At 71.1% G+C, this 56443-nt stretch carries 50 protein-coding genes (2 of these 50 cut by a window edge); 25 read left to right on the forward strand and 25 right to left on the reverse strand.

Annotation, left to right across the window (positions count from 1 at the left end):
* Window positions 1-578: the 3' portion of a hypothetical protein gene (locus tag AC57BS_RS15695; RefSeq protein WP_496412366.1), read on the forward strand. The gene continues 109 nt to the left of window position 1, outside the view; 578 of the gene's 687 nt are visible here — the last part of the coding sequence; its start codon lies beyond the left edge, outside the window; the stop codon is at window positions 576-578.
* 19 nt (window positions 579-597) lie between these two features.
* On the opposite strand, the gene AC57BS_RS15700 is transcribed toward AC57BS_RS15695, so the two are convergent.
* Window positions 598-1707 (reverse strand): MIP family channel protein, encoded by a 1110-nt coding sequence (locus AC57BS_RS15700; RefSeq protein ID WP_496412367.1) that lies wholly within the window; start codon window positions 1705-1707, stop codon window positions 598-600.
* 174 nt (window positions 1708-1881) lie between these two features.
* Here AC57BS_RS15700 and AC57BS_RS15705 point away from each other — a divergent pair, with 174 nt between their 5' ends.
* From AC57BS_RS15705 to AC57BS_RS15720, 4 genes are all read left to right on the forward strand, one after another.
* Window positions 1882-4095 carry an NADP-dependent isocitrate dehydrogenase gene (locus AC57BS_RS15705; protein WP_496412368.1) on the forward strand — a complete coding sequence of 738 codons (2214 nt, stop codon included), beginning with the start codon at window positions 1882-1884 and terminating at the stop codon, window positions 4093-4095.
* A gap of 48 nt (window positions 4096-4143) precedes the next feature.
* A complete protein-coding gene (locus AC57BS_RS15710) occupies window positions 4144-4809 on the forward strand; it encodes a DUF6498-containing protein (protein ID WP_496412369.1) in 666 nt (221 codons plus the stop codon).
* 73 nt (window positions 4810-4882) lie between these two features.
* Complete coding sequence (locus tag AC57BS_RS15715; RefSeq protein WP_496412370.1) at window positions 4883-6127, forward strand: MFS transporter; 1245 nt, start codon at window positions 4883-4885, stop codon at window positions 6125-6127.
* 129 nt (window positions 6128-6256) lie between these two features.
* A complete protein-coding gene (locus AC57BS_RS15720; protein WP_496412371.1) occupies window positions 6257-6415 on the forward strand; it encodes a hypothetical protein in 159 nt (52 codons plus the stop codon).
* Window positions 6416-6463: 48 nt separating this feature from the next.
* Here the strand turns inward: AC57BS_RS15720 and AC57BS_RS15725 are convergent, their stop codons facing one another.
* Window positions 6464-8032 (reverse strand): sigma-70 family RNA polymerase sigma factor, encoded by a 1569-nt coding sequence (locus tag AC57BS_RS15725; RefSeq protein WP_496412372.1) that lies wholly within the window; start codon window positions 8030-8032, stop codon window positions 6464-6466.
* A 68-nt stretch (window positions 8033-8100) separates the two neighbouring features.
* Complete coding sequence (locus AC57BS_RS15730) at window positions 8101-9273, reverse strand: lipase family protein (RefSeq protein ID WP_496412373.1); 1173 nt, start codon at window positions 9271-9273, stop codon at window positions 8101-8103.
* A gap of 282 nt (window positions 9274-9555) precedes the next feature.
* On the opposite strand from AC57BS_RS15730, the gene trpS reads away from it, so the two are divergent.
* The 4 genes from trpS to AC57BS_RS15750 all read left to right on the forward strand — a co-directional run bounded on the left by trpS (window position 9556) and on the right by AC57BS_RS15750 (window position 13385).
* Complete coding sequence (gene trpS, locus AC57BS_RS15735) at window positions 9556-10575, forward strand: tryptophan--tRNA ligase (protein ID WP_496412374.1); 1020 nt, start codon at window positions 9556-9558, stop codon at window positions 10573-10575.
* A gap of 9 nt (window positions 10576-10584) precedes the next feature.
* Window positions 10585-11094, forward strand: coding sequence for a 2'-5' RNA ligase family protein (locus AC57BS_RS15740; RefSeq protein ID WP_496412375.1), 510 nt, complete (start codon window positions 10585-10587; stop codon window positions 11092-11094).
* Window positions 11095-11096: 2 nt separating this feature from the next.
* The gene (locus tag AC57BS_RS15745; RefSeq protein WP_496412376.1) at window positions 11097-12161 is read left to right on the forward strand and encodes a YihY/virulence factor BrkB family protein; all 1065 of its coding nucleotides are present in this window, start codon (window positions 11097-11099) and stop codon (window positions 12159-12161) included.
* Window positions 12162-12584: 423 nt separating this feature from the next.
* A complete protein-coding gene (locus AC57BS_RS15750) occupies window positions 12585-13385 on the forward strand; it encodes a hypothetical protein (protein ID WP_496412377.1) in 801 nt (266 codons plus the stop codon).
* Between the two features lie 266 nt (window positions 13386-13651).
* Here the strand turns inward: AC57BS_RS15750 and AC57BS_RS15755 are convergent, their stop codons facing one another.
* The 3 genes from AC57BS_RS15755 to AC57BS_RS15765 are packed head-to-tail and all read right to left on the reverse strand — an operon-like array spanning window position 13652 to window position 17180.
* Window positions 13652-14395 (reverse strand): succinate dehydrogenase/fumarate reductase iron-sulfur subunit, encoded by a 744-nt coding sequence (locus AC57BS_RS15755; protein WP_496412378.1) that lies wholly within the window; start codon window positions 14393-14395, stop codon window positions 13652-13654.
* Window positions 14396-14397: 2 nt separating this feature from the next.
* Window positions 14398-16434: a fumarate reductase/succinate dehydrogenase flavoprotein subunit gene (locus AC57BS_RS15760; protein WP_496412754.1), complete on the reverse strand. Its 2037-nt coding sequence runs from the start codon at window positions 16432-16434 to the stop codon at window positions 14398-14400.
* Window positions 16435-16466: 32 nt separating this feature from the next.
* Complete coding sequence (locus tag AC57BS_RS15765; RefSeq protein ID WP_496412379.1) at window positions 16467-17180, reverse strand: succinate dehydrogenase cytochrome b subunit; 714 nt, start codon at window positions 17178-17180, stop codon at window positions 16467-16469.
* Window positions 17181-17325: 145 nt separating this feature from the next.
* Here AC57BS_RS15765 and sdhC point away from each other — a divergent pair, with 145 nt between their 5' ends.
* The 3 genes from sdhC (at window position 17326) to AC57BS_RS15780 (ending at window position 20892) form a co-directional block, all read left to right on the forward strand.
* On the forward strand, window positions 17326-18147 hold the full coding sequence (sdhC, locus tag AC57BS_RS15770) for a succinate dehydrogenase subunit SdhC (protein WP_496412380.1): 822 nt from the start codon (window positions 17326-17328) through the stop codon (window positions 18145-18147).
* A 73-nt stretch (window positions 18148-18220) separates the two neighbouring features.
* Window positions 18221-20119, forward strand: coding sequence for a fumarate reductase/succinate dehydrogenase flavoprotein subunit (locus tag AC57BS_RS15775; RefSeq protein WP_496412381.1), 1899 nt, complete (start codon window positions 18221-18223; stop codon window positions 20117-20119).
* A complete protein-coding gene (locus tag AC57BS_RS15780; RefSeq protein ID WP_496412382.1) occupies window positions 20116-20892 on the forward strand; it encodes a succinate dehydrogenase/fumarate reductase iron-sulfur subunit in 777 nt (258 codons plus the stop codon). The genes AC57BS_RS15775 and AC57BS_RS15780 overlap by 4 nt, the downstream gene beginning before the upstream one ends.
* Before the next feature lie 7 nt (window positions 20893-20899).
* On the opposite strand, the gene AC57BS_RS15785 is transcribed toward AC57BS_RS15780, so the two are convergent.
* Both AC57BS_RS15785 and AC57BS_RS15790 read right to left on the reverse strand, forming a co-directional pair.
* Window positions 20900-21667, reverse strand: a complete 768-nt coding sequence (locus AC57BS_RS15785) for a DUF4328 domain-containing protein (RefSeq protein ID WP_496412383.1) — start codon at window positions 21665-21667, stop codon at window positions 20900-20902.
* A gap of 50 nt (window positions 21668-21717) precedes the next feature.
* Window positions 21718-22944, reverse strand: a complete 1227-nt coding sequence (locus AC57BS_RS15790; RefSeq protein ID WP_496412384.1) for a hypothetical protein — start codon at window positions 22942-22944, stop codon at window positions 21718-21720.
* Between the two features lie 148 nt (window positions 22945-23092).
* Here AC57BS_RS15790 and AC57BS_RS15795 point away from each other — a divergent pair, with 148 nt between their 5' ends.
* The 4 genes from AC57BS_RS15795 to AC57BS_RS15810 are packed head-to-tail and all read left to right on the forward strand — an operon-like array spanning window position 23093 to window position 29282.
* On the forward strand, window positions 23093-24904 hold the full coding sequence (locus AC57BS_RS15795; protein ID WP_496412385.1) for a methylmalonyl-CoA mutase family protein: 1812 nt from the start codon (window positions 23093-23095) through the stop codon (window positions 24902-24904).
* The gene (gene scpA, locus AC57BS_RS15800; RefSeq protein ID WP_496412386.1) at window positions 24901-27084 is read left to right on the forward strand and encodes a methylmalonyl-CoA mutase; all 2184 of its coding nucleotides are present in this window, start codon (window positions 24901-24903) and stop codon (window positions 27082-27084) included. The genes AC57BS_RS15795 and scpA overlap by 4 nt, the downstream gene beginning before the upstream one ends.
* Window positions 27084-28073, forward strand: coding sequence for a methylmalonyl Co-A mutase-associated GTPase MeaB (gene meaB / locus AC57BS_RS15805; protein ID WP_496412387.1), 990 nt, complete (start codon window positions 27084-27086; stop codon window positions 28071-28073). Before scpA ends, meaB begins: the two co-directional genes overlap by 1 nt.
* A gap of 12 nt (window positions 28074-28085) precedes the next feature.
* Window positions 28086-29282, forward strand: coding sequence for an amidohydrolase (locus AC57BS_RS15810; protein ID WP_496412388.1), 1197 nt, complete (start codon window positions 28086-28088; stop codon window positions 29280-29282).
* A 15-nt stretch (window positions 29283-29297) separates the two neighbouring features.
* On the opposite strand, the gene AC57BS_RS15815 is transcribed toward AC57BS_RS15810, so the two are convergent.
* From AC57BS_RS15815 to AC57BS_RS15825, 3 genes are all read right to left on the reverse strand, one after another.
* On the reverse strand, window positions 29298-30317 hold the full coding sequence (locus AC57BS_RS15815) for an NAD-dependent epimerase/dehydratase family protein (RefSeq protein ID WP_496412389.1): 1020 nt from the start codon (window positions 30315-30317) through the stop codon (window positions 29298-29300).
* Between the two features lie 81 nt (window positions 30318-30398).
* The gene (locus AC57BS_RS15820) at window positions 30399-31535 is read right to left on the reverse strand and encodes a sensor histidine kinase (protein WP_496412390.1); all 1137 of its coding nucleotides are present in this window, start codon (window positions 31533-31535) and stop codon (window positions 30399-30401) included.
* A gap of 765 nt (window positions 31536-32300) precedes the next feature.
* On the reverse strand, window positions 32301-32822 hold the full coding sequence (locus AC57BS_RS15825; RefSeq protein ID WP_496412391.1) for an SGNH/GDSL hydrolase family protein: 522 nt from the start codon (window positions 32820-32822) through the stop codon (window positions 32301-32303).
* A 183-nt stretch (window positions 32823-33005) separates the two neighbouring features.
* Between AC57BS_RS15825 and AC57BS_RS15830 the strand changes: the two genes are divergently transcribed.
* Both AC57BS_RS15830 and AC57BS_RS15835 read left to right on the forward strand, forming a co-directional pair.
* On the forward strand, window positions 33006-33512 hold the full coding sequence (locus tag AC57BS_RS15830) for a peptide-methionine (S)-S-oxide reductase MsrA (RefSeq protein ID WP_496412392.1): 507 nt from the start codon (window positions 33006-33008) through the stop codon (window positions 33510-33512).
* A 144-nt stretch (window positions 33513-33656) separates the two neighbouring features.
* A complete protein-coding gene (locus AC57BS_RS15835; RefSeq protein ID WP_496412393.1) occupies window positions 33657-33974 on the forward strand; it encodes a hypothetical protein in 318 nt (105 codons plus the stop codon).
* 303 nt (window positions 33975-34277) lie between these two features.
* Here the strand turns inward: AC57BS_RS15835 and AC57BS_RS15840 are convergent, their stop codons facing one another.
* The 5 genes from AC57BS_RS15840 to AC57BS_RS15860 form a co-directional block, all read right to left on the reverse strand.
* Window positions 34278-35414 (reverse strand): CDP-glycerol glycerophosphotransferase family protein, encoded by a 1137-nt coding sequence (locus tag AC57BS_RS15840; protein ID WP_496412394.1) that lies wholly within the window; start codon window positions 35412-35414, stop codon window positions 34278-34280.
* A 93-nt stretch (window positions 35415-35507) separates the two neighbouring features.
* Entirely contained in the window at window positions 35508-36812 is a 1305-nt protein-coding gene (locus tag AC57BS_RS15845; protein WP_496412395.1) for an ABC transporter permease, read from the reverse strand.
* The gene (locus AC57BS_RS15850) at window positions 36809-38083 is read right to left on the reverse strand and encodes an ABC transporter permease (protein ID WP_496412396.1); all 1275 of its coding nucleotides are present in this window, start codon (window positions 38081-38083) and stop codon (window positions 36809-36811) included. The genes AC57BS_RS15845 and AC57BS_RS15850 overlap by 4 nt, the downstream gene beginning before the upstream one ends.
* The gene (locus AC57BS_RS15855; RefSeq protein WP_496412397.1) at window positions 38080-39603 is read right to left on the reverse strand and encodes an ABC transporter ATP-binding protein; all 1524 of its coding nucleotides are present in this window, start codon (window positions 39601-39603) and stop codon (window positions 38080-38082) included. Before AC57BS_RS15855 ends, AC57BS_RS15850 begins: the two co-directional genes overlap by 4 nt.
* A 216-nt stretch (window positions 39604-39819) precedes the next feature.
* Window positions 39820-40935 (reverse strand): BMP family lipoprotein, encoded by a 1116-nt coding sequence (locus tag AC57BS_RS15860; RefSeq protein WP_496412398.1) that lies wholly within the window; start codon window positions 40933-40935, stop codon window positions 39820-39822.
* A 164-nt stretch (window positions 40936-41099) separates the two neighbouring features.
* On the opposite strand from AC57BS_RS15860, the gene AC57BS_RS15865 reads away from it, so the two are divergent.
* The 3 genes from AC57BS_RS15865 (at window position 41100) to AC57BS_RS15875 (ending at window position 44568) form a co-directional block, all read left to right on the forward strand.
* Window positions 41100-41546, forward strand: a complete 447-nt coding sequence (locus AC57BS_RS15865) for a cytidine deaminase (protein WP_496412399.1) — start codon at window positions 41100-41102, stop codon at window positions 41544-41546.
* The gene (locus tag AC57BS_RS15870) at window positions 41546-42841 is read left to right on the forward strand and encodes a thymidine phosphorylase (protein ID WP_496412400.1); all 1296 of its coding nucleotides are present in this window, start codon (window positions 41546-41548) and stop codon (window positions 42839-42841) included. The genes AC57BS_RS15865 and AC57BS_RS15870 overlap by 1 nt, the downstream gene beginning before the upstream one ends.
* Window positions 42842-42948: 107 nt before the next feature.
* Complete coding sequence (locus AC57BS_RS15875; RefSeq protein ID WP_496412401.1) at window positions 42949-44568, forward strand: VWA domain-containing protein; 1620 nt, start codon at window positions 42949-42951, stop codon at window positions 44566-44568.
* 12 nt (window positions 44569-44580) lie between these two features.
* Here AC57BS_RS15875 and AC57BS_RS15880 read toward each other — a convergent pair whose 3' ends face one another.
* Window positions 44581-45033, reverse strand: coding sequence for a MaoC family dehydratase (locus AC57BS_RS15880; RefSeq protein ID WP_496412402.1), 453 nt, complete (start codon window positions 45031-45033; stop codon window positions 44581-44583).
* Between the two features lie 42 nt (window positions 45034-45075).
* Between AC57BS_RS15880 and AC57BS_RS15885 the strand changes: the two genes are divergently transcribed.
* The gene (locus AC57BS_RS15885) at window positions 45076-46191 is read left to right on the forward strand and encodes an adenosine deaminase (protein WP_496412403.1); all 1116 of its coding nucleotides are present in this window, start codon (window positions 45076-45078) and stop codon (window positions 46189-46191) included.
* Here the strand turns inward: AC57BS_RS15885 and AC57BS_RS15890 are convergent.
* On the reverse strand, window positions 46145-46771 hold the full coding sequence (locus AC57BS_RS15890) for an ATP-binding protein (protein ID WP_496412404.1): 627 nt from the start codon (window positions 46769-46771) through the stop codon (window positions 46145-46147). The two genes, AC57BS_RS15885 and AC57BS_RS15890, sit on opposite strands and share 47 nt — an antisense overlap.
* 95 nt (window positions 46772-46866) lie before the next feature.
* On the opposite strand from AC57BS_RS15890, the gene AC57BS_RS15895 reads away from it, so the two are divergent.
* Window positions 46867-48531 carry a substrate-binding domain-containing protein gene (locus AC57BS_RS15895; RefSeq protein ID WP_496412405.1) on the forward strand — a complete coding sequence of 555 codons (1665 nt, stop codon included), beginning with the start codon at window positions 46867-46869 and terminating at the stop codon, window positions 48529-48531.
* Between the two features lie 175 nt (window positions 48532-48706).
* Here the strand turns inward: AC57BS_RS15895 and AC57BS_RS15900 are convergent, their stop codons facing one another.
* From AC57BS_RS15900 to deoC, 3 genes are read right to left on the reverse strand one after another with little or no spacing between them, the layout of a single operon-like run.
* Window positions 48707-49567 (reverse strand): aldehyde dehydrogenase family protein, encoded by an 861-nt coding sequence (locus tag AC57BS_RS15900; RefSeq protein WP_496412406.1) that lies wholly within the window; start codon window positions 49565-49567, stop codon window positions 48707-48709.
* A complete protein-coding gene (locus AC57BS_RS15905; RefSeq protein ID WP_496412407.1) occupies window positions 49564-51018 on the reverse strand; it encodes an aldehyde dehydrogenase family protein in 1455 nt (484 codons plus the stop codon). Before AC57BS_RS15905 ends, AC57BS_RS15900 begins: the two co-directional genes overlap by 4 nt.
* Window positions 51019-51023: 5 nt before the next feature.
* Window positions 51024-52016 carry a deoxyribose-phosphate aldolase gene (gene deoC / locus AC57BS_RS15910; RefSeq protein ID WP_496412408.1) on the reverse strand — a complete coding sequence of 331 codons (993 nt, stop codon included), beginning with the start codon at window positions 52014-52016 and terminating at the stop codon, window positions 51024-51026.
* Window positions 52017-52094: 78 nt separating this feature from the next.
* On the opposite strand from deoC, the gene AC57BS_RS15915 reads away from it, so the two are divergent.
* Complete coding sequence (locus tag AC57BS_RS15915) at window positions 52095-52703, forward strand: hypothetical protein (RefSeq protein ID WP_496412409.1); 609 nt, start codon at window positions 52095-52097, stop codon at window positions 52701-52703.
* Here AC57BS_RS15915 and AC57BS_RS15920 read toward each other — a convergent pair.
* Window positions 52687-53358, reverse strand: a complete 672-nt coding sequence (locus tag AC57BS_RS15920) for a TetR/AcrR family transcriptional regulator C-terminal domain-containing protein (protein WP_496412410.1) — start codon at window positions 53356-53358, stop codon at window positions 52687-52689. The genes AC57BS_RS15915 and AC57BS_RS15920 overlap by 17 nt on opposite strands.
* Window positions 53359-53441: 83 nt before the next feature.
* Here AC57BS_RS15920 and AC57BS_RS15925 point away from each other — a divergent pair, with 83 nt between their 5' ends.
* A complete protein-coding gene (locus tag AC57BS_RS15925; RefSeq protein ID WP_496412411.1) occupies window positions 53442-54383 on the forward strand; it encodes an NAD(P)-dependent alcohol dehydrogenase in 942 nt (313 codons plus the stop codon).
* Here AC57BS_RS15925 and yidC read toward each other — a convergent pair.
* The 3 genes in view from yidC to AC57BS_RS15940 are tightly spaced (at most 55 nt apart) and all read right to left on the reverse strand, a layout consistent with a single transcriptional unit that may run on beyond the window.
* Entirely contained in the window at window positions 54373-55161 is a 789-nt protein-coding gene (gene yidC / locus AC57BS_RS15930; protein ID WP_496412412.1) for a membrane protein insertase YidC, read from the reverse strand. The genes AC57BS_RS15925 and yidC overlap by 11 nt on opposite strands.
* A 55-nt stretch (window positions 55162-55216) precedes the next feature.
* A complete protein-coding gene (locus AC57BS_RS15935; RefSeq protein ID WP_496412413.1) occupies window positions 55217-55504 on the reverse strand; it encodes a hypothetical protein in 288 nt (95 codons plus the stop codon).
* A gap of 9 nt (window positions 55505-55513) precedes the next feature.
* On the reverse strand, window positions 55514-56443 hold the 3' portion of the coding sequence (locus AC57BS_RS15940; RefSeq protein ID WP_496412414.1) for a phospho-sugar mutase. It continues 735 nt past the right edge of the window; only the last 930 of its 1665 coding nucleotides appear in the window; its start codon lies beyond the right edge, outside the window — the gene reads right to left on this strand; the stop codon is at window positions 55514-55516.

The following is a 56443-nucleotide window of genomic DNA, read 5'->3' on the forward strand; positions in this document are numbered from 1 at the left end:
ACGACTCCGCGGGCATCAACGGGCTGGTGATCCCGACCCCGACCCCGTCGCCCAGCGACTTCGTCGAGGGCGTCGACAACCCGTGGCTGCCCCTCGAGTCCGGAGCCAGGTGGACCTACGACGTCACCGGCGAGGGGGCCTCGCAGGGCACGGTCGTGGTGGACGTGCTCGACGACAGGGTGCCGGTCGCGGGGCTCGACGCCACCGCGGTGGAGACCACGGTCGACCTCGGGGGAGGCACGGCGAGCGTGGAGACCGACCTCTACGCCCAGGACGAGGCGGGCAACGTCTGGCTCGTCGGGGGCGACGCGGACGGCGCCGGCTGGCGCGCGGGGGAGGATGGTGCCGAGGCCGGCCTCGCGATGCCCGCCGACCCGCGGCTCGGCGACGGCTGGCTGACCTACGACGTCCCGGGCCTGCCCCGCGCGAGCCGGACGATCGAGGACCAGTCGGACGACCTGGTGCAGACGCTCGACGAGGCCGACACCACGACTCGTCGCGTGTACGAGAGGGGTGTCGGCCTCGTGGGGTTCGAGGACCTCGACGCCGGCTGGACCGCCGAGCTGGTCCGGCCCTGAGCCCTAGGGCCGGTCGGCGCTAGTCGGGACGGCGCACCTGCGTGCGGCCATCGTCGTCGCCATCGGGGTTGCCCCAGTGACCGGGCGCGCTCTGGCCGGGCTGCTGCGGCGGCTGGGGCTGCTGCGGAGCGCCCCACTGGCCGGGCTGGGCCGGCGGCTGCTGCTGCGGCGCGGGCTGCCCCCACTGCCCGGGCTGCTGCGGCGCAGCCTGGGGCGTGGAGTACGGGTCGGGCTGCTGCTGCTGCTGCGGCTGCTGGTAGGGGTCGGGCTGGCCCCACTGCTGCTGCGGGGGAGCACCCCACGCCGCGCCGGGCTGGCCCCAGCCGCCCTGCTGGCCCTGGTTCCACTGGGCCTCGTAGGAGCCGGGGACGAACTGGTCCTTCCGGCCGCCGCTGAAGTTGAGGCCCGAGCCGGCCACCGGGGCCGCGCCCTGGCCGAAGAGGATCGGGTAGGTGAGGCCGGCGATCGCCGCGCCGAGGAGCGGTGCGACGACGAAGAGCCACAGCTGCACGATCGCGTCGGTGCCGGCGAAGACGCCGACGCCGATGGAGCGGGCCGGGTTGACCGACGTGCCGGTCAGCGGGATGGCGACGAAGTGGATCATCGCCAGGGACAGGCCGATCGCCAGCGGGCCGAGCGCCACATTGATCTCGTTGCGCTCGTCGGTCACCGCCAGGATGATCCAGAGGAAGATCGCCGTGAGCAGGACCTCGAGCAGCAGGGCCGCCCACCAGGCGTAGCCCGAGCCCTGGTCGCCGAAGAAGTTCTGGCCCATGTTGCCCTCGGCGGTGAAGCCGTCGAAGCCGTTGCCGAGGCCGAACAGCACCGCGCCGGCGAGGAGGCCGCCGAGGAGCTGGGCGGCCATGTAGATGCCGACCTGGTTCCACGGCAGGCGGCCGCCGAGCACGGCGCCCAGCGTGACGGCCGGGTTGAAGTGGCCCCCGGAGATGCGACCGACGGCGTAGGACATCACCACGACGGTGAGGCCGAAGGTCAGGGCGGTCGCGACGAGGTCGCCGCCGCTGTAGACGGCGGCGCCGCACCCGAAGAACACGAGCACGAAGGTGCCCAGCGTCTCTGCGGTGAACTTCTGCCCGGTGGTCGGTGTGTCTTCGACGATGTCGCTCATCGCGAGCTCCTTGGAGAGTCAGGTCGGCCGTACCCCTCGTAGGCCACGCGAAGCCTAGCGGCGGCGAAAGAGGGGTGCGAGGGTAGGCGAGTCGCAACGCTTCCCCGCGTCAGGTATCTTGACGTCAAGAGTTATGCCCGGATCAGATCGCGATCTACAGGAGCTGTCGTACCCATGGCCAAGATCATCTACACCCACACCGACGAGGCGCCGCTGCTGGCGACGTACTCGTTCCTGCCGATCATCGCCGCCTACGCGAAGACCGCCGGTGTGGACGTCGAGACGCGTGACATCTCCCTCGCCGGCCGCGTGATCGCGCAGTTCCCCGACCGCCTCACCGAGGAGCAGCGCCTCGACGACGCCCTGGCCGAGCTCGGCGAGCTCGCCACGAAGCCCGAGGCCAACATCATCAAGCTGCCCAACATCTCCGCCTCGATCCCGCAGCTCAAGGCGACCATCGCCGAGCTGCAGTCGCAGGGCTACGACCTCCCCGACTACCCGGAGAACCCGCAGACCGACGAGGAGCGCGAGACCCGTGCCCGCTACGACAAGGTCAAGGGCTCCGCGGTGAACCCGGTGCTGCGCGAGGGCAACTCCGACCGCCGCGCGCCCGCGTCGGTGAAGAACTACGCGAGGTCGCACCCGCACTCGATGGGCGCGTGGAGCAGCGAGTCGAAGACGTCGGTCGCCACGATGGGCAGGGACGACTTCCGCAGCAACGAGCAGTCGGTCGTCCTCCCCTCCGACGACACGCTGTCGATCGTGCACGTCGGCACCGACGGGTCCGAGACGGTGCTCAAGGAGGGCCTGGCGGTCCTCGAGGGTGAGGTCGTCGACGCGACCTTCATGAGCGCAGCGTCGCTCGACGAGTTCCTCGAGCAGCAGGTCGCCAGGGCCAAGGCCGACGGCGTCCTGTTCTCCGCCCACCTCAAGGCCACGATGATGAAGGTCTCCGACCCGATCATCTTCGGCCACGTCGTGCGCGCCTACTTCCCCGACGTCTTCAGCCAGTACGGCGAGCAGCTCGCCGCCGCGGGCCTGTCGGCCAACGACGGCCTCGGCGCCATCCTCTCCGGGCTCGACAAGGTCGAGGGCGGGGCCGAGATCAAGGCCGCCTTCGAGAAGGGCCTGGCCGAGGGACCGTCGCTGGCCATGGTCGACTCCGACAAGGGCATCACCAACCTGCACGTCCCCTCCGACGTCATCATCGACGCCTCGATGCCGGCCATGATCCGTACGTCGGGCCAGATGTGGAACGCCGACGGCGAGCAGCAGGACACCCTCGCCGTCATCCCGGACTCGTCCTACGCCGGCGTCTACCAGGCCGCGATCGACGACTGCCGGACCCACGGCGCCCTCGACCCGGCGACCATGGGATCGGTGCCCAACGTCGGCCTGATGGCCAAGGCGGCCGAGGAGTACGGCTCCCACGACAAGACCTTCGAGATCCCCGCGGCGGGCAAGGTCGAGGTCCGCAACGCCGCCGGCGAGGTCCTGATGTCGCACGACGTCCGGGCCGGCGACATCTGGCGCGCCTGCCAGACCAAGGACGCCTCGATCCGCGACTGGGTCAAGCTCGCCGTCACCCGCGCCCGCGCCTCCGAGACGCCCGCCGTCTTCTGGCTCGACGAGACCCGCGCGCACGACGCCAACCTCATCGCCAAGGTCCACGAGTACCTGAAGGACCACGACACCGAGGGCCTGTCGCTCGAGATCATGGCTCCGGCCGCCGCGACGACGCACGCCCTCGAGCGCATCCGCCGGGGCGAGGACACCATCTCGGTGACCGGCAACGTGCTGCGCGACTACAACACCGACCTGTTCCCGATCCTCGAGCTCGGCACCAGCGCCAAGATGCTCTCGATCGTGCCGCTGATGAACGGTGGCGGCCTGTTCGAGACCGGCGCCGGCGGCTCGGCGCCCAAGCACGTCCAGCAGCTGGTCAAGGAGGACTACCTCCGCTGGGACAGCCTCGGCGAGTTCTTCGCCCTGGCCGCCTCGCTGGAGCACCTCGCCGACTACGACGACAACCAGCGCGCCAAGCTGCTCGGCGACGCCCTCGACCGGGCGACCGAGACCTTCCTCAACGAGGACCGCTCGCCCGGCCGCAAGCTCGGCACGATCGACAACCGCGGCTCGCACTTCTACCTCGCCCTCTACTGGGCCGAGGAGCTCGCGCAGCAGACCGAGGACGCCGACCTCGCGGCGGCGTTCTCCGCCCTCGCCGGCTCGCTGCGCGAGAACGAGCAGACGATCGTCGACGAGCTGCTCGCGGTGCAGGGCAAGCCGGCCGACATCGGCGGCTACTTCCGCCCCGACCCGGAGAAGGCCGCGGCGGTCATGCGTCCGTCCGCCACCTTCAACGAGGCCCTCGCCTCGCTCGACTGAGCGCGTACGAGCTGAGCGACCACGACGATGGTCACGGGGGAGCAGGGGTTGCCGCGAGCACCCCTGCTCTCCTCGCTCTCGCTGATGGTCGGCAACCTGCTGCCGATCTGGGCGGTGTGGGCCGGCCACATGTCGGTGGGCGACGTCTTCGTCGTCTACTGGATCGAGAACCTCGCCTACTGGGCGATCACGATCGTCAAGGTGCGCAGCGCCCGCGGCGAGCGCGCGCCGGGATCGGCACGGATGACCCTCAACGGCCGACCGGTCGACGCGTCCGACTCAGGGGCGCTGTCCTTCTTCTTCGCCCTCCACTACGGCATCTTCACCCTCGTCCACGGGGTCCTCGCCTTCGTGATGGCGTTCCTCACCGGCGGTGACCTCCACCCCGGCGCCTGGCTGCTCGCCGGCGTGGCGCTCGGCCTGAGCCACCTCGGCTCGCTGTGGCTGAACTGGTTCGACGGCGGCGAGCGCTGGCGCGTCTCGGCCCCCACTGCGATGTGGCAGCCCTACCCGCGGATGCTCGTGCTGCACGTCGGCATCATCGTGGGCTTCGGGCTGGCGATGCGATCGGTCGGCGCGTCGGAGGCCCCCAGCGGGCTCGAGGAGCTGGCGCCCGTGCTGCTCCTGCTCGGGCTCAAGACCGTGGTCGACCTCGCGCTGCACCTGTGGGAACGCCGCCGGGCCCGGTCGACGCAGCCCGTCGAGGCGGCGTGATCCCGGCCACGAACCACCCCGACGCGCCGCCACGGGGGAACAAAACCTCCGTCGCGCCCTCTTGCGCCAGGTGATGACGACGACCACCGAGACCACTGCCCTGCCCGACCACCCCTCGTCGCGCGACCTCGACGTCCCGTCGGTGACGGCGCGGCGCTTCGGCCTGGCGGTGCTCGCGCTGGCGACGGGCGGCTTCGCGATCGGCACCACCGAGTTCGTCACGATGGGCCTGCTGCCGCAGATCGCCAGCGGTGTCGACGTCTCGATCCCGACCGGCGGCCACGTCATCTCGGCGTACGCCGTCGGCGTGGTCGTCGGCGCACCCGTGCTCGCCTTCCTGGGCGCGCGCCTCCCGCGCCGGGCGCTGCTGGTGGCCCTGATGGCGGCCTTCGCGGTCGGCAACGGGGTCAGCGCGCTCGCCACCTCGTACGAGCAGCTGATGGTCGCCCGCTTCGCCGCGGGCCTGCCGCACGGCGCCTACTTCGGCGTCGCGTCGCTGGTCGCGGCCAGCATGGCGCGGCCCTCACGCAAGGGCCGCGCGGTGTCGCTGGTCATGCTCGGACTGTCCGTCGCCAACGTGATCGGCGTCCCGGCCGCCACCGTCCTCGGCCAGGAGCTGGGGTGGCGCGCCGCCTTCTGGGCGGCCGCGGGTCTGGCCCTGCTGACGCTGGCGCTGGTCGTCTGGTTCGTGCCGTCCGTGCCCGGCGACGCCGCCGCGAGCGGGCGCCGCGAGCTCTCCGCCTTCAAGGTCCCGCAGGTCTGGCTCACCCTGCTCGCCGGTGCAGTCGGCTTCGGCGGCATGTTCGCCGTCTACACCTACATCGCCCCCGTCGTCACCGACGTCGCCGGACTGGGGGAGCGGTCGGTGCCGGTCTACCTGCTCTCCTTCGGCCTCGGCATGGTCGCCGGCACCTGGCTGGCCGGGATCATGGCCGACTGGTCGATCTTCCGCTCGCTGATCATCGGCGGGGTCGGCATGGCGGGGACGATGCTGGCCTTCTGGCTCGCCGCGCCGTACGGATGGGCCGCGCTGCCGGTCGTCTTCCTGATCACCACGCTCGGCTCGGTGCTGGTCGTGAACCTCCAGCTGCGGCTGATGGACGTGGCCGGGGACGCCCAGACGCTCGGCGCGGCGATGAACCACGCCTCGCTCAACATCGCCAACGCGCTCGGCGCCTGGCTAGGCGGCCTCGTCATCGCGGCCGGGTGGGGCCTGCGCGCGCCCGCCCTCGTCGGCCTCGGCCTGTCGATCGCCGGGGTGGCGATCCTGCTGCTGTCGGCCGCGCTGCACGTGCGCGGGCGCGACGTACGTGCCTGATCGCCCCCGAACGGCTGTGTTCGTGTTGCACGGAGTTAACACGGGCGGAACTCCTGCGTAGCCCACGTTTGTAACGATCAAATCCGTGGGGGTGGATCAGCCACCCGGAACTCTTGCGGAGGGTGAGTCATGGACGACAACAAGATCGCGACGGAGATGGAGCGCCGCCGACAGCTGGCCGACCGCAACGTCGGGGCCGTGGTGAACCTGCTGCAGCGCCGCCAGGAGCTGCGGGGGATCTACCCGGCCGCCGACCTGGTCGCCGAGAACGTCGGCTGGGCCGTCTGAGGACGCTCGACACCGCGGGCTCCGCGAGCCCCTGCCCGGCTGACACGCTCAGCCGAGTCCCGGCAGGGGCTGCGGGGCCCACGTCGCGCCGTCGTCGGCGGAGCACCGGAGCTCGCCGAGGACACCTGTCCCGACCACCACGCAGACCTCGTCGTCCGTGGTGAACACCGACGTGGCGGCCCTGGCCAGTGAGACGGGTCGCACATCGCCGTCGGGCGTGATGCGGAGCAGTCCATCGCTCTCGGTCGTCAGGTAGGTGGTCCCGCCGTCGCTGACCGCGAGCGAGTGGGGTTTCCGCGCGCGGTCGTTGCCCTCGGTGTCGAGGCCGCTCACCGTGGTCCACGAGCGGCCGGCGTCGGACGACAGCAGGACCTCCGTGACCGGCAGGGAGCGGTCCTCCGCGTCGCCGCTGGACACCGCCGCGACGTGCTCGCCCGCACCAGAGATGTGGAAGATCCCGATCGTGCCCGGTGGGGTCGAGCGCACGTCCTCCCACGTGCGACCGTCCTCGGTCGCCTGCAGGCCCCACCTGAAAGGAGTGTCGGAGGTCGCGGCCACGAGCCGTCCCGCGGACGTGACGTGGCCGTAGCCGACCACGGGGCGTCCCGGCGGTTCTGGCATCGCGACCAACGTGCCGTCGCGCAGCAGGCGGCTCCCGTCGTGGGTCAGCACGGCCGTGTCGCCGGCCCGCAGGGGATCCCCGTCGAGGTCGCCCGTGTCGACCGGCTCGACGTCACCGTCCGGGCCCAGCAGGAGGGTGGGTCCCTGCTGGTCGTCCACGAACCAGCCACCGGGCACCGCGGTGACCGATGGCGAGCTCGCACCGACGACGTCGCCGGTAACCTCGTCGCCGTCGCGCAGGGTCCACGCGAACTGGCAGGCGTCCGAGGTCGCGCCGCACGACCGCCAGAACGCCACGGTGGCGCCGTCGACGGCTGACACGTGCCACGCCTCGACGTCCCCGCGCCCGAGGAGGTGGCGCACGCCCTCCGGGAGGTCGGGGTCGATGCGCGCCGAGGCGCCGTCGTCGGTCCGAGCGGGGTTGGCGGGAGCGGGTGAGGCGTCCCCACCGGGCCGCTCACCGAGCGCGAACCCCGCCCCTGCCACCACGACGGCGGCCGCGAGCCCGGCAGCGACCGTCGTACGGCGGCGGCGGCCGTCGCGTGCGCGGTCGAGGACGGCGTCGAAACCGGGCTGCGGTGCGCCGACCGCGTCGGCGACCTCGGCGACCGGCAGGTCGGCGAGGTGGTGCAGGGCGATCGCCTCGCGCTGGGCGGCGGGCAGCTCCCGGAGCGCGGCGAGCAGGGCGACCCGGTCCTCGGGCAGGTCGGCGTACGACTCCTGGGCGACGAGGCGGTGGCTGACGTCGCGGAAGAAGCGGTTGCGCCGCCACCGGGTGCGGGTGACGTTGATCGCGACCGTGCGCAGCCAGGCCTCGGGGTTGTCGGCGTCGAGGAAGGCGCGGGAGTGGTTCACGGCCCGCGCGAAGGCCTCCATGACCGCGTCCTCAGCCTCGACCGGGTCGCCGGTCACGCCGGTCAGCTGGCCCACCAGTCGGCGGTAGGAGGCGTCGTACACCTCGTGGACGCGGTCGACCGCTGCGTTCCCCCGTGGCATGGCCCACCTTCCCATGGGTCGTCTGCTGTTTCCCTGACGACTCATGGGAAGGCGGGCCGGTTGCATCCCTACAGCAGCCAGCAGTTGCTGAGCTGCGGGATCCCGGCGAACCGGGCCTCGAAGAACGGCAGCGACTCCGCGACGTGAGGCACGAGGCCGCCGACGTGGAGCGGTGCCACGTTGGTGGACAGCCGCACGTTGGCGCCCTTGCCGCACCACGACTTCGCCATCTGCTTGCCGACGGCGTAGGGGATCACGTCATCGAGCGCGGAGTGGGTGACGAGCACCGGGACCGTCGGCTTGATGGTGCCGATGCGCTGCGCCCCCACGATCGACTTGAACGGCTCGGCGGCCATCAACGTCGACATCGGCTGGCCGTTGTAGCTCAGCGTCGACGACTTCACGAAGGCGTTGTTGAGCAGGTCGAAGACGCACTCGGTCTCGACGCGGTCGCTGGTCGCACGTCCGGTCTCGTTGAGGTACGGCGTCAGGTCGACGTCGTAGCTGGCCGCCAGGCCGCGCAGGGCGAAGAAGGCGAACGAGGAGTAGAGCCCGCCGTCGAGGTTCGTGGCCACCTTGGTGAGGTCGGCGGGCACGGCTCCGACGACGGCCCCCTTGACCCGGAGGTCGGGGGCGTACGTCGAGGCCAGCTCCACTGCTGCCGCGGCCGCGCCGCCGCCCTGGGAGTAGCCCATCAGGCCGACGGGACTCGTCGGGCTGAGCCCGGTGTCGGACAGCTGCTGCGCGGCGCGTACGACGTCGAGCGTGGCGCGGCCCTGGGACACGCGGTCCATGTAGGTGTGGATGCCGACGGTGCCGAGGCCCTCGTAGTCGGGCATCGCCACGGCATAGCCGCGCAGCAGCAGCGCCTCGATCCCGATGCCCTCGTACTCGATGCCCTCGGAGAACTGGCGCGACGGCGCGCACCGGTCGGCCATGCCCTGGGTGCCGGGGGAGTAGCCGATCACGGGGCGCGAGCCGAGCCCGATCCAGGGGGCGTTGGGGACCAGGACGGTGCCGGAGACCGCGATGGCCTTTCCGGCGCGGTTGGTGGTCTTGTAGAGGACGCGCTGCGCGTTGCGGACCAGGCTGGTGGCGTCGAGCGGGTCGAGCAGGAAGGTCATCTTCTCGCTGCGGATGACCGTGCCGTTGGCGCTGGGCAGGGTCGCGGGCGTCTCGTAGAACGCCGGCCGGGGCGGCTCGTCGACAGCGGCGTGCGCCGGCGACGTGCTGATCGCCACGAGGGCGAGCGTGGTGGTGAGTGCGGTGGTGAGCAGGGTGGAGACTGACGCGATCGGGCGTGCCGACAGACCCCGAGTGCGTGTCCGACGACGTGATGGTGCAGCTGCCATGATGGCTTCCCTCCTCGGCCGGACCACCCGGCCGACGTCGGAAACCTACTGGTGAGTCACATCACACTGACAGTGTGACGTCGGTCACAGGTCGGCACCGCGTCGACAGCGGGCGCGTACGGACGTGGGACCGCGCGCCGACGCGTCGCGCGGCGGTGAGAGACTGGCGCCATGTCGACCTCACCCGCTGCACGCCCGCGGGTCCTCTCCGGCATCCAGCCGACAGCGGACTCGTTCCACCTCGGGAACTATCTCGGTGCGCTGCGTCAGTGGGTCGCGCTCCAGGAGGACTTCGAGCCCTTCTACTTCATTGCCGACCTGCATGCGATCACCGTCGAGCAGGACCCCAAGGTGCTCCGCGAGCGCACCCTCGTCTCGGCCGCACAGCTCGTCGCGGCCGGCGTCGACCCGGCGCGCGCCACGCTCTTCGTGCAGAGCCAGGTGCCGGCGCACACCCAGGCCGGCTGGGTGCTGCAGTGCCTGACCGGCTTCGGCGAGGCCCGGCGGATGACCCAGTTCAAGGACAAGTCCGCCAAGGGCGGCGAGGGCGCCGCCAGCGTCGGGCTGTTCACCTACCCGATCCTCCAGGCGGCCGACATCCTGCTCTACCGCCCCCAGTACGTCCCGGTCGGCGAGGACCAGCGCCAGCACCTCGAGCTGACCCGTGACCTCGCGAACCGCTTCAACCACCGCTACAAGAAGACCTTCCGGCCGCCCGAGCCCTACATCCTCGAGTCCACGGCGAAGATCTACGACCTCCAGATCCCCCAGAAGCAGATGTCGAAGTCGATCGGCGGCCAGGGCTGCGTGTGGGTCCTCGACGACCCCAAGGTGCTGACCAAGAAGTTCCGCTCGGCCGTGACCGACTCGGAGACCGAGATCCGCTTCGACCGCGAGAACAAGCCCGGGGTCAGCAACCTGCTGTCGATCCACTCCGCGCTCTCCGGGGAGAAGGTCGAGGCGCTGGAGTCCGCCTTCGAGGGCCGCGGCTACGGCGACCTGAAGTCCGAGGTGGCCGACGTCGTCCTGGAGACCCTCACGCCGCTGCGCGAGCGCACGCGCGAGCTGCTGGAGGACCGTACGGAGCTCGAACGCATCCTCCGCGAGGGCGCCGGGCGTGCTGGCGCGGTGGCCGAGGCGACGCTGCGCGACGTCTACGACCGGGTCGGCTTCCTGCCTGCGACTCGCTAGGGTCGGATGGTGCCCACCATCGGAGTAGCCATCGCCATCCCCGAGCCCTGGGCGAGCGAGCTCCAGGACTACCGCACCAGTGTCGGTGACACCACGGCGACGCAGATCCCGACGCACATCACGCTGATCCCGCCCGCCGAGGTGGCCGAGGAGGAGCTGCCCGCGGTGAGCGACCACCTCGCCGGCGTTGCGGCCACGGTGGAGCCGTTCGACATCCACCTGCGCGGGACCGGGACCTTCCGGCCGGTGTCACCGGTCGTGTTCGTGACGGTGGCCGAGGGGATCTCGGGCTGCGAGGTGCTCGCCGACGCCGTACGCCGGGGTCCGCTGGCGGTGGAGCTGCACTACCCCTACCACCCGCACGTCACGATCGCGCACCACCTCGACGACCCGACCCTCGACCGGGCGTTCGACGAGCTGGCCACCTTCGAGTGCCGCTTCGCCGTCGACGCGTTCAGCCTCTACGTCCACGACACCGACACCGGGTGGCGCCCCACCCACGAGTACGGGCTGGGCTGATCATGTCCTTCGTCTCGGACCTGAAGGAACGCGTCGAGCGCGTGCGGGAGCGGCGGCCGTTCGTCGACCACGTCGTGCGCGCGGTCGAGCACTACGGCACCGTCAACGGCAGCGCACTCGCCGCCGCGGTGACCTACTTCGCCTTCCTCTCCTTCTTCCCGATCCTGGCGCTGGCCTTCGCGGTCATCGGGTTGGTCTCGCGCGCCTACCCCGACGCCGACGAGGACCTCGTCACGGCCATCAGCGACGTCCTGCCCGGAATCATCGGGAACGACGAGGGCGAGCTGCCCCTGTCGACGTTCCAGGACAACGCGCCGGGCATCCTCAGCGTCGGCATCCTGCTCGCGCTCTACTCCGGCCTCGGCTGGCTCTCGGGCATGCGTACGGCGCTGGTGGCCGTCTTCGAGGAGCCCGAGCGCGAGCAGCCCAACTTCGTCGTCGGCAAGCTGCGCGACCTGCTCGCCCTGCTCACCCTCGGCTCGGTGCTCGTCGTCAGCGTGTCGGTCTCCGGCGTCGCGACGAAGGTCGCCACGCCCATCCTCGAGCTCGTCGGGCTCGGTGTCGGAGCGAAGCCGCTGCTGTGGGTCTTCGCCCTGGTCCTCGGTCTGGCGGCGAGCGCACTGCTGTTCTTCGCCTTCTTCAAGCTCCTCGCCACCCCCGACGTACCGACTCGTTCCTTGTGGTCGGGCGCGGTCCTCGGCGCCGTGGTGTTCGAGCTGCTCAAGCAGCTGTCCACGGTCCTGCTCCAGAGCACCCGCGAGCAGCCCGCCGTCCAGGCCTTCGGCATCGCCCTGATCCTGCTCGTGTGGATCAACTACTTCTCACGGGTCGTCGTCCTCGCCGCGGCCTGGGCGCACACCTCGCCGGAGGCCCGCGCGATCCGCGACGCCCGCAGGGTCGTCGACCAGATGCCCGAGGGCCCGCGGATCGACCTCGCCGCGGCGAGCGCCGGCGTACGGACCGCGGCCGCCGATGGCGCTGGGGTGACCGCCTCGCCGAAGGCCGCCTTCGCCGCGGGTGCCGCCTCCATGCTCGGCCTCGTCGCGCTCGTACGCCGCCGGCGGTGACTGCCCGCCTCTGAGCGGTGCGTGAGCCACGTTCCTTCGCCGCTGCATGTGGCTGCGCCACCGCGTCCGGGCGTGTCGTTCGTGTCGCCTGCTCGGGCGGTGGCTGAGCCACACTCGCCCGCCCTGGAATGTGGGTGGGGCACCGCTCCCGGGAGCCCTCCTGTGTTTCGCTCGTCAGACTCGTGAGCCACCCGTCATCCACAGCGTGCGTCGCGACGGGCGTTTCCACAGCCCTGACGTCACAGGACGGCGCTCGGGGCTCGGGCGTGGCGCGATGGAGTCATGCACCACGTAGCCCCCGAGCTCCTTCACGGTCCCTTCACGCGCGCGTACGCACTGGCGACGGGGCTCCCTGCCCGCGTCCTCGAAGGCGTGCAGTTCCGACGTCTTCATCAGGGCGTGTACGTCCACAGGAGCCACGAGATGACGTGGACCGACCACGCCGAGGCAGCGCGACTGGCGTTGCCCACGAACGCGCGTACGACCGGAGTGACAAGGCTGCGTCAGCTCGGGCTCGACGTCGGCTCGGCGTTCCCGCTCCATTTCGTGATCGAGGGTGACCACCACCTCGTGCTCACTGGCGTGTTCCTGCACCGAACCGTGAAGATGCCGCCGTGCGACGACGTGGGGACCACCGTCGAGGCAGCTTTCGTGGCCTTCTGCGCGGAAGCCCGGCTCATCGATGCGATCGGGCTCGGGAGCTATCTCCTGCACAAGAAGTGGCTCGACCTCGGCCTCCTCGAGCAGATCCTGGGCGAGGAGAAGTGGCGCCGCGGCGTGCCGGAGACGACGTACGTCCTGCCGCACCTCGAGGGGCGCTGCCGATCGATCCCCGAGGCCGAGCTGTTCGCGTACGTGGTCTTCGCCACGCTGCCCGTGCCGGAGGTCAACCGGGTGATCGAGCTCCGCGCGGGCGTCCAGCTCACGCCGGACCTGTGGTTCGAGGACTACGGCCTTGTCGTGGAGTACGAGGGGAGCCACCACCAGGACGATCGCGCCCAGTACAACGCCGACATCGACCGCTATGCGCTCTACCGTCGACACGACGTCCCCTACGAGCAGGTCACCAAGGAGCGGATGCGATCGCCCCGCGCGACGGTCCGGTTGGTCCACGCCGCGCTCGTGGCGGAGGGGTACGACGGGCCGCCGCCGGTGTTCGGTGAGCAGTGGGAGTCGCTGTTTCTGCCGCTCGCAGAACTCGTACGCGCATCTCGCGCGGCGTGATCAGCGCGGGCGGTGCGGGAGCCACATTCCCCATCCGGCGAACGGGGCTGTGACACCGCCCTGCGGCGACCCTCAGCATGTCGCTCCTGGAGCGGTGGGCCACCCACATTCGTGGCGCATGGAATGTGGTTGTGGCACCGCTCCCCAAGCACCTCGGCAAGGTGGCTGACGCACCGCTCTAGGGACCCACCGCCCGAGCCGGCGGCCCGGAGACGCAGCGAGGGCCGGGGGAGACCCCCGGCCCTCGACGACGTACGCGGCAGCGGTCAGTGACCGTGCTTGATCGCGGTGCGCAGGTCCTTGTTGAGCTGCGAGATCACGTCGAGCGGGATCTCCTTGGGGCAGGCGGCGGTGCAGGCGCCGATGTTGGTGCAACCGCCGAAGCCCTCGTGGTCGTGCTGGGCGACCATGTTGACCACGCGGCTGTCGCGCTCCGGCTGGCCCTGGGGGAGCTCGCCGAGGTGCGTGATCTTGGCACCCATGAACAGCGACGCCGAGCCGTTGGGGCAGGCGGCGACGCAGGCACCGCAGCCGATGCAGGTGGCGACGTTGAAGGCACGCAGGGCGTCGTCGCGGGGGACGGGCACCGAGTGGGCCTCGGGGGCCGAGCCGGTGTTGACCGAGATGTAGCCGCCCTGCTGGATGATCCGGTCGAAGGCGCTGCGGTCGACGACGAGGTCCTTGACCACCGGGAAGGCGTCCGAGCGCCACGGCTCGACGGTGATCGTCTCGCCGTCCTTGAACGAGCGCATGTGGAGCTGGCAGGTCGTGGTGACCTCCGGGCCGTGCGCGTCGCCGTTGATCATCAGCCCGCACATGCCGCAGATGCCCTCGCGACAGTCGGAGTCGAACGCGATGGGCTCCTCGCCCTGCTCGTTGAGCTGCTCGTTGAGCACGTCGAGCATCTCGAGGAACGACATGTCGGGGGACACGTCGGCGAGCTGGTAGGTGTGCATCGCCCCGGCGGACGAGGCGTCCGGCTGGCGCCAGATCTTGAGGGTCAGGTTCATGCTCACTTGTAGCTCCGCTGCTTCATCTCGATGGCCGAGTAGACCAGGTCTTCCTTGTGCAGGACGGGGATCGAGTCCTCGCCGGCCCACTCCCACGCGGCGACGTACGCGTACTCGTCGTCGTGGCGCAGCGCCTCGCCGTCCTCGGTCTGCGACTCGCCACGGAAGTGGCCGCCGCAGGACTCGCGCCGGTTGAGGGCGTCGATGCACATCAGCTCGCCCAGCTCGAAGAAGTCGGCCACGCGGCCGGCCTTCTCCAGCGACTGGTTGAGCGTCTCGGCGCCACCGAGGACCTTCACGTTGCGGTAGAAGTCGTCCTTGAGCGAGCGGATCAGGTCGATCGCCTTCTTCAGCCCGGTCTCGGTGCGCTCCATGCCGCAGTACTCCCACATGATGTTGCCGAGCTCGCGGTGGTAGGAGTCGACGCTGCGGGTGCCGTTGACGGACAGGAAGTGGTCGATGCGGCCCTTGACCGACTCGCGCGCCTCGACGACGGCCGGGTGGTCCTCGGTGATCTCCTCGAACGGCCCGTCCGCGAGGTAGTCGCGGATGGTGTGCGGGAGGACGAAGTAGCCGTCGGCCAGGCCCTGCATCAGCGCCGAGGCGCCGAGCCGGTTGGCGCCGTGGTCGGAGAAGTTGGCCTCACCGGTGACGAACAGGCCCGGGATCGTGGACTGGAGGTCGTAGTCGACCCACAGGCCGCCCATGACGTAGTGCACGGCGGGGTAGATCCGCATCGGGACCTCGAACGGGTTCTCGCCCGTGATCCGCTCGTACATGTCGAAGAGGTTGTCGTACTTCTCGGTGATGCCCTTCTCGCCCAGCCGCTCGATGGCGGCGGAGAAGTCGAGGTAGACACCACGGCGTACGCCGTCGACCTCCGGGCCCACGCCGCGACCCTCGTCGCAGACGTTCTTGGCCGCACGCGAGGCGATGTCGCGGGGGACCAGGTTGCCGAAGGAGGGGTAGATCCGCTCCAGGTAGTAGTCGCGGTCCTCCTCGGGGATGTCGCGCGGGTCCTTGTCGCAGTCGGCCTGGTTCTTCGGGACCCAGATCCGGCCGTCGTTGCGCAGCGACTCCGACATCAGCGTCAGCTTGGACTGGTGCGAGCCCGAGACCGGGATGCAGGTCGGGTGGATCTGCGTGTAGCAGGGGTTGGCCATGTAGGCGCCCTTGCGGTGCGCGCGCCACGCGGCGGTGACGTTGCAGCCCATCGCGTTGGTCGACAGGTAGAACACGTTGCCGTAGCCACCGGAGGCGAGCACGACGACGTCGGCCACGTGCGTCTGGATCTCGCCCGTCACCATGTCGCGGGCCACGATGCCGCGGGCACGCTTCTGGCCGGAGCTGTCGTCGACGGTGATCAGCTCGAGCATCTCGTGGCGGGTGAAGGTCTCCACCGTGCCGGCAGCGACCTGGCGCTCGAGGGCCTGGTACGCGCCGATGAGCAGCTGCTGGCCCGTCTGGCCGCGGGCGTAGAACGTGCGGGAGACCTGCACGCCGCCGAAGGAGCGGTTGTCGAGCAGGCCGCCGTACTCGCGGGCGAACGGGACGCCCTGCGCGACGCACTGGTCGATGATGTTGGTGCTGACCTCGGCCAGCCGGTAGACGTTGGACTCGCGCGAGCGGTAGTCGCCGCCCTTGACCGTGTCGTAGAAGAGCCGGTGGACGGAGTCGCCGTCCTCCTTGTAGTTCTTCGCGGCGTTGATGCCGCCCTGCGCGGCGATGGAGTGGGCGCGGCGCGGGGAGTCCTGGTAGCAGAAGGACTTCACGTTGTAGCCGGCCTCCCCGAGGGTGGCGGCAGCCGAGGCGCCGGCCAGGCCGGTGCCGACGATGATGATCGACAGCTTGCGGCGGTTGGACGGGTTGACCAGGCGCGCCTCGAACTTGCGGGTCTGCCACCGCTCGGCGATGGGGGCGTCGGGCGCCTTGGTGTCGACCAGCGGCGCTCCGGGGGTGTAGTAGCCCGCGGCGTCGTCGTAGTCGCCGTCGAGCAGCCCGCTGGCCGAGGCCTCGGCCGCGCTGACGGTGTCGGGCATGTCCATGTCGTGGCTCACTGTGCGGTGACCCCTTACTTGGTGATGATGCCGGCCAGGACGGCGAGCGGGACGAGGGAGAAGCCGACCGAGACGATCAGCGCGGTGACGAAGCCGAACGTCTTGGCCCGCTGGCGCTTGGCCGCGGTGCCGGTCCAGCCGAGCGTCTGGGCGGCGCTCCAGATGCCGTGGTGCAGGTGGGCGCCGAGGGCGAGCATCGCGACGAGGTAGATCAGCGTCATCCACCACAGGTCGAAGGTGTCGACCATGAGGAGGTAGGGGTCGTCGGTCGCGCCGCCCTGCGGGTTGACCTTGCCGATGGTGAAGTTGAGCAGGTGCCAGATGAGGAAGACCAGGATGGTCACGCCACCCCAGCGCATCATCAGGCTGGCGCGGGTGGCGCCGGTGTCCTTCTTCACGACGTACTTGGTGGTGCGGGCCCGCGCGGCCCGGCGCCACAGCACGACGGCGCAGTAGACGTGCACCACCAGCGAGAGGATGAGGCCCAGTCGCAGGATCCAGAGCGCGCCCTCGTGCGGCAGCATCGGCTCGCCGAGCTCGCGCAGGTGGTGGGCGTACTCGTTGAACGCGTCCTGACCGGCGAACGCCTTGAGGTTGCCGTACATGTGCGCGAGCACGAAGCCGAGGAAGATGAAGCCGCTGACCGCCATGCCCAGCTTGAGGGCGATCGTCGTGCGGGAGGCCCGCGCGCCCTTCACGAGCCGGGGGGGAGTGAGTTGGGTTGCCACGACGCCCACGGTATCGCGGCGTTCACGCGCAAGACGCGCCGAGTCCGTGTGAGGTTTCACTGGGCGCGTTGTCTTCCGCTCAGGTGTGACACACGCCATAGTCGTGGGCGTCGTCCCGACCGCTCCCGGGCCTCTTGGAGGATGCATGGCATCGACCGACCACGGCGTGACCAGTCCGGGCCGCGCGCACATCGAGGCGCGGACCCTGCGCCAGGACCGCTGGTGGCTGTCCCCGCTCGCGACGTTCGTGGTGTTCTCGGGCTTCGTGGTCTTCGCGACCGTGCGCGCCTTCATGGGCCGCGACTACTACGCCACGCCCTACCTGTCGCCGTTCTACTCGCCCTGCCTGGGCGACTGCGTCGAGGGCGCCTCCGACTTCGGCCAGCCGTTCGCGTGGTGGCCGCTGTCCGCCGCGCTCATCATCCTGATCTTCCCGCTGGGCTTCCGGATGACCTGCTACTACTACCGCAAGGCCTACTACCGGGGGTTCTGGCTGAGCCCGCCGGCCTGCGGCGTGGCCGAGCCCCACCAGGCCTACTCCGGCGAGACGAGGTTCCCGCTCATCCTGCAGAACGTGCACCGCTGGTTCTGGTACGCCGCGGTGCTGGTCGGCCTGGTTCTGACCTTCGACGTGGTGCTCGCCTTCCGCCCGATGCCGGCGGAGTACGCCCTGGGTGACGGCGAGACCTCCGGCATCCACATGGGGCTGGGCACGTTGTTGATGCTCGCCAACGTGGTGCTCATCTGGCTCTACACGCTCTCGTGCCACTCCTGCCGCCACGTCGTCGGTGGCCGGCTGCGCCACTTCTCCAAGCACCCGGTCCGCTACCGGCTCTGGACGTGGGTCTCGCGGCTCAACGAGAGCCACGGGAAGTGGGCGTGGTACTCGCTCTTCTCGGTCGCGGTCGTCGACTTCTACATCTACCTGCTCGCCACCGGCACGATCCAGGACGTGAGGTTCTTTTGATCCCCACGACGTTCTCATCTCCCCCGCTTCGCTCCTCCGCTGACAACGCCGCGGGGACCCCGAAAGGCTCCAGATGATCAACGAGTCCAGACATCCGATGACCGGCAACGAGATGTCTCCCGAGGCACGGGGCGGCATGGAGCGCCACGCGTACGACGTGGTGGTGATCGGTGCCGGCGGTGCCGGGCTGCGCGCCGCGATCGCCGCGCAGGAGGCGGGCGCCCGTACGGCCGTGGTGTGCAAGTCGCTGCTCGGCAAGGCCCACACGGTGATGGCCGAGGGCGGCGCGGCCGCGGCGCTCGGCAACCGGTGGCCCGAGGACAACTGGCAGGTCCACTTCCGCGACACGATGCGCGGCGGCAAGATGCTGAACAACTGGCGCATGGCCCAGCTGCACGCGCAGGAGGCGCCCGAGCGGGTCCTCGAGCTCGAGGACTGGGGCGCACTGTTCGACCGCACGGAGGACGGGCTCATCTCCCAGCGCGACTTCGGCGGGCACAAGTACGCCCGGCTCGCGCACGTCGGCGACCGCACCGGCCTCGAGCTGATCCGTACGCTCCAGCAGCGCACCGTCCAGCTCGGCATCGACGTCTACATGGAGTGCACGGTCACCGAGGTGCTCAAGGAGGGCGGGAGGGTCGCCGGGGCGTTCGGCTACTGGCGCGAGACCGGCCGCTTCATCACCTTCGAGGCGCCGAGCGTGATCCTCGCGACCGGCGGCATCGGCAAGTCCTACAAGGTGACGTCGAACTCCTGGGAGTACACCGGCGACGGGCACGCCCTCGCCCTGCGCGCCGGCGCGAGCCTCATCAACATGGAGTTCGTCCAGTTCCACCCGACCGGCATGGTCTGGCCGCCGTCGGTGAAGGGGCTGCTGGTCACCGAGTCGGTCCGCGGCGACGGCGGCATCCTCCGCAACTCCGAGGGCAAGCGGTTCATGTTCGACTACATCCCCGACTTCTTCAAGGCCGAGACGGCCGACACGGAGGAGGAGGCAGACGCCTGGTACGAGGACAAGAAGAACAACCGCCGTCCGCCCGAGCTGTTGCCCCGCGACGAGGTCGCACGCGCGATCAACTCCGAGATCAAGGCCGGGCGCGGATCACCGCACGGCGGCATCTTCCTCGACATCGCCAGCCGCCGCGACGCCGACTACATCCGCAAGCGGCTGCCGTCGATGTACCACCAGTTCAAGGAGCTGGCCGACGTCGACATCACCGCCGAGCCGATGGAGATCGGCCCGACCTGCCACTACGTGATGGGCGGCGTGGAGGTCGACGCCGACACCCAGCAGTCGGCCGTCACCGGCCTGTACGCCGCGGGCGAGGTCAGCGGCGGGATGCACGGCTCCAACCGGCTCGGCGGCAACTCGCTCTCCGACCTGCTGGTGTTCGGCAAGCGGGCGGGCGAGGCCGCAGCGGCCCACGCCAGCTCCCTCGACCAGCGCGGTGACCGGCCGTCGGTCGACGAGGCGGACGTCAGGGCCGCGCAGGCCGACGCGCTGGCGCCCTTCGAGGTCGAGGGTGGCGAGAACCCCTACACGATCCAGCACGACCTCCAGCAGTCGATGAACGACCTCGTCGGCATCATCCGCACCGCCTCCGAGCTCGAGGCGTCGCTGGCCGAGCTCGAGCGGCTCAAGCAGCGGGCAGCGGGGATGGTCGTCGAGGGACACCGGCAGTACAACCCCGGCTGGCACCTCGCGCTCGACCTCCGCAACATGCTTCTGGTCAGCGAGTGCATCGCCAGGGCCGCGCTGGCCCGGCAGGAGTCCCGCGGCGGCCACACGCGCGACGACTTCCCGGGCCCCGACCCGGAGTGGGGAGCGAAGAACCTGGTGCTCTCGCTCGACGCGACGGGTGCCGGCGTGGACATCGCCGAGAAGCCGCTGCCGACGATGCCCGACGACCTCAAGCAGCTCTTCGACCCGCCGCCGGCTGAGCCGGTCGAAGCCAAGGAGGCTGAGAAGTGAGCTACGACCTGAAGATGCGCGTGTGGCGGGGCGACGCCGACGGCGGCGACCTCACCGACTACACCGTCGAGGTGTCGGAGGGCGAGGTCGTGCTCGACGCCCTCCACCGGCTCCAGGCGACCCAGACGGGCGACCTGGCGATCCGCTGGAACTGCAAGGCCGGCAAGTGCGGCTCGTGCAGCGCGGAGATCAACGGCCGCCCGCGCCTGATGTGCATGACCCGGCTCTCGGACTTCGACCCGGCCGAGACGATCACCGTCACCCCGATGCGGACGTTCCCGGTGATCCGCGACCTGGTCACCGACGTGTCCTTCAACTACGAGAAGGCCAAGGAGCTGCCGTACGCCGAGCTCGGGCCCCGCGACGCCGACGGCAAGCGGCGGATGATGCAGGTCGACGTCGAGCGCGGCCAGGAGTTCCGCAAGTGCATCGAGTGCTACCTGTGCCAGGACGTGTGCCACGTGGTGCGCGACCACGAGGACAACAAGCAGCACTTCGCCGGCCCGCGGTTCTTCATCCGCTACGCCGAGCTCGACATGCACCCGCTCGACACCCACGACCGCCGCCAGCTCGCGCAGGACGCGGCCGGCCTCGGGATGTGCAACATCACCAAGTGCTGCACCGAGGTCTGTCCCGAGGGCATCCACATCACCGACAACGGGATCATCCCGATGAAGGAGCGGGTGGTGGACCGCAAGTACGACCCGCTGGTGTGGCTCGGCAACAAGATCGGCCTCCGCAACAAGGACAACGACGGCCGCACCGAGGTGTGAGGCGGGCTCAGTCCTCGGCCGGCGCGAGGACCCGGGCGCGGATCTCGTGCACCACCAGGACGGCCAGCAGCGCGGAGACGATGCTGAGTCCGCTCGACAACCGTTCCCACGACGCAGCATCGGCCAGTGCGTCGACGTACTCGCCACCTACCGGGGCCGACGCCACGCGACTGTAGAGGGCGCTGACCACGCCCGACATCACGCTGAGCGCGACCCAGGTGCCCCACCACCAGCCCTGGCGGAACGACACCCGGGCGTCGGCGTCGCCGGTCGCGCCCCGCCGCACGTCGGAGACCATCTGGAACGGCCGCCACAGGTTGAGCACCGGGACGAACCAGCCGCCGATCGCCCAACCGGACGTGTGGCGCATCGCCCGGCGGTCCATCCGCGAGCTCCGGTGGACGGTGTAGAGCCACACGACGAACAGCACCCCCGTCACGAGGATCGCGAGCACCTCGAGCGCGGTCCACACCGTGAGCCGGTCGATCCGCTCGCCGTCGGCGACCGAGACGGAGTCGGGCCGCAGCCGCACCTCCTCGACGAAGGCGAGGGTCTCGAGGTCGACCCACAACGTGAAGGACGACGCCGCGACGCAGCCCAGCAGCGCTGCCTGGACGACGAAGGAGAAGCCCGACCACCACCGCGGAAGCGGCGTGTCCCACTGGCTGGCCCCGGTCGTCGGGTGGACGTGCTCGGTCCAGCGCGTGCCGTCCCACCAGCGCAGCCTGGACGCGTCCTGCGGGTCGGCGAACCAACCCTCCCCCTGGGCAGTCATGCCCGCATGATGTCCTACCGCGCGCGCGAGCGGGAGGAGAACGCCGCAGCTCAGGCTCGCCGCCCACCCGGGCGGGCGGTGTGGGCGAGGTACGCCCGGGCGGCGCTCGCCACGGCCGCGTGGTGGTCGGCCCGGTGCAGCGCCCACTTGCGGAGGTGGAAGCCGCCGGCCCTCGCCTGGCTGGTCAGCAGTCCCGCCACCTCGGCCGTCCCGGGCCAGCGGCCCTCCGCGTCGGCGAAGGCACGGCGGTAGCGGCGGAACAGCCGACCGTGGTCGAGCGCGAGGGAGGCGAGCGCGGCCTGCGTCGCGGCGAGGAGCTCGGCGTCGACCACCTCGTCGAGAGGCGGGCCGGCGGTGTCCCGGTGCGGGGGCACGAGGTCCGCGAGGTCGCCGTGCACGGTGAGGCCGCGGCGCTCCAGCGCGGCCGCCAGGTCCTCGCCGTACGACCGTGCCCAGGCGGTGTGCTCGGCAGGCAGCGCGAGCGCCCGGCCGGAGGCCCCGACCAGCCGGGCCCGGATGCCCGCCTCGACCACGAAGCGGTGCTGGTGGGTGTTGAGCCGTCCGGACACCGACTCGTTGAGGCGCCGCACGACCTCGATCTCCGCGGCCCCGAGCGAGGCGTTGCGGCTGGCGGGGGCGTCCCCGGGCCAGTCCCGGGGGAGGCCGGTGGCCTCGCCGAACCGGGACAGCAGGGTCGTGCCGCCGGCGCCGGGCGGCGGCACGGTGACCAGCCGGATCCGCCCCTCGGGCACGGCGGACGCCCAGGCGTCGATGACGCGCAGGACGTCGTGCCGCAACCAGAAGGACATCCCTTCGCTCGGTGGGGCGCCGTCCTGCTCGCGCACGGACCTGATGAAGTCGTGCCAGGTGACGGTCCCGCCGTTGACGACTGTCTGCTGCCACGCCGAGACCACCGTGCGGGCGATGTCGCGCACCCCCACCACCACGAAGACCCGGTGTCCGTCGAGGCGGCGCACCAGCCGCTGCGCCTGCCGTGGGCGGGCGAGGGACAGCTCCTCCTCCGACACCACCACCCGCGCGCCGTCGTACGCCGACACCTCCGCCAGCAGCCGGCGGAGCGCCCCGGCCGCCTGGCCGCGCTCCTCGCCCTGCACGCGCTGGCCGAGCAGGTCGTAGGCTGCCAGCCGCTGCGCGCGGTGGCCCCCTGGGAAGAGCACGCCCGCTGCCGCGAGCTGGTCGGTGCTCGCGTCGAGGGCCGCCTGGATGGTGGTCGTGCCGGTCTTGGCCAGCCCGACGTGCAGGAAGACGTCTGCCATGGGGGCGACCGTAGGCAGCGGCCGACGCCGGCGCATGGGGCTGGCGTCCCGGGCCGAGCGGGATTCTCGGACCGTCCGCGCGGGACGGTGACCTATCCCATAGCCCGCACAGTGTCCGTCAGGTGACGACCGTCCTATCCTGCGCTACATGACCGACCCGGACGGTGTTCTCGAAGGCGGCCTCGACGAGCCCGCGGAGCTGCAGCCCGAGGAGGGCTCGCTCCGGCTCGTCGGTGACGACGACTCCTACGACGCCGCCGCCTGGGAGGCGGCGACCGCGGCGGTGCTGCGCAAGGCACGCCGCCTGGGCGAGGACGCGCCCGACTCGGACGTGTGGGCGGCGCTGAGGCGTACGACGCTGGACGGGATCGACGTCGCGCCGATCGGCCAGCAGTCCGACCTCGACGGGCTCGTCACCAGCGGGCGACCGCAGCGCGCCGGCGCTTGGGACGTGAGGGCGTCGCTGGCCGGCGCCGACGCCGCGGCCGTCAACGAGGCGGCGCTCGTCGACCTCGACAACGGTGCCACCTCGCTCCACCTCGACGTCGAGCCCGGCACGGACCTGGCTGCCGCGCTGGCCGGCGTGCTCCTCGACCTCGCCCCGGTGACGCTGGAGCGGCCGGGCGCGGAGCAGTCGGAGGCGCTGGCGCGGCTGCTCGAGGACACCGCGAACGACCCCCACCCCGGCAACAACCTGTCCGCCGACCCGGCGACCGCGCTGTTGCTCGGCGAAGGGGTCGCCGAGGGCGAGCGCCTCGTCGCGGAGTCCTTCGTCGCGACCGTACGCCGCGCGCAGACCCTCGGCGTGCTCGGTGCCGTGGTCGACGGCACCGCGCTCCACGACCTCGGGGCGAGCGACGCCCAGGAGCTCGGCTGGACCATGGCGGTGGGCGTGCACTACCTGCGCCTGCTCACCGAGGCGGGCCTGCCCGTCGACGAGGCTGCCGCGCTGCTGGAGTTCCGCTACGCCGCCACCGACGAGCAGTTCCCGACGATCGCCAAGCTCCGCGCCGCCCGCCGGCTGTGGGCGCGCGTGCTCGAGGCGAGCGGAGCCGGGGAGGTCCCGCAGCGCCAGCACGTCGTCACCAGCCGCGCGATGATGACCAGGCACGACCCGTGGGTCAACATGCTGCGCGGCACCGTCGCCGCCTTCGCCGCCGGCGTCGGCGGCGCCGACGCGATCACCGTGGTGCCGTTCGACGAGCGGCTCGGGGTGCCCGACGCCCTCGGCCGCCGCATCGCGCGCAACACCTCGTCGCTGCTGATCGAGGAGTCGCACGTCGCCGCGGTCACCGACCCGGCCGGCGGCGCGTACGCCGTGGAGAAGCTCACCGACGACCTCGCCGTCGCCGCGTGGGCCGAGCTCGGTCGCATCGAGTCCGACGGTGGTCTCGGCGAGCGGGCGGTGGCCGGGGTGGAGGAGCGCGTCGCGGCGGTCCGGGCGGCGCGCGACGCCGGCATCGCCGACCGCTCCCGCCCGCTGACCGGCATCTCGGAGTTCCCGAACCTCGACGAGGTGCTGCCCGAGCGGGCACCGTGGGGCCGTCGCGGCGTGCGCTACGCCGCGCCCTACGAGGACATGCGCGCCGAGCCCGCGGAGCGGCCGGTCTTCCTCGCCACGATGGGTTCCGTCGCGGCGCACACCGCACGGGCGACCTTCGCGACCAACCTCCTCGCGGCGGGAGGCGTCGCCGTCGAGGCGGCCGGTGCGACCGCCGGCGTCGACGACGTGACGGCGGCCTATGACGGACAGCCGGTGGTGTGCCTCGCGGGCACCGACGCGGCGTACGCCGAGTGGGGCGCCGACCTCGTCGCCGCGCTGCGGGCCGCCGGGGCGACCCACGTCGTGCTGGCGGGCAAGCCGGGGGAGCGGACCGTCACGGACGTCGACGACTCGTGTGCCATGGGGGTCGATGCGCTCGGCTTCCTCGGCCGGATCAGGCAGGAGCTGGCACGATGAGCATCCCGAAGAACTTCGCCGAGGTGGGTCTCGACACGCCCGCTCGTCCCTCGCGGGCTACTCGACCGCCGAGTGAGGGCGGCGGGGAGCCGTGGGCGAGCCCGGAGGGCATCGACGTCCTGCCGGTCTATGGCCCCGAGCACCTCGAGGGCCTCGACGGCCTCGACACGTGGCCGGGTCTCGCGCCGTTCCTGCGCGGGCCCTACCCGACGATGTACACCACCCAGCCGTGGACGATCCGCCAGTACGCCGGCTTCTCGACCGCGGAGGAGTCCAACGCGTTCTACCGGCGCAACCTCGCGGCCGGCCAGAAGGGCCTGAGCGTCGCCTTCGACCTCGCGACCCACCGCGGCTACGACTCCGACCACGCGCGCGTGCGCGGCGACGTCGGCATGGCCGGCGTGGCGATCGACTCGATCTACGACACCCGCACCCTCTTCGACGGCATCCCGCTCGACGAGATGTCGGTGTCGATGACGATGAACGGCGCGGTGCTGCCGGTGCTCGCGCTCTACATCGCGGCGGCCGAGGAGCAGGGGGTGAAGCCGGAGCAGCTGGCGGGGACCATCCAGAACGACATCCTCAAGGAGTTCATGGTCCGCAACACCTACATCTACCCGCCCGCGCCGAGCATGCGCATCATCAGCGACATCTTCGCCTACACCTCGCAGAAGATGCCCCGCTTCAACTCGATCTCGATCTCCGGCTACCACATCCAGGAGGCCGGAGCGACGGCCGACCTCGAGCTGGCGTACACGCTGGCCGACGGCGTCGAGTACATCCGCGCCGGCCTCGGGACCGGCATGACGATCGACCAGTTCGCGCCGCGGCTCAGCTTCTTCTGGGCCATCGGGATGAACTTCTTCATGGAGGTCGCCAAGATGCGCGCGGCCCGGGCGCTGTGGGCGCGGCTGGTCGACGACTTCGACCCGCAGAACCCCAAGTCGCGCTCGCTGCGCACGCACAGCCAGACCTCGGGCTGGTCGCTGACCGCGCAGGACGTCTTCAACAACGTGGGACGCACCTGCATCGAGGCGATGGCCGCGACGCAGGGCCACACCCAGTCGCTGCACACCAACGCCCTCGACGAGGCGATCGCGCTGCCGACGGACTTCTCCGCGCGCATCGCCCGCAACACCCAGCTGCTGCTGCAGCAGGAGTCGGGCACCACACAGGTCATCGACCCGTGGGCCGGCTCCTACTACGTCGAGAAGCTCACCCACGACCTCGCCGAGCGCGCCTGGGCGCACATCCAGGAGGCCGAGCGGGCCGGCGGCATGGCCGCCGCGATCGAGCAGGGCATCCCCAAGATGCGCATCGAGGAGGCGGCCGCGCGCACCCAGGCGCGGATCGACTCTGGCGCGCAGAAGGTCATCGGCGTCAACACCTACCGCCTCGCCGCGGAGGACCGGCTCGACGTGCTCCGCGTCGACAACGACGACGTCTACCGCCAGCAGGTCGCCAAGCTCGAGCGGCTGCGCGCCGAGCGCGACGACGACGCCGTACGCCGGGCGCTGGACGCGCTGACCGCGTCGGCCGAGCGCGGTCCGGCCGGCGGCGGCTCCCTCGACGGCAACCTCCTCGCGCTGGCCGTCGACGCGGCCCGCGCCAAGGCCACGGTCGGGGAGATCTCCGACGCGCTGGAGAAGGTCTACGGCCGTCACCAGGCGGTGATCCGTACGATCAGCGGGGTGTACCGCGACGAGGCAGGCACCGCCGAGGGCACCAAGGTCGCCGAGGTGCTGAAGGCGACCGAGGAGTTCGAGGCCGAGGAGGGCCGGCGCCCGCGCATCCTGGTGGCCAAGATGGGCCAGGACGGTCACGACCGCGGACAGAAGGTCGTGGTGACGGCGTTCGCCGACCTCGGCTTCGACGTCGACGTGGGGCCGCTGTTCTCGACGCCGGAGGAGGTCGCCCAGCAGGCGGTCGACGCCGACGTGCACATCGTCGGGGTGTCGTCGCTCGCCGCCGGCCACCTGACGCTGCTGCCTGCGCTCAAGCAGGCGCTGGCCGACCAGGGCCGCCCCGACATCATGGTCGTCATCGGCGGGGTGATCCCGCCCGACGACGTCGAGACGCTGCACGAGATGGGCGCCGCGGCGGTGTTCCTGCCCGGCACCGTGATCGCGGAGTCGGCGCTCGACCTGCTGGCGCGGCTGCGGGACGAGCACGCCTCCTGATGGCCCGCCCGGTCGACGTCGCCGCGCTGGTCGAGGGAGTCCGTGCGGGGCAGCGTGCGGCGGTCTCGCGCGCCATCACGCTGGTCGAGTCGTCGCGGCCCGAGCACCGGGCGGCGGCGCGTGAGCTCCTCACCGAGCTCGCGTCGACGGAGCGCCCTGCGGCCACGCGCGTTGGCATCTCCGGGGTCCCCGGCGTCGGCAAGTCGACCTTCATCGAGGCGCTCGGCACCCGGCTGACGGAGGCCGGCCACCGCGTCGGGGTGCTGGCCGTCGACCCGTCGTCGGTGCGTACGGGCGGCTCCGTGCTCGGAGACAAGACCCGGATGGCCGCACTGTCCGTCGATCCCTGCGCCTTCATCCGGCCCTCCCCGTCGGCGGGCACGCTCGGCGGCGTCGCCCGCGCGACCACGCAGGCGATGCTGGTGCTCGAGGCCGCCGGTTATGACGTGGTGCTGGTCGAGACGGTCGGCGTGGGGCAGTCCGAGGTCACCGTCGCCGGGATGGTCGACACCTTCCTCTTCCTCACCCTCGCCCGCACCGGCGACCAGCTCCAGGGCATCAAGAAGGGCATCCTCGAGATCGCCGACGTGGTCGCGGTCAACAAGGCCGATGGCGACCACGAGGCCGACGCCCGCGTCGCCGCCCGCGAGCTGGCCGGCGCCCTGCGGATGGTGCGCGGCCACGCGGAGTGGGCACCTCCCGTCGTCACGTGCTCGGCCCTCACCGGCGCGGGCGTCGACGACGTCTGGCAACGGGTCGGCGCCCACCGCGAGCACCTCGGCAAGGACGGTCTCGCGCACAAGCGGGCCGGGCAGCAGCTCGACTTCACCTGGGCGCTGGTGCGCGACGAGCTCGACCAGCGGCTGAAGTCCTCACCGGGAGTCGCCGCGGTGCGCGACGACGTACGCCGCGCCGTGCTGTCGGGCGAGCTGCCCGCGCCCCTGGCCGCGGACCGGCTCCTCGCCGCCTACGACGGGGATGCCACCTAGACTGGGTCGGTCATGCCATCCACGCCCCCCGCCACCCCCGCCACCCCCGTCATCGCCGAGACCGTCGACAAGTACGCCGAGGACCTCGTCGCCCTGCGCCGCGACCTCCACGCCCACCCCGAGCTGAGCTGGGCCGAGGAGCGCACCTCCGCGGCGGTGGTGTCCGCCCTCGACGGAGCGGGCTGGACCGTGACGCGGCCGGAGGGCGGGGGAGTGCTCGCCGAGATCGGCCATGTCGGGCGGCTCGTGGCGCTGCGCGCGGACCTCGACGCGCTGCCGATCGACGACCTCATCTCCGACCCGTGGAAGAGCACCAACCCCGGTGTCGCCCACGCCTGCGGCCACGACGTGCACACCGCCGGTCTGGTCGGTGCCGGGCTCGCGCTGGCCGAGGTCGCCGCCCGCGGCCTGCTGCCGGGTCGCGTGCGCCTGCTGTTCCAGCCGGCCGAAGAGGTCATGCCCGGTGGGGCGCTGCACCTGATCTCGGCGGGGGCGCTGGAGGGTGTCTCGCACGTCTTCGGCCTGCACTGCGACCCGAGCCTCGACGTGGGCCGCGTCGGCCTGCGCGAGGGACCGCTGACCGGCGCCGCCGACGCGCTGACCGTACGCCTCATCGGCAAGGGGGGGCACACCTCGCGGCCGCACCTCACCGAGGACCTCACCTTCGCCCTGGGCAAGGTCATCACCGAGCTCCCCGCGATCCTCAGTCGCCGCCTCGACCCCCGCGCGGGCGTCAGCGTGGTGTGGGGCATGGTGCGCGCGGGCTCGGCGCACAACGTGATCCCGCACGGCGGGGTCGTCGCCGGCACCGTCCGGATGCTCGACGCGGTTGCGTGGGCCGACGCCGAGCACCTGATCCGTCAGCTGATCACCTCGATCGTGGCGCCCTACAGCGTGACCGCCGAGGTGACCTACCAGCGCGGCGTGCCGCCCGTGGTCAACCACGAGGAGTCGACCCGCCTGCTCGGCATCGGGGTCGAGAACGTCCTCGGCCAGCACGGCCACGTGACCACCACGCAGAGCCTCGGCGGCGAGGACTTCGGGTGGTACCTCGACTCGGTGCCCGGCGCGATGGCGCGACTCGGCACGCGCACCCCCGGCGGGCCGACGTACGACCTCCACCAGGGCAACCTGCGCGTCGACGAGGGCGCCACCACCATCGCCGCCCGGGTGCTCGCCGAGGCCGCGGTGACCGCGCTCAGCGCCTGACGGGCTCGGCCCGGATCAGACTCCCAGCGAGCGCAGCGTCGACATGGTGTCGGCGAGGCTCTGCTCCAGGGTGATCTCGGGACGCCACCCCAGCTCGCGTGCCGCTCGGTCGTTGGACACCGCCCACCACAGGCCCTTCACCGAGCCCACGAACTCGTCGTTGACCATCCGCTTGGTGCCGAGGAGGCGGGCGTTGACCGCGTCGAAGAACGGTCCGGCCGACATCGCTGCGGCCGGCAGCGTCATCCACGAGCGGGGGACGCGGGAGTCGATCCCCCGCATGATCCGCACCAGGTCGGCCAGCGTCGGGCTGACGTCGTTGATGACCGCGAACCGACCGGTCACCTCGCCCTCGGCCGCGAGCACGTGGGCCCGTACGACGTCGCGGACGTCGACCGCCGGGAAGTTCGTGGGCGGCACGCCGGTGCGGTAGGCCCCGCGCATGATGTTCTCGACGAGGTCGGTGCTCGGGGTGCCGCGGACGAACCCCGGCCCCAGGATGCCCCCCGGCAGGATCGCCACCATCGTGACGCCGAGGTCCTCGGCGAGCGCCCAGGCGGCCTGCTCGGCCTCGGTCTTGGCGCGGAAGTAGGGCACGCGCAGGTCGGTGCGCCAGCTCGACTCGTCGACCTTCGCCTCCGGCGTCCTCGCGAACGGCAGGGTCACCGTCGAGGACGTCAGCACCAGACGGCGTACGCCCTGCGCGGCAGCCGCGCGGACCGCGTTGGTGGCGCCCTCCATCGAGTCGCGCACCATCTGGGCGTCCGCCTCGGGGCCCGGCGTCCAGTACCGGTAGGTCGCGGCGACGTGGAACAGGACCTCCACCCCCGCGACAGCGTCGCGGAAGCGGTCTCCGTCGGTCACGTCGAGGGAGACGATGTCTCTCACCCCGGCCGCCCGCAACCGGCCGGTCTTCTCCGGGTCGTCGGCGTCGCGGACGCTCGCGAGCACGTCGTAGCCACGCTCGTGCAGGTCGGTGGCGAGGTTGTGGCCCAGGTGTCCGTTGGCCCCGGTGACCATCACGCGTGTGCCCATGTCGGCTCCTCACGGGGTGTCCCGAGCGTAGGCCTCTCCGGGCCTCGGAGCACGGTGGCATAGACCGGCAACCGGGCCTGCTCAGTGGCCGAGCGGGACCCCGAAGGTGAAGGTGCTGCCCTCGCCGAGCGTCGACTCGACCGTGAGCCGGCCACCCATCAGGTCGACGAGCTTGCGGCAGATCGCGAGCCCGAGGCCGACGCCCTTGCGGTCGCCCGCGGTCAGCGGATCGGCCTGGACGAACGGCTGGTAGAGGTCGTGCACGTGGCACGCGGCGATGCCGATGCCGGTGTCGCGGACCTCGACCTCGACCCACGTCGCCGCACCGCACGGGCGGCTGCTGACGCGTACGTCGATGGTGCCGCGCTCGGTGAAGGTGAGGGCGTTCTGGACGAGGTTGGTGATGATCTGGTTGATGCGCCGGGTGTCGCCGACGGCCGTCGCGGGGACGGCGTCGTCGACGGCGAAGGTGATCGCGAGGCCGCGGCTGTCGGCCTGGCACGACGCCCAGGACTCGACGTCCTCGATGACGGCGCGTAGGTCGACCGCGCCGTCGCGCAGCACGGTCTGGTGCGCCTCCAGGCCGGAGAACTCGAGGACGTCCTCCACCACGTGCATGAGGCGCTCGCCGGAGCGGTGCACGATCCGTGCGAAGTGCTGCGGCTCGGGCGCGAGGTCGGAGTCCATCAGGAGCTCGGACGCGCCGACGATCGCGGCCAGGGGAGTGCGGACCTCGTGGCTGACGGTGGCGAGGAACAGCGTCTTGGCGGCGTTGGCGGCCTCGAGCTCGCGCAGCACCCGGTTGGCCTCGGTGACGTCCTCCGAGACCCCGTGCACGCCGACGACCTCGCCGCCGACGATGACCGGGATCGCGGTGCAGCGGATCTCGGTGATCTCGCCCTCGGTGCTCACGACGCGGGCGTCCATGACCTGGGGCTCGCCCGCCATGGCGGCCTCGAAGCCGGTCTGGATGACGTGGAGGTCGTCGGGGTGGACGACTTGGGCGAAGTGGGCGTTCCGCATCTCCTCGAGGGTCAGGCCAGCCATCTCCAGCGCGCGGTCGTTGGCGTCGGTGAAGAAGCCGCGGTCGTCGACGCTGTAGGCCGCGTGAGGGTGGTGGGTGAACATCGAGGCGTACCGCTCGGTGCCCTGCGCGAGGGCGCCCTCGCCGAGGGTCGCGGGCGTCGACGGGGAGCGATCAGGCTCGCCGAGTGCCATCTGGGGACCTCCGAGATCTCCGAGTGTCTTGCAGGGCACCGTACCCGGCCACGGAGTCCTCACACGTATTGTGGTGTGGTGGAACTGTGTTCGAAAAGAGTTTTCCGAGGGTCATTTCCACGCTCAGATCGAAGGAACCGGTGTCGTGGGCTCTGGTGGAATGTGATCATGACGACGCAGCTGGTGGGGCCGGAGGGCCCCGTGCTCGAGAGAGATCTCGAGCAGCCCGACGCGCCGTCCATCGCCCTGCTCGCGCGGAGTCGGTGTCCGTGACGTGTGAGGCGTACCCCACAGCTCGTCACGGCATGCGCCGCGCGGAACGGGGTACAGGCGTGCAACTGCACGTCACCGTGCATGGGGCTCAAGACCATGGGCACGCCAGCTTCAGTCACCACGGAGACATCCATGTCGACCACCAACGCCACCCCGCCACGCACGAGCGACCGACGCGTCAGCGCTGAGACCAACCGGTGACTCCGGTGTACGTCCGCTCGATCGGTCAAGTCCTGGGCATGCTCAGCGCGGCCGTGGTCCACGCGGCCACCACGCTGCTCCCGACAGGCCGCAGGACTCAGCACTGAGGGCATGCGTGCCTCGACGAATCCCGGAGCGACAGACCCGAAGGAGTCTCTGATGTTCCTCTTCTTTAGCAACCGACTCGGCTGTGCCGGCTCGCTGCTCGTCTCGCTGGCCATCACAGCGCTCTTGCTGCTGATCTTCGTCTTCTAGCTGTACTGATCGGTGCACGCCCGTCGCGGTCCGAAGCTACTGAAGCGCTTCGCAGGCTGACTGGATGGCGGGAACCAGAACGCGATAGCCGGTCCCGTTGAGATGGACTCCGTCCTCTGCGAAGGCCTTCGCTCCCAAGGGTTCGAGCATGAGGTCTGTGCGCACGACGTGGCCGCCGACGTCTTCGCACACCTCGATCGCGGCCAGCCGATAGGCGTTGATCACCCCGTTCGTGCGATCACGTGTTCCCGTCACACGTCCCTCGACCACTCCCGGTGGAGCGACGAACACCCAGCCGCGCGGCGAGTGGGATGCCACGAACATCGACAGCGCCTGCACGAACTCGGTCACGGGGACCTTCTTCCACGGAGCAGCATCATTCGTGCCCACCGACAGGACCACGAGGTCGGAGTCGTGCAGACCAACCGCGTCCGCCTGCCTCAGCAGGTCGCGCGAGGAGGCGCCACCCTCGGCCGCATTGCGGACGTCGCCAGGGAATCTCTGGAGCTCCCGACGCAGCCTGGCCAGGTGGCTGTCCCCCATGAACACCGTGCGCACGGAGCCACCGTAGAAGAAGGCCCCACGCCATCACCGGACACGTCCGCTGTCGCCGCGACAGCGCGATCTTCCGATGAGCGGGCGGGTCAGGGTGGTTGGCCGACTCCCGGACCTGCGCATCGTGTGGCTTTCGCGTGGCCCCAGAAGTAGCCTCGAGTGTCTCGTCGACGAAGGGAGTCGACCATGGCCGAAAGCACCGAGACCGCCATCCTCGCTGGAGGCTGCGCCTGGATCATGCAGTCACTCCTCTCCCAACCCGCGGGAGTGCTTTCCACTCGACACGGATGGATGGGCGGCGAGGGCGACAACCCGACCGAAGAAGACCCCCGCGGCCACGCGGAAGTCGTGAAAGTGGTGTTCGACCCCGAGCGTCTCTCGTATCGGGGACTCCTGGAGGTCTTCTTTCAGGTTCACCGAGCCGACCTCGACGAAGACGTGGTCGGGTCCATCTACCGCTCCGAGATCTTCTACACCAGCGAGGAGCAGCGCCGGGTGGCCGAGGGGATGATCCGTGACGTCGACGCGTCCGGGCACTGGCTCGGCAAGACGGTGACCAGGATCAGCCAAGAGGGAGTGTTCTGGGAGAGCGGGCCCGACGACCAGGACTACCTGCAACGTTACCCAAACGTCTCTAGTCTCCCGTTCCCTTGCCAGGACGACGCGTCCGAGAACCTCTCCTCGTCCACCTAGAGGCGAGGCGTAGCTCGTGCGAATTCGCCCTTGGGATCGCGTGACGTGTCGCGCGCCTCACTGGCGTCTCACTGATCGTTGGAGGGGGTGCCGGGCAGGGGATAGCAGTGCTCAGGCGAACAGGGAGGGATAGAAGGGAATGCGATGAGCGCGTCACGATCGTTCGCACCCCGCACTCGGATCGGCTGGGTCGCGGTCGCCCTAGGCTTCGGGGTCATCGTCGTTCTGCTACCGCTGTATCTCGTTTCGACCGCCAGTACTGACGGCGGTTCGGAGGCGGGGTCCCGGTGGTTCGGCGTCGCATTGCACCTGATCGTCCTGGCCGTAGCGGTACCTGCAGTCATCCTCGGCTTCCACTCACGCCGGACCGATCCCTCGCGGCTGGGCACCATCGCGCTGGTCATTGCCGGTTTCCTTGGTGCATGGTTTGCGTTCACCGGCGTGGTCGGCCTGTTTGTCTGACACGGCGTCACGGACACCGCACAGCTGAGCCGAAGCGGGTGGCTCGGGCTCAGGGCAGGGGCACTCCGGTGGACCCAGAGTCCACGGCGCTGATCTGCTGGTTCTGCTGCGGTCACCCGCTCACGTGTCTAAGGTCTGTCTCGAACGGCCGCTGGTGACCCGAGACTCCAGCGGCCGTTCGTCACGCTTCGGGAGCGCACAACGGGGGAGTCGGCATGGCGAAGTCGGGTGGATCAGTCTGCACCGGGGCGACGACGCGCCTGGTCTACGTCCTCAGGCGGCTCTGACGCGCGACGCGCCACCTCAGGCAGTGATCGCCGCGGCCGCTCCGCCTGCGATGAGCTGGTCCCGGAGCGCCACCAGCTGGCTCACCTCGGCGAGGAAGCGGACGGTGCTGTCACCGACGTGCAGGTCGTCGAAGTAGTGGTGCCGCATCGCGACGCGCGCCAGGTGGTGCTCGTCGTGCGCGAGCCGGTCGGCCAGGAGCGAGGTCAGGTGCTCGACGCTGGTGGGGTCGACGATGTCGGCGCACCGGCTGATCGGGGCCTGGTGGTGCAGCGCCTCGACGTCGCCGTGGGGGTCGGTGAGGAAGATCGGCTTGTCGGTGTGGAGGTAGAGCCAGTCCAGGCCGACCGAGGACACGTCGGTGACCATGGCGTCGCACCCGGGCATCACCGCCAGGATGTCGCCGGTCAGGACCTGCGTGTGCCCGGCCTCGGGGTCGAGCCGGGCGGCGTCGTCGATGAGTCCCATGATGAGCAGGTGCGCCTCGGCGATCGCCGGGGTGAGGCTCGTGGTGACCTTGGGGTGCGGCTTGTAGACCAGCCGGACGTCGGGGACCTCGAGGATCGCCCGGACGATCTGCGCCCCGAGCACCTCGACCGAGGTGTAGTCGTTGTACTCCGCGTCGCCCTCCCACGTCGGGGCGTACATCACCGTGCGCCGCGGGCTCGGCTCGAGCAGGGGCGTACGGGGGAGGTCGAGCTGGGGCCGGCCGATCCGGACGAGCCGTGACGCGTCGAAGTCGAGCAGTCCGGTGACGTACCTCTCGACGGCGGCGCCACCCGCGACGAAGACCCGGTCGTAGGCCTTGGCGTTGTTGCTCGCCATCGACTGCTTGTCGCTCTCGCCGTGGTTGACGTGCACGTGCAGCATGCGGCTGTCGACGAGCGACTCGAAGTTGAGCACCGAGTTGTTGCAGTAGAGCACGACCTTGGCGTCGAGCCCGGCGTAGAGCTCGGTGAGCTCGGGGAAGGACGGCGCCGTGAGGACGGTGAGGTCCGTACGCGAGCCGATCAGCTCGGCGGAGTCGGGGTCGCGCAGCACCAAGCCGACCGGGTGGACCCGGTCGAGGATCTCGAGGACCTCCAGCCACTGGGCGAGCTGGTAGGTCCTCGTCGGGTCGCCGGCGAAGTAGGCGATCACGGACACGTCGTTCACGACCAGATTCTACTCGCAGGGCACCCACGCAGGACCTGTTCGGGGCAAGCAGAAGGGCCCGGCGCATCGCGCCGGGCCCTCCTCGGGTCACACCTACTGTTGCCGGTAGGGCACGCCGTCCGCCGCCGGCGGCCGGGAGCGGCCGACCAGGCCCGCCACCGCGAAGATGGTGACGAGGTAGGGGAGCATCAGCATGAACTGGCTCGGCACGGGGGAACCGATGGCCGAGAGCACACCCTGCAGGTTCGTCGCGAAGCCGAAGAGCAGCGCGGCGAGGGTGGCGCGGATCGGGTCCCACTTGCCGAAGATGACCGCGGCCAGCGCGATGTAGCCCGCTCCGCCGGTCATCTCGCGGTTGAAGCCCGCGACCGAGACGAGGCTGAAGTACGCCCCGCCGAGGCCGGCGATCGCGCCCGCGAGCAGGATCGTGCGGTAGCGGGTGAGGTTGACCTTGATGCCCACCGTGTCGGCCGCCTTGGGGTGCTCGCCGACCGCGCGGACCCGGAGGCCCCAGCGGGTGCGGTAGAGGGCGTAGGCGACCAGCGCGACCACGGCGTACAGCACGTAGACGAGCGGGGTCTGGCGGAACAGGATCGGGCCGATCAGCGGGATGTCGCCGAGGATGGGGATCGGGAAGGCGCGCAGGCGCTCGGGGGAGTTGAGCGACTCGGCGTTGGGGGTGAGGACCTGACGGAACATGAAGTTGGTCAGGCCCACCACGAGCACGTTGAGCACGACGCCGACGATGACCTGGTCGACGAAGTAGGTGATCGCGAAGAGCCCGAGGATCAGTGCCACCAGCGCACCCGCCACGGCAGCCGCGACCAGGCCCGCCCACGGGGAGCCGGTCGACGACGCGGTGATGGCGGCGGCGAAGGCGCCGAGCAGCAGCTGGCCCTCGATGGCGATGTTGACCACGCCGGCCCGCTCACCCAGCACGCCGCCGAGAGCGCCGAACACGAGCGGGATGGCGAGCGCCACCGCACCACCGAGGAGGCTGACGAGCCGGATCCGGCCGTCGGCCGCGGCCCAGCTGAGGAAGCCGGTCATCCACGCGATCGCGAAGACGATCGGGATCCACCCGGGCTGGCGCAGGTGGGAGAGCATCCGGCGTACGGCCTCGGCGGTGAGCGCGAGGCAGATGACCACCATCACCCAGGCGGTCGGACCCGAGGGCACGACGATGTCGGGCAGGGTGACGAAGTCGCTGTCGGCCGCGAGCTGGAACGTCGTGTCGCCGGAGTGGCTCGAGCGGAGCAGGATGCCGGCGAGCAGCAGCGTCAGCACGCCGAGCGCGATCGGCAGCTTGCGCGCACCCGCGCCACGGGCGGGCGTCACGACGGTGTCGGGCGCGAGACCGCCGCTGTCAGGGGTCGGCTGGGCGGTCACGGTGCTCACTTGGCCTCCTGGGCGGGGAGCCGGAAGATCGCGCGCACCAGGGGAGGGGCGGCGAGGAAGAGGACGATCAGCGACTGGACCACCAGCACCAGGTCGACCGAGATGTTCTCGGACGCCTGCATGGTGAAGCCGCCCGCCTTGAAGGCGCCGAACAGCAGACCGGCGGCCAGGATCCCGAGCGGACGCGAGCGTCCGAGCAGCGCCACGGTGATGGCGTCGAAGCCGATGCCGGCGTCGAGGTCGAGAGACACACCGCTCGGCACCGTGCCGAGCACCTGGTTGACGCCCGCGAGGCCGAGCAGCGAGCCGGCGATCATCATCACGACGGTGTAGGTGCGCCCGACGTTGATGCCGGAGGCGCGAGCCGCGTGCGGGTTCTCGCCGACGGCACGGATGCGGTAGCCCAGCGTGGAGCGGTTGAGCAGCCACCACGCGACACCGACCGCGATGAGCGCGAGGACGAAGCCGAAGTGCAGGTTGAACTGCTCGCCGAGCACGTCGGGCAGCACCGCGCTGTCCTTCATCGGCGGCGACTTCGGGTTCACCGAGCCGGACGTCTTGAGCAGCCACTCCTTGGTGAGGGCGTAGAAGAGCAGGTAGTAGCCGACGTAGTTGAGCATGATCGTGACGATCACCTCGTGCGCACCGGTGCGGGCCTTGAGGAGGCCGGCCAGACCGCCCCACAGGGCGCCGGCGGCCATGCCGACGAGCACCGCGAGCGGCAGGTGCACGACGAGGGGCAGGTCGAGCTGGAAGCCGACCCAGCCGGCCGCGCCACCCGCGATGAGCATCTGGCCGCGGCCACCGATGTTGAACAGCGACGCGCGGAACGCGAGGCCCACGCCGAGGCCGCCGAGGATGAGCGGGCCGGCGAACTTCAGCGTCTCGGTGAGGGGGCGCCACTGCTGGGCGGGCTCGGCGAGGTTGTAGTTGAAGATCGCCCCGCGGAACATCGCGCTGTAGGCGCCGGAGATGGCCTCCCAGACGGCGGAGAAGAAGTCGGAGGGCCGGGCCGTGAGGTAGCTCGCGGTCTCGTGCACGCCCTCGTCGATCGCGGCGATCATCACCGAGCCGACGAAGATCGCGAGGAACACGGCAAGGACGCCGGCGAGTGCGTCGCCGGAGGCGATCTCGCGCAGCAGGGAGCGCGAGCGCTCACCGCGGGCGTCGTGCGGGTCGACCTCGGGAGCGTCGGTGGCCGGCTCGTCGGTCACGACGGGCGAGTCGGGGTTCTTCTCCGACTCGGGCGTCGGCTGGTCCTTGTCGCTCACGCGACCACGTCCTTCAAGTCCTTCGGGCGTTCGCCGGTCATCATGAGTCCGAGGGTCTCGCGGGGGGTGTCGGCGGGGACGACGCCGACGATCCGGCCGCGGTAGAGCACCATGATGCGGTCGGCGAGCGCGACCACCTCGTCGAGCTCGGTGGAGACCACCAGGACCGGGATGCCGCTGTCGCGGGTCGCGACGATCTGCTTGTGGATGAACTCGATCGAGCCGACGTCGACGCCGCGGGTGGGCTGCGCTGCGACGAGAAGGCGCAGGTCGCGCGAGAGCTCGCGCGCCACGACGACCTTCTGCTGGTTGCCGCCCGAGAGGTTGGCGGCCAGCGAGTCGATGTCGCGCGCGCGGACGTCGTAGGCCTTGAGCGTCTTCTGCGCGAACTCGCGCAGCGCGTTGAGGCGCAGGCTGCCGTTCTTGACGAACGGCGACTTGAAGCTGCGGTTGAGCATGAGGTTCTCGGCGATCGTGAACCCGGGCACCAGGCCGTCGACCTGGCGGTCCTCGGGGATGAACCCGACGCCGGCGTCGAGGATCTGCCGCGTCGAGCGACCGACCAGCTCGAGCCCGTCGAGGATGACCGAGCCGGTGACGTCGTCCTGGAGGCCGAGCAGGGCCTCGGTGAGCTCGGTCTGGCCGTTGCCCTGCACGCCGGCCACGCAGAGGACCTCCCCGGCGCGGATGGTGAAGCTGAGGCCGTCGACCTGGGCGTGACCGGCCAGGTCGGTGACGCGCAGGTCCTTGACCACGAGCGCGTCGGCGCCGAGGTTGGGCTCGTCCTTGTGGACGACCAGCTCCACCGGCCGGCCGACCATCATCGAGGCGAGCTCGGCATTGGTCGCGGTGGGCTCGGCCTCGCCGACGACCCTGCCGAGGCGGATGACGGTGATCCGGTCGGCGACGGCGCGCACCTCGCGGAGCTTGTGGGTGATGAAGACGATCGCCTTCCCGGCCTCCTTGAGCTGGCGCATGATCTCCATCAGCTCGTCGGTCTCCTGCGGCGTGAGCACGGCCGTCGGCTCGTCGAAGACGAGGAGCTCGGCGTCGCGGGAGAGAGCCTTGATGATCTCGACCCGCTGCTGGACGCCGACGGGGAGGTCCTCGACGAGGGCGTCGGGGTTGACGTGGAAGCCGAACCGGTCGGAGATCTCGGTGACGCGCTCGCGTGCGGCGTCGACGTCGAGGGATCCGGCGAAGCCGGTGGACTCGTTGCCGAGCATGACGTTCTCGGCGACGGTGAAGACGGGGATGAGCATGAAGTGCTGGTGGACCATGCCGATGCCGGCGGCCATCGCGTCGCCGGGGCCGGTGAAGTGCTGGACCTCGCCGTCGAGCTCGATCTCGCCCTCGTCGGCCTTGTAGAGGCCGTAGAGCACGTTCATCAGCGTCGACTTGCCGGCGCCGTTCTCGCCGAGGAGGCAGTGGATCTCGCCGGGCTCGACGGTGAGGGAGATCGAGTCGTTGGCCACCACGCTGCCGAAGCGTTTGGTGATGCCTCGCAGGACGAGTCTCATGGCATCGCATCCTAGGGGTCGGAATGTGCGCGAGAAGCGCGCGGAGAAGGGTAACCGTGGCGGGCCCGGCGCCACTGCCCCGAGATGTGCCAAAGGTCGGGCCGGAGGTCTGGCAACTGGGCCTGCGGGGGCGGGGGAGAGCGCCCACCGGAGGGCCAAAAGAGAGGGAGGCCGACGGTTCCGTCGGCCTCCCTCCGTGTTGGAGCGTGGTGCTGGTCAGCCCAGGTAGGACTGGACCTCGATCGAGCCGTCGATGATGCCGGCCTTGACCTCCTCGAGCTGACCGGCGAGCTCGGGGCTCACCTTGTCCTCGAAGTTGTGGAACGGCGCGATGCCGACTCCGTCGTTCTCGAGGGTGCCGACGTAGGGCTCGAAGTCGAACTCGTCGTTGCCCGCGGCCAGGACGGCCTCGTAGGTCGAGACCTTCATGCCCTTGAGGATCGAGGTCATGACGTAGTCCTGCGTGCTCGGGTCGGTCTCGTAGAGGTCGGCGTCGACGCCGATCATGGCGATGTCCTTGCCCGAGTCCTCGATCGCGGTGATGGCGCCCTGGTAGATCGGGCCACCGACGGGCAGGATCACGTCGACGTCCTGGTCGAGGATCTGCTTGGCGGTGCTGGTCGCGGCCTCGTTGGCCTCGAAGCCACCGGTGAACGAGCCGTTCTTGCCGTCCCAGCCGACGACCTCGACGTCCTTGCCGTTCTCCTCGGCGTAGTACTCGGCGCCCTGCTTGAAGCCGTCCATGAAGATGGTGACGGTCGGGAAGGGCATGCCGCCGTAGGTGCCGACCTTGCCGGTCTTGGTGTAGTCGGCAGCTGCGTAGCCGGCGAGGAACGCGGCCTCGGCGGTGTTGTAGAGCAGGGGCTTGATGTTCTCGACGTCGGCCTTGCCGTCGAACGTCGCGCCGTCCTCGCCGCCGTCGGCGGAGTCGTCGATCAGGACGTACTCGATGTCGGGGTTGGCCTCGGCCGACTCCTTGGTGGCGGACGCCAGCGCGAAGCCGACGGTCACGATGACGTCGCAGCCCTCGCCGACGAGGCTCTCCAGGTTGGAGGTGTAGTCGTTCTCGCTGTTGGACTCGACGGCCTTCAGCTCCGCACCCAGCTCCTCGGCGGCCTGCTCGGCACCCTCGAAGCCGAGCTGGTTGAACGACTTGTCGTCGAAACCGCCCGCGTCGGACACGATGCAGGGCAGGAAGTCGGTGGCGGCCTCGCTGCTGCCGCCCTCGCTCCCGGTGGTCTCCTCCTCGGGTGCGTCGCCGCACGCCGCCAGGGTCGCGGCCGCCAGCAGGGCCACGAGGCCGCTCGAGGCGACCTTCCTCGACTTCTTCACAAATGCCTCCAAGTTCGTGCCCCTGAGTGGGGTCGCTTTCGGGCAGCATGATGCCTGCCACGACGCACCCCGTCACGCGGTTCGGAACTTCCGAAATGCGTTTGAGACATAAAAGTCACCGGAGAACTTTCGGCGGAACCTGCCAAAGACTGTCGCTTCCACGTATGCGCCATAGTGGCCGCGTGAAGCAGCAGGAGTGGGACGAGCTCAGGGCCGCCGCGGTCGAGGTGATGGGACGGGCGTACGCGCCGTACTCACACTACGCCGTCGGCGCGGCCGCACGCGTGGACGACGGCCGCGTCGTGGTCGGCTGCAACGTCGAGAACGCGGCGTACGGGGTGGTGCTGTGCGCCGAGTGCGGCCTCGTGTCCCAGCTCTACGCCAGTGGCGGTGGGCGGCTGACCCACTTCGTGTGCGTCAATGGGGCGGGCGAGATCATCATGCCGTGCGGCCGGTGCCGCCAGCTGCTCTTCGAGCACGGCGGCCGAGACCTGCTGGTCTGGACCGTCTCGGGGGTCAAGCCCATGTCCGAGGTCCTGCCCGACGCCTTCGGGCCCGACGACCTGAACGACCTCGCCACGAGGGTCGCAACGAGGGAAGGAACCCAGTAGTGCCCGCACACGACGCGGTCGAGGTGATCCTCGCCAAGCGCGACAAGCACGAGCTCAGCGACAGCCAGATCGGCTGGGTGATCGACGCCTACACGCGCGGCGAGGTCGCCGACGAGCAGATGTCGGCCCTGGCCATGGCCATCCTGCTCAACGGCATGAACCGCACCGAGATCGCGCGCTGGACCGCCGCGATGATCGCGTCGGGGGAGCGGATGGACTTCTCGGCGCTGTCGCGCCCCACCGCCGACAAGCACTCCACCGGGGGCGTCGGCGACAAGATCACGCTCCCGCTCGCCCCGCTCGTCGCTGCCTGCGGCGTCGCCGTGCCCCAGCTGTCGGGCCGCGGTCTGGGCCACACCGGCGGCACGCTCGACAAGCTCGAGTCGATCCCCGGCTGGCGCGCGGCGCTGAGCAACGAGGAGATGTTCGCGATCCTCGAGGACGTCGGCGCGGTCATCTGCGCGGCCGGCGACGGCCTCGCGCCCGCTGACAAGAAGCTGTACGCGCTGCGCGACGTGACCGGCACGGTCGAGGCGATCCCGCTCATCGCGAGCTCCATCATGAGCAAGAAGATCGCCGAGGGCACGGGCGCGCTGGTGCTCGACGTCAAGGTCGGCAGCGGCGCCTTCATGAAGGACCTGACGACCGCGCGCGAGCTCGCCGAGACGATGGTGGCGCTCGGCACCGACGCCGGCGTGCACACCGTCGCGCTGCTCACCGACATGGACACCCCGCTCGGCCTGACGGCCGGCAACGCCGTCGAGGTGCAGGAGTCGGTCGACGTGCTCGCCGGCGGCGGTCCCGCCGACGTGGTCGAGCTGACCCTGGCCCTGGCCCGCGAGATGCTCGCCGGTGCGGGTCGCGACGACGTCGACCCGGCCGACAAGCTCGCCGACGGCTCGGCGATGGACGCCTGGAAGAGGATGATCCGCGCGCAGGGCGGCGACCCGGACGCCGCGCTGCCGCAGGCCAAGGAGTCGCACGTCGTCGCCGCACCCGCCAGCGGCACCCTCACCCGCCTCGACGCGATGGCGGTCGGCATGGCCGCGTGGCGCCTCGGCGCCGGCCGGGCCCGCAAGGAGGACCCGGTGCAGGCCGGCGCCGGCGTGGTCTGGCACGCGCGTCCCGGTGACGCGGTCACCGAGGGCGAGCCGCTCTTCACCCTGCTGACGGACGAGCCCGAGCGCTTCGACCGGGCGCTCGCCTCGCTCGAGGGCGGCTGGACGGTGTCCGACGAGGCGGGCGACGGCTCGGCCCACGTCGCGCGGGACCTGGTCATCGACCGCATCGCCTGAGTCCCCAACTCTGGGGGTTCACGGCCCGATCCGGCCGGGGGCTCCCCCGATCGGCCTAGCCTCCCGCAAGACCTGTGGGAGGTTGTCATGGACGATTCGGGTTCACCATGAGCACGGCGGACGAGTACGACCGCGACCTTCCGCCGCGGGTCCTGCTCGTGGTCGGGATCGTGCTCCTGCTGCTCACGGGACTGGTCATCGGTGGCGGAGTGGCCTACCTGCTGTGGGCGTCTCCGGACGAGACGGAGGCGGCGAGCGACGGGTGCACCCGCTACCGCAGCGTGGACCTCACGGTGGCGGCGGAGATGTACGACGTGGTGGTCGATGCCCTCGACGACGTGGCGCCCGAGTGCACGTCGATCGAACCCGCCGTGCGGTCCGGCGCGGAGGTGGCCCTCGGCGTGTCCACGGGTCGCGCCCTCCCCGACATCTGGATACCGGAGTCCCACATCTGGCTGGGCCGCGCCCGCCTCGGCGAGGAGGCCCGCGTACGTGTGCTGGCGCCCAGCCTCGCGAAGACCCCGGTGCTGCTGGTCGGCGGCTCCCGTGCCCGCCGGTTCGCCACGTGGGGCGACGCGGAGGCCTCGGGCCTCGTGACGGTCCCGGACCCGGAGGTCTCCACGGTGGGTGCGCTGGCCCTGGTGGCCCCGTTGGCCGAGGCTCGCGCGAGCGGTCGGACGCCCGCGGAGGCGCAGCAGATGGTGGTGCCGTTCGCGCAGACGTACGGCGCCCGGCGCGCACGGGGAGCCGACGAGCAGGTGTGGCCGGCCATGTTCAGGCCGCTGTCGCCCAGGCTCGTCGTGACCACCGAGCAGGAGCTGGCCCTCACGGAGGGAGGGCGGCGCCTGCGTGACCTCACGCCGGCCGTCGGTGCCCCGGTCCTGGACTTCCCCCTCGCCGTCCGGGAGGACGCGGCGCCCGGGGCGCGAGAGGTGGCGCTGGGCCTGCTGGGCCACCTGGTGAGCGAGGAGGGTGCCAGGGTCCTGGTGGAGCAGGGCCTCCGCCCCGCGCGCGGTGAGGCACCCGCCGCGACCCGCTCCGACGTCTCGGCCTACCTGCCCACACCCACCGCCAGGACGGTCGTCACCGCGGTGCAGTCGTGGAAGACGCTCGCGGTCCCCTCGGCCATCCTGGCCGTCGTCGACGCGTCGGGATCGATGGACTACGACGCCGGGAACGGGACGAGGATGGACCTCCTCGCCGACGCGGCAGGGATCGGGCTCTCGTTCCTGCCGGACCACGCCCGGGTCGGGCTGTGGATCTTCTCCATCGACAAGGGAGGTCCCGGGCAGGACTGGCGGGTCCTGGAGCCGATCCGCCGGCTCGACGACCTCCGCTTCGGCCGCACCCAGCGCTACGCGCTGCGGGAGCGCGCCGCCGAGATGGCGAGCCTCACCGATGGCGGCACGGGCCTGTACGACACGGCGCTCGCCGCGTACAGGGAGGCGGTGCGCAACTATCGCCGCAACTACTCGAACGCCGTGGTGCTCATGACCGACGGGCGCAACGAGGACGCGGGATCCATCGGGCTGGACCAGCTGCTCGCACGCCTCCGGGAGCTGCGCGACCCGGAACGGCCGGTGCGGATCGTGGGCATCGCGATCAGCGAGGACGCCGACCTGGCCGCCCTGCAGCGGATGGCGGAGGTCACCGGGGGCGACGCCTACCTGGCGGCGCAGCCGGAGGACATCCTCGGGGTGTTCGCGCGCGCCGTGCTCTCGCGCTGAGCCGGCGGTGCCTCAGGCGAGCAGGAGCACCACGTGGGCGGCCACGCAGGCAGGCTTGTCGTGGCCGTCGATCTCGACGGTGTGCTCGACGATCAGCTGCTTGCCGGCGGGGAGGTCACGCACCTCGCCGAAGCGCACGTGCGAGCGCAACCGGCTGTCGACGGGCACCGGGCTGGGGAAGCGCACCTTCTCCAGCCCGTAGTTGAGCCGTGCGCCCGGCGTCTCGAGGCGGAAGACCTGCGAGGCGAAGTGCGGGAGCAGGCTCAGGGTGAGGAACCCGTGGGCGATCGTCGTGCCGAACGGGCCCGCGGTGGCCGCCTCGACGTCGACGTGGATCCACTGGTGGTCGAGCGTGGCGTCGGCGAAGGCGTCGATCCGGGCCTGGTCGACCGTGAGCCAGTCGCTGGTGCCGATGTCGGAGCCCGCGGCCGAGGCGACCTCGTCGAGCGTGGTGAAGGTGCGCATGGGCACGAACATAGTCTTGACCATGGCGGACCCTGCTTGGATGTGCCGGTGAGCACTCCGACCCGCGACCAGGTGCAGGCGGCCCCGAAGGTCCTGCTGCACGACCACCTCGACGGCGGGCTGCGCCCGCAGACCATCGTCGAGCTCGCCGAGGAGATCGGCCACGAGCTCCCGGCCGGCGACGCGGAGTCGTTGGGCCGCTGGTTCGCCGAGTCCGCCGACTCCGGCTCGCTGGTGCGCTACCTCGAGACCTTCGACCACACGGTCGCGGTCATGCAGAACGGTCCCGCGATCGCGCGGGTGGCCCGCGAGTGCGTCGAGGACCTCGCCGCCGACGGCGTGGTCTACGCCGAGGTGCGCTACGCCCCCGAGCAGCACGTCACCGGCGGCCTGACGCTCGACGAGGTCGTCGCCGCGGTGCAGGAGGGCTTCGACGCCGGCATGGCGGCGAGCGGCGGCCGGATCGTCGTACGCCAGCTGCTGACCGCGATGCGGCACCAGGCCCGGTCCATGGAGATCGCCGAGCTGGCGATCGCGTGGCGCGACCGCGGCGTGGCCGGGTTCGACATCGCGGGGGCCGAGGCCGGCTTCCCTCCCACCCGCCACCTCGACGCCTTCGAGTACCTCCAGCGCGAGAACGCCCACTTCACCATCCACGCCGGCGAGGCCTTCGGCCTGCCGTCGATCTGGGAGGCCATCCAGTGGTGCGGCGCCGACCGCCTCGGCCACGGCGTACGCATCATCGACGACATCACGGTCCACGACGACGGGTCGGTCGAGCTCGGCCGGCTGGCGGCGTACGTGCGCGACAAGCGGATCCCGCTCGAGATGTGCCCCAGCTCCAACATCCAGACCGGCGCGGCGGAGTCCTTCGAGCAGCACCCGATCGGGCTGCTGACCGACCTGCGCTTCCGGGTCACGGTCAACACCGACAACCGGCTGATGAGCGGCACGTCGATGACGCAGGAGATGCACGGCCTGGTCGAGGCCTTCGGCTACACGCTGCAGGACCTGCGGTGGTTCACGATCAACGCGATGAAGTCGGCGTTCCTGCCCTTCGACGAGCGGCTCGCGATCATCGACCAGGTCGTCAAGCCGGGCTACGCCGCCCTCATCGACGCTCCTGTCGAGGGACAGTTGCCACGCGCTCCGCGGTGAGCTCGGCGTAGGCCTGGTCGCCGGTCGCGCGGCGACAGCCCTGCCGCACCGCGTGGGCGACGACGCGCTGCTGGTCGCGCATCAGCGCCAGCCCGCGGCGTACGAGCACGAGCGGCGGCTTGCGGTGCTCGCGCAGGTCCCGGGTGAGGCGTCGCCAGAACGTCTGGAGCGGGTGCTGGGTGATGCAGTAGGCCGCGGCGAGCATCCCCTCCTCGCGACAGGTGGCCACGACGTCGGGGGCGAAGATGCCCTCCGCGACGAAGCGGGTGCTGTCGCCGAGGTCGACCGCGCGCGAGCCGTGGCGGCCGTTCTGGGCGATCTCGTAGATCGGCACCTCGCTGCGCCCCGTCGCGCACAGCTCGCGCAGCGCGGCCAGCGCGTCTGCCTCGTGCCAGGAGTCGGGGTGGTCCCAGTCGACGAGCCCGGCGTTGGCGCCGGTGGTGATCCGCGGGAGCGTGGGATCGTCCCCGTCCTTGTAGAAGTCGTCGAGGCGCAGGACCGGGAGGCCGAGGCGTTCGGCGAGCCGGGACTTCCCTGCGCCGCTCGGGCCGGCCAGGACCACCACCTGGGCGTGTGTCATTTGTTACGCACTCGTTTCGTCGTTCGGCCACGGACGGTCGGGCAGGAGATTAGTCTCGCCCAAACCCCCGATTGACGTTCTTGTGGGAGGACATCATGAGTCTGGACGACTCGACCGCGCCCGAAATCGCGGACACCTCCGGCGGCCCCAGTGGGCGCTCCGGCAAGACCTTTGTGCTGGTCGGGCTCGTGCTCGTGCTCGTGCTGGGCATCATCGGCTTCCTCGCGATGCGCGGGGAGGGCAGCGAGCCCGAGGCCGACTGCATCTCCGAGGTGGTCACGCTGACCACCGCACCGGTGATGGAGGGCCTCGTCAAGGAGGCCGTCAAGGACGTCAACGCCGACGAGCCCTGCATCGACATCCAGGTCACGGCCGGCTCCGTGAGCGACGTGGTGGCGCTGCTGAGCGACCCTGCCGCCGAGCTGCCCGAGCTGTGGATCCCCGACAGCCCGACCTGGAAGGGCCAGCTGACCTCGGCCGGTTGGACCGGTGCGCCGATCGCCAAGGTGCTCGCCCAGACGCCGGTCGGCCTCGTCGGCGGTCCGGCCGTGAAGGCGCCCGCATCGTGGGCCTCAGCCCTCGACAGCGGCAGCCTCGCCATGGCCGACCCGAGCGCCGAGGGCGCCTCGGCCCTGGCGCTGCTCGCGCCCTACGCCGAGATGAAGAAGACCGGCGAGACGCCCCTCACGATCGAGGAGAAGACCGTCCCGGTCGCCCAGACGTACGGCGAGCGCGCCGTCGCCGGCAGCGCCAACCAGACGGACCTCGCCACGATCACGGCGTCGAGCACGCAGCTCGTGCCGGCCACCGAGCAGGCCTACCTCACCGCGCGCCGCAGCAACGACCAGCTCAACCTGGTCGCGCCGAAGACCGGCGTGCCGATGCTGCAGTACCCCCTGATCGACGTGAACCGCGGCAGCTCCGACCTCCTCTCGTCCGGCGGTGACCTGTCGGCACGCGTCGGTCGCGCGCTGGGTCGCTGGTTCGCCTCCAGCGCGGGCGTCGAGGCCATCGCGGCCGCCGAGCTCCGCGGGCCCGAGGGCAGTCCGCTGCCCAACGAGATCGGCCTGGGTGACGCCACGGTGCTGAGCACCGTCGCGCAGAAGACGACGGACGACACCCTGCGCCAGTGGCGCGTGCTGTCGGTCCCCTCGAGCATCCTCGCGGTGGTCGACCTGTCCGGCTCGATGAAGCTCGGCATCGGCGACACCACCCGCATCGGCCTGGCCGTCACGGCCTCGCAGGTCGCGCTCGACGCCTTCCCGGCCCAGGCCCGCATCGGCATCTGGGGCTTCTCCAAGAACCGCGGCGAGAACGGTGCGTCGTGGGCCGAGTACGCCGCCCTCGACCGCCTCGACGCCCCCGCCGAGGGCGGGGAGGTCCACGGAGACGTCGTACGCCGCGAGGCGGCCGCGCTCGCCGGCCGCGTGCGCGGCGGCACCGGCGTCATGGACACGACGCTCGCGGCGTACAAGCACGCGCAGAAGCTGTGGGACCCGGCGTGGTTCAACTCCGTGGTGATCTTCACCGACGGTGCCAGCGACGACTCCAGCTCGCTGTCGCTCGAGGCGCTGGTCAACCAGCTGAAGACCCTGCGCGACCCGGCCAAGCCGGTCAAGGTGATCGTCATCGGCATCTCGCAGGACGCCGACACCGGTGAGCTCGAGCAGATCGCCGCGGCGACCGGCGGGCAGAACTACCTGGTGAACAACCCCAACGAGATCCTCGGGGTGCTCGCCTCGGCGCTGCTCAACCGCTGATCGGTCGGCGTCTCCCCGCTCACGGGGAGTCCCCGCTCGAGCGGGGAGTCCGTCACTTGTCGGCCGTTGCAACGGCCTCAAGGTGTCGGACTACCCCACCAAGTGCGACCTCGACCACGCACGAAGGCCCCCCGGAGAATCTCCGGGGGGCCTTCGTCGTGGGTGTGCGGGCGGCTCAGACGCCGATCGGGTGCCAGACGGTCTTGGTCTCGAGGAACTGCGTCATCCGGTCGAGGCCGGGCTCGGCGAGCCAGTCGGTGCCGGGGGAGGGGCGGCGTACGCGCTTGAGGTTGTCGGCCGCGGCCACCTCGAGCTCGGTGGCGAGCTCGGCGTCCTCGACGCCGGTCAGGTCGATGCCGTTGACGTCCATGTGCGAGGCCAGCCACGGGGCGATCTCGGCCTGCGAGCCGGTGAGGACGTTGACCACGCCGCCCGGGAGGTCGCTGGTGGCCATGACCTCGCCGAGGGTGATCGCGGTCAGCGGGTTGTCCTCGCTGGCGATCACCACGACCGTGTTGCCGGTGATGATCAGGGGCGCGACGACGCTGACGAGGCCGAGCAGGGCGCCGCGCGGCGCGACGACGGCGATGACGCCGCTGGGCTCGGGGGTCGACAGGTTGAAGAAGGGGCCGGCGACCGGGTTGGCGTTGCCGACGACCTGGGTGATCTTGTCGGCCCACCCGGCGTACCAGACGAGGCGGTCGATCGCGGCGTCGACATAGGTGCGCGCCTTGGCCGCGGTGATGCCCTCCGCGGCGCGGAGCTCGGCCTCGAACTGCTCGCGGCGGCCCTCGAGGACCTCCGCGATGCGGTAGACGACCTGGGCCCGGTTGTAGGCGGTCTTCCCCGACCAGCCGCCGAACGCGGCGCGGGCGGCGACGACCGCGTCGCGGGCGTCCTTGCGGGAGGCCTGCGCGGCGTTGGCCAGCAGGCGGCCCTTGGCGTCGTTGACGACGTAGGAACGCCCCGACTCCGAGCGGGGGAACGCGCCCCCGATGTAGAGCTTGTAGGTCTTGCGGACGTCGATGCGGCTCACTGGTCAGCTCCCTTGAGGTAGGCCTCGAGCCCGTGGCGGCCACCCTCGCGGCCGTATCCGGACTCCTTGTAGCCGCCGAACGGCGAGGTGGGGTCGAACTTGTTGAAGGTGTTGGCCCAGACCACGCCGGCCCGGAGGCGGTTGGCCATCGACAGGATCCGCGAGCCCTTGTCGGTCCACACGCCGGCGGACAGGCCGAACGGGGTGTTGTTGGCCTTCTCGATCGCCTCCGACGGCGTGCGGAAGGTCAGCACCGACAGGACCGGGCCGAAGATCTCCTCGCGGGCGATCCGGTGGGCCTGCGAGACGCCGGTGAACAGCGTCGGGGGGAACCAGAAGCCCTTCGTGGGCAGGTCGCAGGCGACCTCCCACCGCTCGGCACCCTCGGCGTCGCCGACCTCCGACAGCTCGCGGATCCGCTTGAGCTGCTCGCCGGAGTTGATCGCGCCGACGTCGGTGTTCTTGTCGAGCGGGTCGCCCATGCGCAGCGTGGACATCCGGCGCTTGAGGCGCTCGAGCACCTCGTCGGCCACCGACTCCTGCACCAGCAGGCGGGAGCCGGCGCAGCACACGTGGCCCTGGTTGAAGAAGATGCCGTTGACGATGCCCTCGATCGCCTGGTCGAGCGGGGCGTCGTCGAAGACGATGTTGGCGGCCTTGCCGCCGAGCTCGAGGGTGACCTTCTTGTCGCTGCCGGCGACGGCACGGGCGATGGCCTTGCCGACCTCGGTGGAGCCGGTGAAGGCGACCTTGTCGACGTCGGGGTGCGACACGATGGCGCGACCGGTCTCGCCGGCGCCGGTGACGATGTTGACCACGCCGGGCGGGAGGTCGGCCTGCTGGCAGATCTCGGCGAACAGCAGCGCGGTCAGCGGGGTGGTCTCGGCCGGCTTGAGCACGACCGTGTTGCCGCAGGCGAGCGCCGGGGCGATCTTCCACGCCAGCATGAGCAGCGGGAAGTTCCACGGGATGACCTGGCCGGCCACGCCCAGCGGGGTCTCGCCGTAGCCGGAGTACTTCAGCTTGTCGGCCCAGCCGGCGTAGTAGAAGAAGTGGGCGGCGACGATCGGGACGTCGACGTCGCGCGACTCCTTGATGGGCTTGCCGTTGTCGATCGACTCCAGGACGGCGAGCTCGCGACCGCGCTCCTGGATGATCCGTGCGATCCGGTAGAGGTACTTGGCGCGCTCGGCGCCCGACATCCGCGACCAGACCCGGGTGTACGCCCGACGCGCGGCCTTCACTGCCTCGTCGACGTCGGCGTCGTTGGCCTCCGCGACCTCGGCGAGGACCTCCTCGGTGGCCGGGTTGACCGTCTTGAACGACGTGCCGTGGCCGTCGACGAACTCGCCGTTGATGAACAGGCCGTAGGACGGCTTGATGTCGACGATCGCGCGCGACTCGGGCGCGGGGGCGTACTCGAAGACGTTGGTGGGGGTGGGGGTGCTCATCGGCCTCAGTCCAGCGTGAAGTAGTCGGGACCGGAGTAGCGACCGGTCGTCATCTTGGTGCGCTGCATCAACAGGTCGTTGAGCAGCGTGGACGCACCGAAGCGGAACCAGTCGGGGTCGAGCCAGTCGCTCCCGCAGATCTCGTTGACCATCACGAGGTACTTGATGGCGTCCTTGGTGGTCTTGATGCCGCCGGCCGGCTTGACGCCGACCATCTGCCCGGTCTGCTCGCGGAAGTCGCGCACGGCCTCGAGCATGATCAGCGTGACCGGGAGGGTCGCGGCGGGCTGCACCTTGCCGGTGGAGGTCTTGATGAAGTGGCCGCCGGCCATCATCGCCAGCCAGCTGGCGCGGCGGACGTTGTCGTAGGTCTGGAGCTCTCCGGTCTCGAAGATCACCTTGAGGTGAGCGCTCGACCCGTCAGGCCTGGCGCAGGCCTCCTTGACCTGGACGATCTCCTCGTAGACGTCCATGTAGCGACCCGACAGGAACGCGCCGCGGTCGATCACCATGTCGATCTCGTCGGCGCCGGCCTCGACCGCGTCACGGGTGTCGGCGAGCTTGATGTCCATCGCCGCGCGACCGCTCGGGAAGGCCGTGGCCACGGCCGCGACGTTGACGCCGCTGTCGCCGAGGGTCTGCCTGGCGGTCGCGACCATGTCGGGATAGACGCACACCGCGGCCGTCGCGGGGCACGACGGGTCGGCGGGGTCGGGCCGCATCGCCTTGGAGGCGAGCGCACGCACCTTGCCGTGGGTGTCCTGGCCCTCCAGCGTGGTCAGGTCGACCATCCGGATGGCCAGGTCGATGGCGAACGCCTTCGACGTGGTCTTGATGGACCGGGTGGCCAGACCAGCAGCACGGGCCTCGCACCCGACCTGGTCGACTCCCGGCAGGCCGTGGAGGAATCGGCGGAGCGAGGACTCCGAGCCCACGATGTCGTCGAAGACGCCGTGCGCCGAGGTGTCGCCCGCCGTGGGGCTTGCAGTGGGTGTCACCGACCCAGCATAGAGTTGGGCGCGAGGCCCCCGGCAATCGATGTGGGGCCAAAGTCTGCCCAAATCAGCGAGGACGACATGGCACGCCTGCAGCACGACGCCGACGCCGTCGTGGAGCGGTTCCAGCCCACGAGCGGCCGGATCTCCGGCTGGTTGACCGTCGCCTTCTGTGCGGCGCTCGTCGTCGGGGGCGTGGCCTACCTCGACGACGGGTTCCCGGCGTGGGTGGCCGCCGGCGGACTGCTGGTGGGGGTGCTGGCGTGGGCGGCGATGCTGCGTCCGGCGCTCTGGGTCACCGAGGAGCACCTCGTGATGCGCAACCTCGCCGACACCGTCCACATCCGGCTGGCCGCGGTCGAGGAGATGGCCGTACGCCAGGTGCTCGCCGTGCGGGCCGCCGACCGGCGCTTCGTCTCCACGGTGGTCGGTCGCTCGTGGCGCAAGGCCATGCTGTCGCGCCGCACGCACGGCGCGGACGACGGCCCGCGGGACGGGATGTCCTATGCCGACTGGGCCGAGCACCGCCTCCACGAGCTCGTCGACGGCGCGCGGAAGGGCGCCGGCGTGCGGCCGGGCTCCCGCGAGCAGCTGGCGCTGCCCGACCCCGTACGCCGCGAGCACGACGTGCTGCCGCTCTCCCTGATCGCGGTGTCGGGCGCGCTGCTGCTGCTCAGCTTCTTCCTCTGACCTCGGCCTCGTACGCCGCCTCGATGCCGTCCAGCACGAGCGCGAGGCCGTAGTCGAACTCGTCGCCGTACTGGTAGTCGCGCCCGACGACCTGCTCCGCGACCATCTCGGCGAGGTGCGGGTAGAGGCCGGCGATCGGGCCGAGGTCCGCTACGAAGTCCTCCGCGGACTCGCCCGGCTGGAACGGCAGGTTCACCTCGGTGAGCACGAAGCCGTAGACGTAGGCGTCGAGCACCGAGAAGGCGTGCGCGGCCAGCACGACGGTGAAGCCCGCCGCGCGCAGGCAGCCGACGACGGCGTCGTGGTGGCGCAGGGTCGCGGGACCGGGGGAGCGGCGCGACTCGAGGAGTCCGAGACCCCACGGGTGCGCGGCCAGGACCGTGCGCGCGGAGTGTGCGCGCCGCTCCATCTCGGACCGCCAGGGGCCCGCGGCCGAGGGCGTGTCGATGCGCTCGAAGACCCAGTCGGCCAGCCCGTCGAGCAGCGCGTCCTTGCTGGCGACGTGGTGGTAGAGCGACATCGCCTCCACGTCGAGCTGGCGGCCCACGCTGCGCATGCTCACCCCGCCCAGCCCCGAGGCGTCGGCCACCCGGCTGGCGGCGTCGATGACGCGCTGCGTCGACAGGGCTGGTCGAGGCGCAGGTGGTCTGGACACAGGCTGCTCCTGGGTTGGCTGACTTACGGGCGTAAGGCTACTCTTCCCGCATCAGACTTACGGGCGTAAGGCGAGGAGTGGTCATGAGGGCAGCAGTGGTGCAGCGGTACGGACCGCCCGAGGTGGTGTCCGTCGTCGACCTGCCGGACCCGGTCGCGGGCAACGGCCAGGTGCTGGTGCGTGTGCACGCGACGACCCTCAACTCGGGCGACGCCCGCATCCGGGGAGCCACCTTCCCACCCGGGTTCGCGCTGCCGGCGCGGCTGGCGCTGGGTCTTCGCGGTCCGCGGCGCCCTGTCCTGGGAGTCGTCTACTCCGGCGTCGTCGAGGCGGTGGGCGCGGGCGTGACCGGGATCGCCGTCGGCGACGAGGTCTGCGGGATGACCGGAGCGCGCATGGGCGCGCACGCCGAGCTGGCCGCCGTACGAGCGGACCGGGTGTGCCCCAAGCCGGCGGGTGTCGACCACGAGCAGGCCGCCGCCATCCTCTTCGGCGGCAGCACTGCCCGGCACTTCCTGCGCGACCTGGTCGGTCCCGGCAAGCGGGTGCTGGTCAACGGCGCCTCGGGTGCCGTCGGGAGCGCCGCCGTCCAGCTCGCGCACCACGCGGGCTCGCACGTCACCGGCGTGTGCAGCGACCGCAACGCCGAGCTCGTGCGCTCGCTCGGCGCCGAGGAGGTGGTCGACCACGCGCGGCACCGGGTGGCCGAGCTGACCGAGAGGTACGACGTGGTGCTGGACACCGTCGGCAACCTCGACCGGCGCTGGGGTCGCCGGCTGCTGGCGGCCGACGGCGTCCTGGTCCTCGTGGCGGCCGGCCTCGCCGACACCGTCCTCGCGCGCGGCAACGTGCGTGCGGGCGTCTCCTCGGAGGACCCGGAGAACTTCGCCTGGTGGCTCGAACGGATCGCCGCGGGCGAGCTGAGGGCGGTCGTCGACCGCACCCTGCCGCTCAGCGAGATCGTCGAGGCCCACCGCATCGTCGACTCAGGCCGCAAGGTCGGCAACCTGGTCCTCAGGCCCTAGCCGCTGCCGGCGTGCCGGGCGTGGGGAACCAGCGGGCGATGACGACGGACTGACCCAGCGTCCACGCCGAGTTGCACACCCAGTAGGCCAGCAGCGTCACAGGCACGACGCCGCCTGCGACCAGCAGGCCCAGCGCCGACAGCGCGGGCATCAGCTGCTGGGCCGACAGGACCGCCTCGGGCATGCCCTCGGTGAGGGTGTTGCGGGCCACGACGTGGCGTTGGGTGACGTACGACAGCGCAGCGGCCGTGACGGCCAGCCCGGCGACGACGGCGAGGTGTGCCGGTCCGCCGCCGAGGTAGCCGCTGCCGGCCAGGGTGACGCCCAGGACCGACGCGGCGCCCAGCGAGGACACGAGGCCGGGGCCCATCGCGCCGACCGCGGTCCCGGACGCGACGTCCGAGAGCAGGTGGTAGAGCGCCAGCCACACGGGCAGCTGCAGCAGCACCGGCAGGCAGCCGAGGCGGCTCACGCCGTGCTCGGCGGAGACCGCGCGTCGCTCGTCGAGGTGGGCGCGCAGGCTCTCGGCGTCGGTGCGGCCCTGGTAGCGCTCGGCGACACCGCGCAGGTGTGGCCGGGCCCGGGCGGCCGCGTGCGCCTGGCGTACGCCCTGGACGACGAAGGGCAGGAGGGCGAGCCGGACGATGACGACGAGCGAGGCGATGCCGAGCAGCCAGGTGCCGGCCGCGTCCGGCGGGGCTCCGACGGCGTCGAGGGCGTGGTGGGTGGCGGCCAGGACGGCCGCGAGGGCGTGCGAGATCGGTTCGAACAGGGACATGCGTGCTCCTCAGGGAGGTGGGACGGGTCTGGGTGCGTGTCGCCCGGGGGCGACGTCAGACCGGTCCGGGAGCGCGCGGACGGACGGGGTGGTGTCCCACGTCGGTCGTCCGCCCGGCCAGCACCAGGGGTACGCAGGCGGCGCGGCGCCGCGGTCGCAGCGCGCGCAGGGTGGCGTCGGGGACCACGGCGGGCCCGTGGACGCCGATGAGCGCGGTCGCCGCGGCCAGGCTGGCCACGACCACGAGTGCCTCGGCCGACATCGCCGACACGGCGGAGGCGGTCGGCGCGAGCGAGATCGCCGCGACGACCGACGCCAGCGCGACGACCACGGTCCGGAGCACGGCCACAGCCTATCCGCGGATGTCCCCGAACGCGGCCCCGCGGAGGTCGGCCTTGATCGCGTCGAGGCGGCCGGCGGCGGAGATGCGGGCCGCGTCGACGCCGCTCCCGCCGGAACCGGCCTCGACGGGGATGACGACCTCGAGGTAGCACTTCACCTTGGGCTCGGTGCCGCTCGGACGCACGATCACCCGCGCGCCCTCGGCCAGGGAGTAGCGCAGGCCGTCGGTCGGCGGCAGCGCGGCCGACCCCTCGGCGAGGTCCTCCGCCCTCTCGACGGCGAGCCCGCCGAGGGACGTCGGGGGAGTGGTGCGCAGGCGCTCCATCGTGGCCGAGATCTCGGAGAGGTCCTCGAAGCGCACCGACAGCTGGTCGGTCGCGTGCAGCCCGTGCTGGTGGGCGATGTCGTCGAGGACGTCGGTCAGGCCGCGACCCTCGGCCTTGGCCTGGGCGGCCAGCTCGCAGACCAGCAGCAGCGCCGAGACGCCGTCCTTGTCCTTCACGTGCTCGGGGTCGCAGCAGTAGCCCAGCGCCTCCTCGTAGCCGAAGGCCAGGTCCGCCACGCGACCGATCCACTTGAAGCCGGTCAGCGTCTCCTCGTGGGGCTGGCCGGCCGCGGCCGCCATCTTGCCGAGCAGGCTGGAGGACACGATCGAGTTGGCGTACGTCCCCTGCCGACCCCGGGCGAGGAGGTGGTGGGCCAGCAGCGCGCCGACCTCGTCACCGCGGAGCATTCGCCAGCCGTGGGCGTCGGGCACCGCGACCGCGCACCGGTCGGCGTCGGGGTCGTTGGCCACGACCAGGTCGGCGCCCGTCTTCTCGGCGAGGGCCATCGCGAGGTCCATCGCGCCCGGCTCCTCGGGGTTGGGGAAGGAGACGGTGGGGAAGTCGGGGTCGGGGTGCTCCTGCTCCTCGACGATGTCGGGCGCGTCGAAGCCGGC

It is taken from the genome of Nocardioides sp. BGA-UO-ETr-FS32 (assembly GCF_059567905.1).

Coding starts and splice junctions, on each gene's coding strand:
- AC57BS_RS15830 (WP_496412392.1), top strand. CDS start 33,006: ATGGCCGAAAGCACCGAGACCGCCATCCTCGCTGGAGGCTGCGCCTGG.
- AC57BS_RS15790 (WP_496412384.1), bottom strand. CDS start 22,944: ATGGCAGACGTCTTCCTGCACGTCGGGCTGGCCAAGACCGGCACGACC.
- AC57BS_RS15760 (WP_496412754.1), bottom strand. CDS start 16,434: ATGCCCGACACCGTCAGCGCGGCCGAGGCCTCGGCCAGCGGGCTGCTC.
- scpA (WP_496412386.1), top strand. CDS start 24,901: ATGAGCATCCCGAAGAACTTCGCCGAGGTGGGTCTCGACACGCCCGCT.
- AC57BS_RS15750 (WP_496412377.1), top strand. CDS start 12,585: ATGACGTGGACCGACCACGCCGAGGCAGCGCGACTGGCGTTGCCCACG.
- AC57BS_RS15755 (WP_496412378.1), bottom strand. CDS start 14,395: ATGAACCTGACCCTCAAGATCTGGCGCCAGCCGGACGCCTCGTCCGCC.
- AC57BS_RS15915 (WP_496412409.1), top strand. CDS start 52,095: ATGGCACGCCTGCAGCACGACGCCGACGCCGTCGTGGAGCGGTTCCAG.
- yidC (WP_496412412.1), bottom strand. CDS start 55,161: ATGTCCCTGTTCGAACCGATCTCGCACGCCCTCGCGGCCGTCCTGGCC.
- AC57BS_RS15745 (WP_496412376.1), top strand. CDS start 11,097: ATGTCCTTCGTCTCGGACCTGAAGGAACGCGTCGAGCGCGTGCGGGAG.
- AC57BS_RS15895 (WP_496412405.1), top strand. CDS start 46,867: ATGAGTCTGGACGACTCGACCGCGCCCGAAATCGCGGACACCTCCGGC.
- AC57BS_RS15720 (WP_496412371.1), top strand. CDS start 6,257: ATGGACGACAACAAGATCGCGACGGAGATGGAGCGCCGCCGACAGCTG.
- AC57BS_RS15785 (WP_496412383.1), bottom strand. CDS start 21,667: ATGACTGCCCAGGGGGAGGGTTGGTTCGCCGACCCGCAGGACGCGTCC.
- AC57BS_RS15880 (WP_496412402.1), bottom strand. CDS start 45,033: ATGCGCACCTTCACCACGCTCGACGAGGTCGCCTCGGCCGCGGGCTCC.
- AC57BS_RS15855 (WP_496412397.1), bottom strand. CDS start 39,603: ATGAGACTCGTCCTGCGAGGCATCACCAAACGCTTCGGCAGCGTGGTG.
- AC57BS_RS15725 (WP_496412372.1), bottom strand. CDS start 8,032: ATGCCACGGGGGAACGCAGCGGTCGACCGCGTCCACGAGGTGTACGAC.
- AC57BS_RS15705 (WP_496412368.1), top strand. CDS start 1,882: ATGGCCAAGATCATCTACACCCACACCGACGAGGCGCCGCTGCTGGCG.
- AC57BS_RS15815 (WP_496412389.1), bottom strand. CDS start 30,317: ATGGGCACACGCGTGATGGTCACCGGGGCCAACGGACACCTGGGCCAC.
- AC57BS_RS15795 (WP_496412385.1), top strand. CDS start 23,093: ATGACCGACCCGGACGGTGTTCTCGAAGGCGGCCTCGACGAGCCCGCG.
- AC57BS_RS15835 (WP_496412393.1), top strand. CDS start 33,657: ATGAGCGCGTCACGATCGTTCGCACCCCGCACTCGGATCGGCTGGGTC.
- meaB (WP_496412387.1), top strand. CDS start 27,084: ATGGCCCGCCCGGTCGACGTCGCCGCGCTGGTCGAGGGAGTCCGTGCG.
- sdhC (WP_496412380.1), top strand. CDS start 17,326: ATGGCATCGACCGACCACGGCGTGACCAGTCCGGGCCGCGCGCACATC.
- AC57BS_RS15865 (WP_496412399.1), top strand. CDS start 41,100: ATGCGCCATAGTGGCCGCGTGAAGCAGCAGGAGTGGGACGAGCTCAGG.
- AC57BS_RS15775 (WP_496412381.1), top strand. CDS start 18,221: ATGATCAACGAGTCCAGACATCCGATGACCGGCAACGAGATGTCTCCC.
- AC57BS_RS15700 (WP_496412367.1), bottom strand. CDS start 1,707: ATGAGCGACATCGTCGAAGACACACCGACCACCGGGCAGAAGTTCACC.
- trpS (WP_496412374.1), top strand. CDS start 9,556: ATGTCGACCTCACCCGCTGCACGCCCGCGGGTCCTCTCCGGCATCCAG.
- AC57BS_RS15925 (WP_496412411.1), top strand. CDS start 53,442: ATGAGGGCAGCAGTGGTGCAGCGGTACGGACCGCCCGAGGTGGTGTCC.
- AC57BS_RS15715 (WP_496412370.1), top strand. CDS start 4,883: ATGACGACGACCACCGAGACCACTGCCCTGCCCGACCACCCCTCGTCG.
- AC57BS_RS15875 (WP_496412401.1), top strand. CDS start 42,949: ATGAGCACGGCGGACGAGTACGACCGCGACCTTCCGCCGCGGGTCCTG.
- AC57BS_RS15810 (WP_496412388.1), top strand. CDS start 28,086: ATGCCATCCACGCCCCCCGCCACCCCCGCCACCCCCGTCATCGCCGAG.
- AC57BS_RS15820 (WP_496412390.1), bottom strand. CDS start 31,535: ATGGCACTCGGCGAGCCTGATCGCTCCCCGTCGACGCCCGCGACCCTC.
- AC57BS_RS15905 (WP_496412407.1), bottom strand. CDS start 51,018: ATGAGCACCCCCACCCCCACCAACGTCTTCGAGTACGCCCCCGCGCCC.
- AC57BS_RS15890 (WP_496412404.1), bottom strand. CDS start 46,771: ATGACACACGCCCAGGTGGTGGTCCTGGCCGGCCCGAGCGGCGCAGGG.